Genomic DNA, 57671 nt, shown 5'->3' on the forward strand with positions numbered 1-57671 from the left:
TCGTGTCAGATGGCTGGTCGATTGGCATTGTTGCAAGAGAATTATCTGAGTGGTATACAGCGGCGATCGAAGGGCGAGAGCCTCACTTGCCGGCACTGCCTATTCAATATGCGGATTACGCACTGTGGCAGAAGGAGTATTTGACAGGAGAACCATTGCGTAAGCAGCTTGCCTATTGGAAGGAGCAGTTTGCGGCACCTGTTGAAGATTTGGTATTGCCGTATGATCATCCGCGGCCGGCCGTTCAATCCTACAAAGGGAAGACGAAAACATATCAGCTGTCGAAGTCACTGTCTAAAAAGATTGCGGCGCTATCCAAGAAAACAGACAGCACACTGTATATGACCTTGCTGTCGGCTTTCTCTACCCTTTTACATCGATTGTCTTCACAGGATGAGTTTGTCATTGGCTCGGTCATTGCTGGGAGAAATCGAACGGAAATGGAGCATTTAATCGGATTTTTCGTGAATACATTGGCGCTTCGGATCGACCATAGCGGGAATCCAGCCTTTACGGAATTATTAGAGCGAGTGAAGGAGACAACCGTCGGTGCTTATGCACACCAGGATGTGCCGTTTGAGATGGTGGTCGATGAATTGAATATTGTGCGTGATGCCAGTAAGCAGCCGCTGTTTCAGGTCATGTTTGTTCTGCAAAACTTACCGCTGGAAGCATCTCCAATGGGGGAGGCGACGTCGGTTTTAGCCATTGAAGATAATGATACAGCGAAATTTGATCTCTCCCTGTTTGTGTTTGAAGGAGCTGAAGGCCTTCAGTTAAAACTGGAGTATCATGCGGATTTATTTTCTGATGACACAATGGAGCGATTCCTCGCATACTACGAGCACCTGCTTGAAAGCATTTGTGAAAATCCAGCGCAGCCGATCAGACAAGTGAATTTCCTGCCAGAGAAAGAAAAGCATCAAATGCTCTATGAATGGAGCGGCAAGACTGATCAACCAAAAGGTCCGCTACTCATGACGGAACGATTTGAAGCGCAAGTGAAAAAGACACCTCATGCAGTGGCGCTCGAGTTCCAGGGAGATGAGTGGACGTACCAAGAGTTACATGAGAAAGTCGATCGTCTAGCAGCCTATTTGCAGCAGCGAGGCGTGACGCCGCATGAACCAGTTGGACTGCTCATCGACAGATCGCCTGAAATGATTCTTGGGGTGCTGGCCATTGTGAAAGCAGGCGGGGCTTATGTGCCAATTGATCCTGAATATCCAGATGCCCGCATTGACTATATGCTGAGAGATACAGGGATTCAGCTTTTACTGACAAAAAATGAATGGCTGAAAAAAGTATCCATCCATCAAACGGAACTCATTTGTCTTGATCAAGGGTATGAAGAATTTTTACCAGAAGCAGAGGTCATGCCCGCTGCACTAAGACCTGATGGACTTGCTTATATCAATTACACATCGGGGTCAACTGGACAGCCAAAAGGAGTACTGATCCCGCATCAAGCGGTCGTCCGGCTTGTGTGTGAAACAGACTATGTCACCCTTAATGAACAAACGCGCATTTTACAAATCGCCAGCTTCTCTTTTGATGCTTTTACGTATGAAATATGGGGTGCCCTTTTAAACGGGGGAAGGCTCATACTGACGGATCGAAATACCATTTTATCAATGGATACATTAGCGGAAGCACTAAAAACTTATCAGATTACAACAGGGTTCTTGACTGTGCCGCTGTTCAACCGTTTAACAGAAGAACATCCAGAAGCTTTATCTGGACTTCATGCATTATTGGTCGGCGGAGATGCCTTATCAGCCGCTCATATCCGAAAAGCACTACCGTATTTGCCTGAAGGGCTTTTAAATGGTTATGGACCAACAGAGAATACAACATTCTCCTGTGTGCATCACATTCGGGCACTGGAAGAAGATCAGGCGACGGTCCCGATTGGACAGCCTATTGCTTATTCACAAGCTTATGTATTAGATGACCAAATGCAGCCAGTTCCGCAAGGCGTCATCGGCGAAATTTATGTTGGCGGCACAGGGCTAGCACTTGGTTACCTTGGAGATGAAGAAAAAACAGCATCATCATTTATCCCGCATCCTTTCCAAGAAGGAGCGCGTTTATATAAAACAGGCGATATGGGCCGCTGGCTGTCAAATGGCATCATTGACTGTCTTGGAAGAATCGATCATCAAGTGAAAATTCGTGGACACCGCGTGGAATGTGGAGAAATTGAAGCCGCTATGCTGACATTTGATGACATCAAAGAATGTGCCGTTATCCCGTATCAGCACGAGAGTGGTCATAAGCGATTGATCGGTTATTTTGTCCAAAAAGGCGGCATGACCACGCAAGACATTCGCCAAAACTTAAAAGACATCCTGCCAGATTATATGGTGCCAAGCCTATTAATAGAGCTGGATGAATTACCGCTCACGCCAAATGGCAAGGTAGACCAAAAGCGTCTTCCGCCTCCAGAGTGGAGACAAGAAGAAGTAGAAACAGCCATTGACAAAGCAGCTACTGAGGAAGAACGTGTGTTAGAAAAAGTGTGGTCTCAGCTGCTAGGCGTTCCTTCTATTGGCGTCCATGATAACTACTTTGAGCTTGGCGGAGATTCCATTATTGTCATACAAATGGTGGCACGCTTAGCACAGGAAGGCTACGTCATCCAGCCGAGAGATGTATTTGAAAAACAGACCATCTCACAACTCGCACAAGTGATGAGAAAGGCAGAGGTCTCTACGGTCTATGACCAATCACCTGTGACAGGAGAGGTTCGTCTTCTCCCGATTCAATCTTGGTTCTTTGAGCAATCGATGACCAATCAAGATTATTGGAATCTATCGGCGCATATTGAAATGAAGCGATCTGTTCCACATGAACAGTTAACACAGGTTCTTTCAAAACTGGTCGATCATCACGATATGCTGAGAGCTATATATACAAAAGAGGCAGATGGCACATGGATTCAAACCATTCGTGAGCCTGGTGTCACACCATGTGTCACATTCTTTGATGTGACGGATGTATCTCAGGAGGAAGCACGGGAACAAATCCGCTTGGAGACAAGTGCCTGTCAAGGAACATTGTCATTAGAGCGCGGAGAAGTGATCAAAGCCATTCTTTTTCATACAGGTGAAGACACGTCTGAGCTCTTTATTGCTGCACACCATCTCGTCATGGATGGCATATCATGGCGCATGATACAAGAAGATGTACTAAATGGATTGAAACAGCTTGCTACGGGGCAGGACATCATATTTGCGAAAAAAACCGCCTCCTATAAGCAGTGGGCAGATGCCTTATATGAATATGCACAAACAGATCAATTACAAGCGCAGGCCTCTTTTTGGCAAAAAATCAAGGATCAAGAGGAAGAAGGTTCTCCTTTCCAACTGCCTGCGCTTTCTAATATAGAAGAACATGCAGAGATCCTGTCGGTTCAGCTCACAAAGGAACAAACAGATATGTTACTTAGACAGGCCTCACAAGCATACCGAACAGAGATTAACGATTTACTGTTATCAGGACTCACGCAAGCCATTGGAAAGCCAATGCTCATCACGTTAGAAGGGCATGGACGCGAGGATTTATTTGAACAGATGGATTTGTCACGGACAGTCGGCTGGTTTACAAGCTCTTATCCTATTTTTATTCCTTTTATACAAACCGATGTTGCAAGACAAATCAAAGACGTCAAAGAAACCTTACGAGCTGTGCCGCAAAAGGGAATCGGCTATGGTTTGCTTCAATACATGACAGAACCTCGTTTACTCAAAACGGTAGCGCCGCAGATGAGTTTTAATTACCTCGGTCAGTTAGATCAGGCAGATGGCGAAGCTAAGCTTTATATCGCAGACGAACGAAATGGACATGTTCACGATCCGAAAGCAGAAAGACAGCATTTGATCGATGTGTATGGATATGTTACAGATGGTCAGTTGCAGATGAACTTTATGATCAATCGTGAACTGCTGCAAGATCAAGAGGTGCGGTTGTTACCTGAACGTTTTAAAGAAAAAATGGAGATCATCTTGACGCATTGTGTTGAAACGAGCGGCGGCTTTACACCATCTGATTTTCCGATGGTTCAGCTTACGCAAAAGCAAATAGATGAACTTCCAGACAATGTAGTCGATGTGTATCCGCTGTCTCCAATGCAGCAAGGAATGCTGTTTCATGCACTGCTAGATCAAGCCTCACAAGCTTATTTTGGTCAGGTGCATATGACGCTCCAAGGCTTAACAAACGGTGATGCCTATGAACAAGCTTGGAACCTTCTTGTAGAACGTCATTCGATTTTGAGAACAAAATTCGCTTGGGAAGGGCTGAAGGAGCCTGTTCAGTTCATTCAATCAGAAGGAAGCATCCACCTCACTCAGCACGATGTGCGCCACCTGAGTGATGCGGAGCAAGAAGAGACAATCGAACACTTTTTAGTATCTGATCGTTCAAAGGATTTCAATTTAGACCATATAGATGAACCGCTGATTCGGATTGCTTTATTCCGTTGTGATGAGGAAAGATGCACGTTTGTCTTTAGTTTTCATCACATTTTAATCGATGGCTGGAGTTTGTTCAGTTTTATTCAGGAATCTTTTGCGCTGTATCGCTCTCTTGTGGACGAACGAGAGATCAGTCTTTCTACAGTCCGTCCATATAAAGATTTTATCGAATGGCTGCAAAAGCAGGATCAAGAGGAGGCGCAAGAATTCTGGCAGCGTTACATGTCAGGTGTAGAGGAAGCGACACCGCTTCCAGGAGACGGCGAAGAACATGCTTCAGACCAAGAAGCAAGCATGGCGCAGTCCAGCGTCAAACTGACGCCAGAGACGCAGCAGAAGCTGGAGAAGTTGACTGGCAAGCAGAAGGTCACGATGAGCACACTGATTCAATCAGCGTGGGGATTGCTCTTGCACCTTCATTCGGGCGCAGAGGATGTCATATTTGGGGTGACCGTATCTGGCCGGCCAGCCGACTTACCAGAAGTGGAAAGCATGACAGGGCTCTTTATTAACACATTGCCGCTTCGTCTACCGATCCATTCGGACTGGACGATTGCGCGATTGCTCGCCCATACACAGGAAACCGTTTTTCAGATGAGAGAATACGAGTATACCGTATTGCCAGATATTCAGCAGATGACGGAAATTCCAAATGGAGAGGCATTGTTTCACAGCATTGTCGTGTTTGAAAACTATCCAATTGAGTCCATTGAGCCGTATGGCGTACGCATTTTAGACATCGCCAGTCATGAAGAAACAAATTATGACTTAACCCTTGTCGCAGTGCCGGGAGATACGCTGGAGCTTCGGATCACATACAACTTAAATCAATATACAGAAAAGCAAATACAAACGCTGATGCAGCAGCTGATTCACACACTTGAAGCCATGACAGAACAAGTGGATACGCCGCTATCTTCCTTCTCCATTGTGACAAATGAGGAAAAAGAGCGGATGATCAGTGATTGGGCGAAAAACGCACATGTCAGCGTGCTATACCCAGACCAAGAAGAAGTTTATGCAGGCGTACATGATCCTGCCTATGAAACGGAAATATATGTCCTGAATGAAGAACATCAGCTCATGCCGATTGGATTTCCTGGAGATATTTTTATCGGCGCCAAAGAGATCAAAGCACTTTTTGGAGAGCTAGCCGATTGGATGGAGGCGCATAAAATTCCGCATCCATTCAAACATCAAACAGGCGAATATCTTTATCCGACAGGGGATGTCGGCGTTTGGACGGAAGAAAGCAAGATTCAGATTTTGGATTGGATGTAGGAGGAGAAGAAGAATGCTAGTTAGTAGACGAAAAGGAAATGCAGCAAATCATATTGTCAGGATCAATGGAAAACGAATCGATCTCAAAGCATTAGAGAAAGTCTTCATGCTTCACTTTCCACTAAAGGAATGTGCGCTCATCCCGAAGAAAAATCAAGAAGGAGGCCTATCGCTTGTGCTGTTTGCACAGGCGAAGGACCCTTCGTTGACAAGAGAGGATTTGATGAGAGGCCCGCTTCATCCTGATGAAGTGCCAGCCGCACTCGTCCTCGTCCCTTCCTTGCCGCGAAAAGAAAATGGAGCGGTCGATACCGAGGCGCTGCTTGCCATTGATGTACTAGATGAAGAGGAACGGAGAAAGATAGAAGAGCGCACGAAAGCCATAGATGGAGTAGAGGAAGCAGCCGTTTTGATAGAGAGTCAGACAGAAAAACAAACACCCTATCATTTAGATGACCTCTTCCCAGATAGACAGCGTACAAATGGAAACGAATCGTTTTCAAAAGATGAAGTCAGCCAAACCATACAATCCTCCGTACAAGAAAAACCACCAGCTCTTGTTTATGGAGGTGATGTGATCAGAAAACCAGGTACACCAGTCACATTGACAGAGGTACTGATCCGAGCCGCCTTTATGTCACCAAATCGCGGAGTCACGTATCTCAAAGAAGGCGGTCATGAGGTGATCCAGACTTACCCGGAATTACTCACAGGAGCGGAACGTGTCCTATCTGGATTAAGGGCAGCCGGACTTTCAAACGGCGATCAAGTGCTGCTTCAATTGAAGGACCATCAAGATTTTATCACGGTATTCTGGGGCTGTATTCTCGGTGGAATCATTCCAACCCCAGTCTCTGTACCGCCTGTGTATGATGAAATGAATCAAGGTGTGAACAAGCTCAAGGGCGTGTTTCAGCTTCAAAATGAACCATTCATTATTACAAACGAAGCGAGTGCTGAGGACATTGCAGGGCTACGTAAAACGTTTGAATCAAAAGCGATTCCGATTTTAACAATCGAAACATTACTTGCCTGTGACCCAGATGAACAGCATTATGAGCCAGAGCCGGATGAGCCTGTGCTTCAGCTGCTGTCCTCAGGAAGTACGGGTGTGCCAAAGTGTATCCGGCACAACCATCAAAGCATTTTATCTAGAATCATTTCCTTTGAGCAGGCAAATGGTTTCACGCATGAGGATGTATCAATGAACTGGATGCCGCTTGATCATGTAGGGGGCATTGTCATGTTTCATGTCCATGATGTCTACCTCGGCTGCCAGCAAATTAGTCCATCCATTGATCAATTTATCGAACGGCCGATGGTGTGGCTGGATTGGGTAGAAAGATACGGTGTCACAAGGACGTGGGCGCCAAACTTTGCCTTTGCGATGATGAATGAATATGAAGACGACATTCGCAAAGGGAGCTGGGATCTCTCCACCTTGACCTATATCATGAACGCCGCCGAAGCAGTTGTTCCTAAAGTGACGCAGCGTTTCATGCACATCATGGGTGAGCACGGATTAAGCCGCCATGCGATGGTGCCGGCTTATGGCATGTCAGAAACATCATCAGCCATTGTCCAGTCAAAAGAATTCATGCGTCATGATGATCAGGGTGGACAACTGACCATTGATCAGACCTCATTAACAAGTGAGATTCAATATGTGACGCACGATCATCCGCACAAGATAACTTTTACAGAAGTCGGTGCACCCATCCCTTCTGTATGGATTCGGATTGTAGACGAGCATCACCAAGTGTTGCCAGAAGATCAAGTCGGCCGCTTGCAGGTGAAGAGTCCAACGATTATGATGGGCTACTATCAAAATGAGGAAGCCAATGAAGAAGTATTTGCGGAAAACGGCTGGTTTCATACAGGAGATTTAGGATTTATTCATGAAGGGCGCCTTGTCCTCACAGGACGAGAAAAGGATATCATCGTCATCAACGGAGCGAACTATTTGAATTACGAAATTGAAGCCGTTGTGGAAGAAGTTGAGGGGGTTGAAGTCACCTTTGCCGCTGCGTACGGCATTTACAATCCCGAATCAAGTAATGACACACTCGCCGTCTTTTTTGTCACGCAGAAGGATTCGATAGAGGATCAAATCACAATGATTCAGCAGATTAGAGAGAGCATCATTCGCAAAATGGGAATCGAACCTGACCATATCATTCCGGTGAAAAAAGACCAATTTCCGAAAACAGAAAGCGGAAAAATCCAACGTGCCCAACTAGGTGCGGCACTGAAAGATGGGGTATTTCATGACATTGAACGTGCACTTGATCTTGCTTCGGAAAATGAACAAACCCTCCCAGATTGGTTCTTTAAACGTATTTGGGTAAAAGAGAATATCGGTCCATCTCAGCCAGTCTCCACTGATCATGTACTCGTATTTGAGGATGAAAAAGGGCTTTATCAATCGCTTTATACACAATTTGAACAAATGAACCTGCCTTATGTTTCTGTGAAAAAGGGTTATGAATTTTTACGCCTGTCAAAAGGGATGTATCAGATGAACCCTCGAATCAAGGGGGATTACGTCAGGCTTGTGGCGGCGCTTGAAGCCGATGAATTAAAAATTGACCGTATGCTCCACTTGTGGAATGTATCAGACACGGAGATGATTGCGAGCCCTGCGCAGTTCAAAGAACTGAATGCAAGCACTAGCCAATCCATTTTGTATTTGTATCAAGCATTGAGACAAGAAAATAAAGAGCCGATGCGTCTCGTTGTTGTCACAAAAGGTGGTCAATTTGTAAAACCGCAAGATGAGTTTCATGTGGAGAAAACGTCTCTTGCCGGATTATTAAAAACCATCCCGCAAGAATGGGAAGGGGCAGAAGTGTCTCACCTTGATATTGAAGCGGAGAATGTGGAACAGGATGCCAAACATATTGCGGACGAACTAGGTGCGATTCATTTGAAAGCAGAAGTGTCTTACCGGCATGGCCAGCGCCTCGTACCAAAGCTGGAAAAAGTGAATATGATGACGGCACCTCAGACAGAAGGGTTTTTAGAATATGAAGGCTTGTACTTGCTGACTGGCGGGCTTGGCGGTATTGGATTTGAACTGTCTAAGCAAATGCTCCAATTTGGCTTGAAGCTCGTGTTAATTGGACGGACATCCCTTGAAGAAGACAGAGAAAAAGAGGCGTCATTCTCACAACTTAAAGATCAGGGAGACGTTCTTTATGTACAAGCCGATGTGACGAATTTATGTGACGTCGAGCGGGCGATTTATGAAGCAGAAAAGCATTTCGGACAGTCGATCCGAGGAGCGCTTCATTTAGCCGGTGCTGGCAATGTATCTGAGCACTTTCAGCATGTGGATACGTACACACTGGCTCATACAACAGAAGAAGATTTCGTCAAAGAACTTTCAGGGAAGGCAGATGGTGCTTGGGTGCTGCAGGAAGCTTTCAAGCATGACCCGTCAGTTCCACTCGTCTTTTTTGGATCAGTGAATGGCTTTTTTGGCGGCACCACATTTGGCGCATATTCTGCGGCGAACAGCTTTTTAGATGGACTCGCACATGCTCTTACCTATCATGAGGGAAGAAGAGCGATTTCGTTGAATTTCAGCATGTGGGATAATCTTGGTTTGTCTAAGGGACATACTGGGGCTGCGTTAACCGTTCGCAAGGGCTTTCAATTGATTGGAAAAAAACAAGGACTCCATTCATTATGTCTAGGTGTTCGGCTGAATGAAGCGCATCTATTTATTGGCCTAGATGGGGCGAATCAAGAAATCGCTGAACATCTTCAACCAGCACCAATACCACATTTTGAAAAGAAACTGTACTATACGGTGCAATCAGGCAAAGAAGTGGATGTTGACAAGATCACAGGAATCATAGAGGGGAAATGGGACATCAGGCAAGTGGAAGATATACCGAAAAAACAAGATGGCTCTATTGATCATGAAGCCCTCAAACAGTTCCATCACAAACACGCACAGCCGTTTGAAAAGCAATTGCCAGAAACGAAGACAGAGCAGGTGCTTGCGGCCATATGGGAGGATATTTTAGAAGTCGATCGTGTGTACAAAGAGGATCAATTCTTTGACCTTGGTGGACATTCATTAAAGGCCACTCAAACGATTTCTCGTATTAATCATGAGTTTTCAATAAAGGCACCGCTAAAAATATTATTTGAAAGCAAGAATCTGGCACACTTGGCACAAATGGTCGATGACATCAATGGAGCACCAGCTATTCAGGAAGCCAGCATTCCAAAGCTGGAAAAACGAACAAGCTATGAACTGTCACACGCTCAGCAGCGGATTTGGTTCTTATCTACATTAGAAAAGAGCCATCATTACAATATATTAGGTGCTTGGAAGCTGATGGGCCAATTACACATCCAAACGTTAACAAAGTCGATCGGTCTCTTAACAAAACGTCATGAAGCACTGCGCGCAACATTTCAAACCATTGGCGGCAAGCCGGTTCAAGTCATCCGTGAAGATCTTCCGCCATCAGTAACCGTTGCGAATTTCTCATTATTTAATGAAAAAACAAGAGCGAGAAGATTGGAACAGCTGATTCAGCAAGAGGCGAACCGCATCTATGACTTAGAACGGGGACCGCTTGCACAATGGACAATTGTTGATATGGGGAAAGAGGAATATTACTTGCTTTGTGCGCAGCATCATATCATTTCCGATGCATGGTCGCTCAGCCTGCTTATTCAAGAATTAGAAGTCGTGTATGGTGCGCTATTATCAGAGAAAACGCCTGAGTTACCTGCACTTGAGATTGAATGGACCGATTATGTTCATTGGGAGAATGAGCAATTAAAGAACCACCATGAGGCTCAGAGCTATTGGCTAGAAACGTTACAAGGAGAGTTGCCGGTATTAGAGCTCCCGTTTGACCGTCCTCGTCCGCCGATTCAAACATTTAATGGAGCTACAGAGCAAATCGTGATAGATGAACCGCTTGTTCGTCGTTTACATGCCTTGTCGAGGCAGCAGGGGACAACACTATTTATGACGATGTTGTCAGCCTATTATGTCCTACTTCACAAGTTGTCTGGACAAACAGATGTCATTGTTGGATCGCCGATCGCTGGCCGTGATGTCGAACAATCAGAGAAGCTCGTCGGCATGTTTGTCAATACATTGGCGCTGAGACAGGACGTTTCAAAAGCCGATACCTTTGCCGATTTACTGGCAAAGGTGAAAGAAATGACGTTAAAAGCCTTTGAGCATCAGCATTATCCATTCGACAAGCTTGTGGATGACCTTTCAATGGATAGAGACCTAAGTCGTTCACCGATCTTCCAAGTCGCCATGGGGTATGTCACTGATTCCCTGGATATCAACCTAAAAGGACTGACATCGGAACAAGTGATGGTCCATCATACCGTCTCTAAATTTGATCTCACCTTGCATGTATTTGAGCAGGAGGACAAGCTGTCTATCCATGTGGAATATAATACGGATTTATTTGAGCAAGAAACGATCCACCGTATGATGAATTATTATCTCAATCTGTTAGATGGCATGACGGCTCAGCCTGAACGGACATTTGCTGACTTTTGCGTCATGGACAAAACAGAACAGGATGCCATGATCATAGGGAAAAATCAAACTGACACGCCTTATCCAAAGCGTACGCTGCAAGAATTATTTGAAGAACAAGTGCAGCGTGACCCGCACCGGATTGCTGTATCTTATATGGAAGAGCATATGACGTATCAAGATTTAGACGAGAAGGCGACAAAACTGGCTGCCTATTTACAGTCAAAAGGCGTTGGACCCGGTTCACTTGTCCCGATGCTGTTTGATCGTTCGTTTGACATGATGGTCTCAGTTCTAGGGATCGTCAAGTCGGGTGCTGCTTATGTACCGATGTCACCTGAGTATCCAGATGCCCGTATCGGTCTGATCGTTCGCGATACACAAAGCCATATCATCTTAACCCAGTCGCATCTGATCAATCGTTTAGACGATCTGAGCGGCACAAAGATTGAAATGGACAAGCCGTTACCAGAAACAGGCGCAGTGTATCAAAGGGAAAAATCGATTGTAGGAGAAGACCAGCTTGCCTATGTTAACTACACTTCAGGCTCAACAGGCACACCAAAAGGCGTGATGCTTCCTCATGCAGGAGTGGTCCGCTTAGTGAAAGAAACAAACTATATTGAGCTTGGTTCAGAAGATAAAATGCTTCAGCTGTCTAATTATGCATTTGATGCCTTTACCTTTGAATTATGGGGAATGCTGCTCAATGGCGGTCAGCTGGTTCTGATCCCGAAATATGCTGCTCTGAATATGGACGAATTAACTCGTTTAATCAAAACGCATCAAGTCACAGCCAACTGTTTGCCAACTGCATTATTCAACCGGTTGATTGAGCATGATCCAAAAAGTGTAGCTGGATACCGTACATTACTCGTTGGCGGAGAAGCCATGTCTAGTGAGCATGCACGAAAGGCATTGCCACATATGAAGGGTGTGCTGATCAATGCTTACGGTCCAACAGAAAACACAACATTAGCGACCACTTATCAAGTCACACACGTACCCGAGGATGCAAGATCAGTGCCAATCGGTGTGCCAGTCGCCAACTCAACGGTTGTCATACTAGATGATCATCTCAATCCAGTACCTACAGGCGTCAAAGGAGAAATCTATATCGGCGGAACAGGGCTGGCAAAAGGATATCTGCATGACCCAGAGCGTACGCAGGAGCGGTTTATTGACAATCCATTCCCGGCATTAAAAGGGGACAAACTGTATCGTTCCGGTGACCTAGGGAAATGGCGGTCTGATGGCAGTATTGAATACCTTGGCCGAAAAGACAACTTGGTCAAAATTAGAGGCTACCGAATTGAATGTGGAGAAATTGAGACAGCCCTGCTCAAACACCCACAAGTAAAAGAATGTACCGTCATTGCTAAAACGTACGGCAGCTCAAACCGGCTGGCAGCCTACCTTGTCACAGATGGGGGAGAGCCTGTTCCCGGATGGAAAGCATTTTTACAGGAAAGCCTGCCAGGCTATATGATTCCAAGTTACTTTATCGTACTTGACGCAATTCCTGTCACAACAAATGGGAAGGTCGATCAAAAAGCATTGCCGGAGCCGACAGACGCAGTCTCTTCCTCACATGAAGACGATCAACCGGCAACAGAAACACAGCAGCTGATTGTGACGGCTTTCAGTGAAGTGCTTGGTGTCAAACGAGTAGGAATTCATGATTCATTCTTTGATTTAGGTGGAGATTCCATTATGAGTATTCAAGCCGTTGCCAAATTAAAAGAAAAAGGTGTCCGTGTTGATCCGAAGTGGATTTTCATGCACCCAGCGCCAGCACAGTTAGCGGCATATTTGGACACAGTGCCAGAAACAGGCGAGCCTGTCGAAAGAGCGCCGAAAGACTATGTAATCGAGTTGAAAAAAGGGGATCCGGCTGAACCGAGAATTTTCTTTGCACCGCCTGCTGGTGGAACGGTGATGGGGTATATCGATGTGGCCAAGCTCATGACACATGCAGGAGCTGTTTACGCCTTGCAGTCTCCAGGCTTGTATGAGGATGAAGAACCACAATTCCTTCATTATACAGAGCTTGTCACCATTTTTATTGAAGCCATTGAGACATTCTATCGACCAGGCATTGATTATTTGGCAGGGCATTCCATGGGCGGACATCTTGCTTACGGAATGAATCAGAGACTCTGTCATGCAGGAAAAGCGCCAAAAGGATTGATCATTTTAGATACGGTTCCGGTATTAAGAGATGAGGCAGATCAAGCGCTTCATGCCGATATGAACGAAGAAGAAGTGAAAATGCTGGCCCTCGTCCTAGGTATGGGGAACCTCGTTGGCATCAAACCAGAAGCATTACAAGGGCTCAGCTTCCAAGAAGTGAAGCAGAAAATCCTCAAAGAAGCAGAAAAGGATGAAGTCGTTCATCAATTTATGAATGATCACTATTTAGATAAATACTTGCAAATGCAGACTCATAATACCATCATGTCACAAGCCATTGAATTAGAAAAAGACCCATTCTCTGTGCCGTTTTATATTATACAAAGCAGCGATCACGCCACAGATTTCCAGAAAAAATTTGCCGATTGGGAAGCTTACACGAGAGAAACGTGCTCGTATTATCAAATAAAAGGCGACCATGTGACCATGATGAAAAGACCGCAGGCAGATCAACTTGCGCAGATTCTTGAAACGATCGTAAAGGGGTAAGGACGTATGAACCAATTATTTAAAACCTTTGAAAAAAAATCAGATCTCATTCAGCTTATTTGTTTTCCTTTTGCAGGCGGATATTCCGCCTCTTATCGTCCGCTCTTTGAACAGCTGAAGGACACGGCCGAAGTGACAGCAGCAGAGCCTCCGGGTCATGGAACGAACCTCATGCCGCTTGAAACAAGCATTGACCGGCTGGCTGAATTGTATAAAGAAGGACTGACAGGCAAATTAAACCGTCCATTTATTTTGTTCGGACATTCCATGGGCGGACTTGTGGTGTACAGGCTGACTCAGCTGCTAGAAAAGGAAGGCATCGATCCGGCAGCAGTTGTCATTTCTGCCATTCAGCCGCCGCAAACAAAAAGACAAATATTGACCCATTTATCGAATGAAGCATTTGTTCAGCATATTGCTGAAATGGGCGGGATTCCAAAAGAATTGTTAGAGAACAAGCCAATGATGGATTACTTTACACCATCCTTACGTGCCGACTATCAAGCATTAGAATCCTTCCAGCATACAGACAAAACAATCATTGAATCACCCGTTTATTTATTGAACGGAAAGCAAGATAAGAAATGCATGGAAGACGCAGACGGCTGGCTAACATGGGCAAACGCCATCGAACGCACTGATTTCGAAGGAGGCCACATGTATATCAACACACACCTCGAGCAGTTCGCAGAACATATGAGGCATGTCATTGAGCAGACAATAGAAGATCGAGTGATAAAGATTTAAAAAAAGGCCCAATATGGGCCTTTTTTTATTGTGGAATGAAACTGGAAAACGCTGATATAGCTAGAGAAAATAAGAATAATAATACAAACGGTATGTAAAATTTATAATTTCTGTTTTCTGTGTCCTTTACGTAGGAGTAGCACCATAAGCTAAAAGAGACTAGAACAAAAATATTTAGATTCCACAAAATTGGAAGTTTGATCATTTGCTCGGCATTAGATACATTCAATAGGTATAAAATAATAACAATAATATTACCCATTAAAATGCAGTAATAAGAGAGTATCCCTCTTTTAAATATGTTCTTATATGGTTGATTTATTCCGAGTGTAACAAAACCTAGAAACAATACTAATGAAAAAAGTAATACTTCTATTATTGGTTTAAATGTTTCTCCAATAACTGCAAGTGATATGCCTATCCATTTACTCACTTCAATTATATCTTGATTACCATCAAGTTGAAGATCTAGTAAATTTTTATTAATTTCATCCATTTTTAATATAGAAAGGATAAAGGCTATAATACCAGAGAGTAGACTTACTAATATAATGTGTTTTTTCATATTAACATCCTTTTCAATATCAAATTTTTATAAAATAAAATTCAATAATCGAAGCAATAAACAACAAAAACAACCCTGTTAAAAGCTGTTTTAAATATGTTTTTCCTTTTGTTTTAAAAGGAATTCTATCTTTGGAAAGTATGTACTGTAAAATGTGTTTTGATATATCGAACGATACAAAATAAAAAAGAAACAAACCAACAATTTCTAGAGGTGAATGGAAAATAATATAATATAAGGCTATATCAATTCCATATATATAAGTATATGATATAAAAAAAGCCCCAAGGAAAAATCCATTTAAAAATATGATAATGCTAGACAGCAAGCCTAAACTAACTATTCCAGATATTAAAATGAGGAGGGATACAGATAGATTATTAATGAAAATTTCTTGATAGCTGTCAATCTGTACGTTGTTTTTAAAATCTATACTATTTATAAATGTTGAAGCAAAAATACTTAAGATAAAACCCCCTAGGAAAAACATTAAAAAAACTGAAAAATACTTAAGATAATTTCTCGAAAAACTTTCTTTCAAGTTGATCTTCATGAAACGTCACTCCTGAAGATTTTTTTTCTGAGTGTATGATACTACCATTGTCAATAAAAAGAATTTCATCACATAAATCTGCTGCAAATTGAATGATATGTGTGGATAGTAAAATGATCTTGTTGTCGTCTCTGAAACTTCTTAAATGTTTTTTCATATCAGCCATGTTTGTTGGGTCTAGACCAGTAAAAGGCTCATCTAATAAAATGATATTTGGATTGTGTAATATGGTTAAAATAAAAGACATTCTCTGTCGCATTCCTCGAGACAGATTTGATGTACGACGATGAGCTTGTTTTGCTAACCCATATTTGCTCAATAAATCATTGATTTGATCATTGTTTAAGGGTTGTCCCACAAGCATAGATTGATATTTTATCAATTCAAAACACGTTAAGTTTTCAAAAAGAGTAGGATCGTCTTCCATATACCCAACATGAGAAAAACTTTGCTTACTACTATTAATTAAAATTTGACCGTCATCTGGAATTATTAATCCTGCAATCATCTCTAAAATAGTAGTCTTTCCTGCTCCGTTCTTTCCTAAGAGTCCAATGATTGAACCCTTTTGAAAATTCATCTCAGGAATTTTTACTTTAAAATTAGATTCTTTGTATTCTTTGGTTAGATTATGAATTGATAACATACAATCCCTCACTCAAATAATGTTTTAAACGATTTATAGTTTTTATTAATTGTTCTATCCCAAAATGTAAATATCAAAAATATAATTATGATGGTACTGGTAATCATAACTATATTTGTCAAAATATAATAAACTCTGCTATATGAGGAAATAACTGATAAAGCTAAAATAAACCCATAGCAAATATTTAAGGTTAATTTACTAAGAGAACTTGGAACTTGATATACATATTCCCATTTGAAATAAGGAAATAAAACTGTCGAACCGACAGTACAAGTAGCTATTAAAAAGCAAGTGTTTATTAGAGTAATTATAACGGAAATTGGCTGATCTAACTTTATAGTAAAAGTAGAAAATATGATATATAAAACACAAAAAAACAAATGAAGTATGATAGATAAAGTTAATTTTGTTTTTATTTTATTGTTAACCAAATTAGGTAATTTCTGCTTTAAAGGAAGGATTGGGCCATCGATATCGAATGAGACATAAGGTTGTATTGCGTTCGATATTAAGATCATCGGAAAAATAACACTAAAAATAAACAAAAAATCATTTTCTATATTCAGTGTTTCAAGTTGATTTGTTTGAACGCCATATAAAATTAAACCAAATAAACCTCCAGATATTGTTAGTATAAAAAGTAAAACAGACCATTGTATAGGTGGATTTCTCAATAAAAGTATAATTTCATAAAGAAAAACATAGTTAAATTTTCTGGATTGTTCATCTTGTTTTCCTGTAGTTTTATTCCGAAAATGAAAAATTGGCACATTACGAACTCTTTTATTCCAATTAATCATTAACAAAATACTAATTAAAGCAAATGTCACAATGATATATATTGAATTTATAGGTAAAGGATTTTTTAATAAGTTGAAATTGAATACTGTGAATATCCAAAGTGCAATAATGCCTGTAGTTATATATCCAATTGTAGATGAAATAGAAAAAAATCTAGGATTTGAAAGTATTAACAACAGATGTAGTCTAAGTAGGTATCCTAAAATAAAAGCGGTACCGCCCAAAGATGCTAAAGTGAGAAATTGATCATAACCATTTATAATTAAATTCGTTAACAATGATCCTGAAAAAAAGAATAATAAGCTAGCAATAATACTGAAAAACTTGCTCATGTCTTTGGCGAAAATGTATTGATCAATACTTATTTTTAATATAGCCATCTGTTTTTTATCTTTAGAGAAAAGGATCCTCATCAAACTTTTATCAATATTTATTGTTAATATTATTATGAAAAATGATATATAGATAGTTGATAGATTTTTTATGAAATAAACGGCTAAGACACCTAACAATAAGGGAACAATTATGTATAAGAAAGAAAAAAATGCAAAAATGAGAGCATTATTACGTTTATGATTTCTAAAATCATTGATTAACAAAATCTTAGTGAATGTTAAGTATTTATGCATTTACAACACTTCCATTTTAAAATTGTAAAGAGAAGGCGATTACACCTTCTCTATTTAAAAAATTAGAAAGCAATAGCGTATTTAACTCCATATTTTCTAGCATAACTAATTACTAGAGAAGCAATAGCACCAAGTCCAAATGTACCTAAAACTGCCGCAATGGCTCCAACTGTACCAGCTGCATTTAGGATTGCACTAACTGAAGTCAATGCCCAAGTAGGTATTTGAGGATAGTTAGCTACTAGATTTGCAAAAGGTGTAACTGGTTCAAGAGTCAATAAAACCATAGTTGTTAAAGTTAAAGTGAAAATAAGACTCAAGCCTAAAATTGCAAAAAATCTGTTTTTTAATCCCATTTCCATATTTTTCACCTCCCTCTTGATCATATACCCATATTATACAGAAAAAGGGTATATGATAAATAGGTTTTTTATACTGTATTTAACTAATTTGGATATAAAAGTTATATGGTTTTTGATATAAAGGTTTTTTCGTATTTTCACAAAAATGGGATTTATTTCTCCCATTTAGGGAAATTAGAAAAACACTTCGCAGAACATATGAGGCATGTCATTGAGCAGACAACAAAAAGGCAATTCATCAGCCAATAAAAGAAAACAACGGCCCCGTCAAACGAGGGCCGTTTTCTTTATGAATTCCCCTTCCTCACCACATTCCCGCCAATCACTCCGCCAATAACGAGCACAGCCCCGATGAGGTGAACCATATCAATCGTTTCATGTAAAATAAGGACGCCAGCGGCAATGGTAATGAAAGCAGAAAGATTGTTAAAGATACTCACTTTTGCTGCTTCAAGGTGGGAAAGAGCATAGTTTGATAAATACGCTGTGAGCAGTGAAGAGAGAATGCCTAAAAAGAGCATAGACCATACAAAGGATGGCTGCGTAAACGGACTGAAAAACTGCGGTAGTGTAGCATTTACCGAGTGCCGAATGAGAGCAGCAGCATTAAAGAAGACAAATCCAAAGAATGTCATCACGAAAGTCAGTTCAATGACATGGAATCGCCGTGTCATCACCCTGGCAAATACGCTATAGGCACTGGATGATAAGGCTGAAAGTAAGATCAGCACATAACCAATGAGATGAGAATGTTTCACATCAATTCCCTTCACCACAAAGAGGAGCATCACCCCGGACACAGAAAGAATGGTAAACAGCACCTGAATCGAGGTAGGGCGTTCCTTTAAACACCATGCTGCAAGCACCATTGTCAAAATAGGGATGGTCGCCTGAATAATGCCGGCCTCTGATGAAGAGGTAAACATCAGCCCCCACACTTGAAATGCAAAAAACAACACAGGATAAAGCAAGGAAAATGGCACAATGTAAATGAGATCACGCCATTGAATGGAAAAACGGTACTTTTTTCGTAAAAATGGAAATAACAAAAGAGCGGCTGCGAAAGAAACAGTAAATCGGTGTGCTAATACATCAATTGGATTCGCTGATGCTAAGGCCACTTTGACAAACAAGAATGAAAAACCAATAATACAGGCGTATGCGATCGAAGCAGCATACGCTTTTTGTTTTGACATATCCATCAGAATTCTCCTTACACGAGCATGCATGCTTCAGTTGAATTGACCGGTTCTGTCTTTTTATCGTAAACGGATCAAGTAAAGTGTACAATAAGAGTTATTGATATCTGTACCGGTACAAGGAGGGTAGTACTGTGAGGAAATATGATCAGCTTGTGTTGAATATAAAAAACAAAATCGAGAGCGGTGAATACAATGCTGGAATGAAAATCCCATCCATTCGTCACTTAGCGGCTCAATATGCTGTGAGCAAAAGCACTGTCATAAAAGCACTAGACACATTAGAGCGTGAACACTTGCTGTACTCTGTAGAAAGAAGTGGCTATTTTGTCGTGAAAACCAATCAGTCAGCCGTTAAGAAGGGCAGCACATGGATTGATTTTGCTTCCTCTGCGCCTGATCCCATTGTGTTTCCATATGTCGATTTTCAGCACTGCATCAATCAAGCGATTGATCTGTATCAAAATGATTTATTTATTTATGGCACCACCAATGGATTACCATCTTTACTGCCAATCATTTCAAAGCGTTTAACGGATTATCAAGTGTTTGCCTCTCCAGAACAGATCGTCATGACTTCTGGTATTCAGCTGGCTTTATCGATTTTAAGCACCATCCCGTTTCCAAATGGAAAACGGACCATATTGGTCGAACAGCCAGGCTATCACCTATTCCTCCAATACTTAGAGAAAAACCAGCTGCCTGTCCGGGGGATTCAGCGGACGGAAAACGGACTCGACCTTCAGGAATTGGAGCGTATCTTCCGAGAGGAGGATATTCGCTTTTTCTATACGATGCCAAGGTTTCAAAACCCGCTTGGAACGAGTCTGTCGAAACAAGAAAAAATAGCGATTGCAGCCCTTGCCGAAGCATATGATGTCTACATCGTTGAAGACGATTATTTGGCTGATTTAGAATTCGATACAAAAAGAGACCCGATCTATTCATATGATCAGACGGGGAAGGTCATTTATTTAAAAAGCTTCTCAAAAATCATTTTTCCGGGGCTTAGAACAGGTGCTGTCGTCTTACCAAACGAGCTGATTGGCCCCTTTAGTGAACATAAACGGCTTATTGATATAGACAGCTCGATGCTCTCGCAGGCTGCTTTAGAAATTTATTTGAAAAGCGGGATGTTTGAGCGTCATAGAGAAAGGATGCAGGCGACCTATAGAGCTCGATCCAAACAACTTGTGGCCTGTTTGAAAAATGATCAAGGCGCTTATGAGCTGGGAGAAGAGGAGCCAGCTACTCATACCCACGTTCGTGTCGACCGGTCCATTCCGATGAATCAGCTCATTCAGCAGCTAAAAAAGGCTTCTGTGATGGTTCAGCCGATCGACCGCCATTTCATTTCTACTTATCAAAAGGAGCCTATACTTCAGCTGAACATTTGGCATGTAAAAGAAGAGGAAATCGCACGAGGCGTCGATTTGCTAAAGTCATCACTTCAACAAATCACACGTTATTAAGGCGAGATAGCATGTTCTCACAAGTGAGTATCTCGACGTGCTCAGCCGCAGCGGGTTTTCTTGTACAAACCGCCATTTGGTAGGCAGGATCAAGCGAATATGTTTGGACAACGCAAGGGGCTTCGTGATCAGGTAATCTCAAAGTAGCCTGGCCATCCTTTGACAAGCGAGCGGTAAAGGATGAGAGACCATAGGATATTCCCTTCCCTGTCAGCTTGATAAAAGCCTCCTTCATGGACCATAAATGAAAGAAATAGGCTTCCTGCCGTTCTGCCGGCTGTGAGAGTAAATCTTGATATTCGTCAGCTGAAAAAAATCGTTTGGCTATGGCTAAATCAATCGGTTTAATCTCTTCAATATCAATGCCAACAGGCGCATCATCTACTGCGCCCACGACCCAATCACCAGAGTGAGAAAGATTAAAATGAAAAGAAGGAATTTGCCGGACAACAGGCTTTCCATTCCCTTCTGTTTCAAAAATGATCTGTTCCATAGGCAGTGCGTACATCTCATGAATGATGTGACGAATCAGTACCTCACCTAAAAGCGTTCTTCTTGCATCGATCAAAAAACGAAAGCGCTCAACGGCGGCGCGTTTTTCAAGTGATACAAAAGGCTTCAGCTGTTCTATTTGTTTTCGTGCATTTCTATCATCTAAAGGTTGTAATTGAATAGCGAAAATCTTCATAACGGACCTCAATTTTTTACATTTATTGTACCATTGGATGAACCCATGCAAAAGAGAAACAGACATCCTGTTCAATGAAAGCACAAAATGACAGGAAGGTGCGGGCGGTTCTCGATATAGTGGAAAAGGAAGGAGAGGGAAAAATGATTCACTTGATCATGGATAGTATCAATTATATGGAAGAGAGGCTGGATCAGCCTTTGCAGATCGAAGAAGTGGCAGAGGCCGCCTGTATGTCTAAATTTCATTATCAGCGGCTATTCCATATGCTGACGGGAATTGCAGTAGCAGAATATATTCGCAAAAGACGATTAACCCTTGCGGCAGAAGAATTCATGACCGAGCAAGTGAAAGTCATTGATGCGGCGGTGAAGTATGGCTATGAAACCCCAGAGTCGTTTGCGAAAGCCTTCAAGCGGCATCACGGATATACACCGGCAGCAGTGAAAACAGGCAAGTATACAGTGAAAGCCTATCCCCGTCTCTCCTTCGAACTTCAAATAAAAGGAGTCGAACCGATGCATTATCGAATTGTGGAAAAGGATTCATTTTCAATCATGGGCAGAAGACTAAAGACAACAACAAAGAATAGCCAAAACAAACAGGATATTCCCGCCTTTTGGAAGCGTGTCAATCAAGAAGGATGGACGGATTCACTGGCTCATGCAGCTGGAGAACTCGGATATATCGGTGTATGTGCGCATTTTGATGAAACGCTTGAAACATTTGACTATATCATTGGGATTGAGCAAGGTGAGGAAGAACCAGATTCGACCATGACAGTCGAGCAGATTCCGGCCAGTACGTGGGCTGTATTTCAGGCAAAGGGGCCTGTCGAAACCGCTGTGCATTCAACATGGACACGTATTTTCACAGAATGGTTTCCTGCCTCAGGATATGAGCATGCTGGGGGAATGGAGATGGAAACGTATCCTTTAGATGGAGAGATACATTCTCCAGATCATGTGACATTGATTTGGATTCCAATCCGTAAACAATCATAAAAAAGGCAGCGTATCTCGCTGCTTTTTATCCTTGTTTGAGGATGTGAACACCGTTTGGATCGGTCGTATTCATCCTATGAGAATCCATCATCTTCACTTCAAGTAAAGAGAGACGTTCTCCCTTTTTCCAATGAATAGGTTGTGTCAAACCGTCCAGCAACTGATCGACCGCAGGTGTATGAGTCAAATCAGGTACTGCGATCGTCATCTCGGCAATTGCTTCTTCACCAGTTTCAATCACATCTGTCCGCCGCTGCAATTCAAGCCTTAAGCGCATCGGTGTAGAAAGAAACGTTCTTCGCTCCCCGGTCTGGATTGCCCAGTTTCTCTTTTGCGCTTGTACCAGCAGCTGATCATATTCATCATCAGTCACTAGAAAGCCGATGTGATCAAAAAGGACTTTTTTACTATAACCAAATGTGATATTGATCTGTCCCTTTCTCATCTCAATGATTCGGAAAGAGGGCTTCTTCTCTCTAAAATCATCCCATGTCTGCGGAGGAGGAAAGGAACCTTCCTTTGCGAAACGACCCTTTACTTCAAAGCCTAATGAAGTGTACGCCTGCTCCGTCTCCTCAACAAATGGTGTCCAGTAATGATAATGGAAAAGCTGCATCAGAGGATCATCTCCTGTTTTAAGAATATTTCGTCTATTTAGTTTAGCACAAAACAAGCCATTCTTTTAGTAGAATGGCTTGTTCTTATCGGGTAAGGGTTTGAACAGGTTTCTCCGCTGTTTTTGTAATGAGCAGCTGCAAGAGCCGTGTCGATTGTGGCAATGAAAAGCGAAGGACGAGTCCAGTAAAGATGGCCGTCAGAATCGTTCCAATGCCAATCGGGCCGCCGAGCATCCATGCAAATAGAAGCACGGTTAACTCAATACCATTTCGAACCCACTGTACGTTCAGCCCTGTTTTTGCTGAAATGAGCAGCATTAATGAATCCCTTGGCCCGGCGCCAAGATTAGCTGAGACATAAATGCCAACGCCATACCCAGACACAATCACGCCCGTAATAAATACATATAAAGCAGGTAAATACCCATGTGGTGCAGGTAATACTGCATTAAAGAAATCAATAAACACGCCAATCAGCACCATATTGAGAAGGGCGCCGATCTTTGGAAAAGATTTCGTGAAAACAGATGTCAGTGTCACAATGAGTGCACCAATAATGATCGACCATTGTCCAATGGTTAAACCAAAATGCTGAAACAGTCCATAATGAAAAGCGTCCCACGGACCAATGCCAAGGATCTTTCCCTTCACTGTCAGCGATAGTCCAAAAGCAAGTACAATCAATCCAACAAAATAAAAAAACCAACGTAAAAGATGTTCCCGCTTCAAAAGCTTTCCCTTCTTTCTTAAACACTCGATTTCAATCGTAACATACTCGCACGCCCCTTTAAATGGCTTTGCTCAATTGTAATCGCTTACTCGACAAAAAGAATTTTTTCCATAAAAAGAGCAGAAAACATCAAATTTTGGAGCAAGACTTTTGCCTTGTTTTTTTTAACAAAGTGAACCAATAATTAACAATTTTTATGAAAATAAGAAAAAAATTCAATATAAAATGACAAAAAAACAACCTTTATCCAATTAAAGAATATTCAAGATAAATTAGAATAGATTGTATGTAAATTGCGCCGTTAGGCCTGTTTTTATTAATAGATAAAATATTTAATACACGATAAAAAAACTTGTTTTATTGGAAAAAACATAGATGGATCAGATGTCGAAAGCTGTATATGACAAAAGGGCTATTTTTGTCGAAAATAGTCTTTTAGTCATGTTGAGGGTTCTGAAATGTTACTGATATTCTTTACCAAAGTGTGGGAGGTGAACTGGTACATACCATTATGATGTAAAGCAGGGAAAAGGGGATGTCAAAAAATGAACATATTAAAAAGAACGAGTCAATTATTTCTTATATTGGTGCTGATCGCTGGGAATTTATTAACGGTCTCACCACCTGTTACAAAAGCTGCTGGAACAGTGGTCGTGAACAATACGGATTCCTATATGATTGGGACTAGGCCACTAGTTCTTCAGCAACTCGATGGAAATGATCCAACAAATGTTAAAGCTAGTGTAGAGGTGAAAGGAATCGATATAGGCGCAGTGAATGGTGTTGCTGTTAGTGATCGAGAAAATGTAGTGTATGCAACTGCAAATGGCACTAGCCTTACTCTATATAAAATAAATGCGACATCAGGGCAAGCACAAGTCGTAACGAAACTACCTGAAGGCGCTACTAATGCCGTTGTGCATCAAGATAAATATATTTATTCTTATTTTTCTAATGGTGATTCTTTCCTTGGAACGTACGATTTAGTTACGGGTCAAAAAACGTCCAAAAAAATCGTCGGTTATGACGCTGGCTCTGGCATTGGTGGTGACATTGGCGGAGATCTTGTAGTCGATAAGGATGGCTATCTTTGGTTTGCATCTAATAACAGTGGAGCCGTTGCGCAAATGAATCCTGAAACAGCTGAAGTCATTCGTGTCATTCCGATTACAAATGCGGATGGTAAAACGATTGACGGAGGCGTGCGGGGAATTAGCTTCTTGCCAAATGGGCAGATGCTATTACAGTCAGGATTAAATGAATCCATTGGTCATTCCACTCTTTTTACACTTGATGCGAAAACATTAAGTACAACATATATGGGCACTGTAGGTGATTCATTATCTTACGACTTAGCTTCAAGGGTGAAGCCTGAATTCGATCCATATCCTCCTAACCTTGAATCAGAAAAATCTGTTGCTTTACAGAAAAAAGCAGAAGGCAACACAGATGAAAAGCATCCAGAAGTAGGCGACACTTTGCTTTATACAATTAGAGCAAAAAATACGGTGCAATTCGGCATTCTTAAAAATCTGATCATATCAGATAATCTTCCGAGCAGCTTAACCTATGTTTCTGGATCTCTTAAGGTAGATGGCACAAGCGTAACAGATGCAAAGGATCAAGACAAAGGTGATTTTACAAACGGTACTGTGACAGGTCAAATAGGTGATGTGAAAGATACCGATTGGCACACCGTGACATTTGAAGCGAAAGTAGCAAAAGGGCAAGCGGGTAAAGATATTCAAAATACAGCGAATGTCAAAGGGGAAAACACACCGCCAGACAATCCAACAACAAACATAGAAATTTATCCTCGTGATCCGAAGCTTGAATCAGAAAAATCAGCGGTCTTACAGAAAAAAGCAGATGGGAATACAGATGAGAAGCACCCAGAAGTAGGGGACACATTGCTGTATACCATTCAAGCCCGTAACGCTGTTGAAGATAGTGTAATAGAAGACCTTGTGATTTCTGACAAGTTACCTCAAGGATTATCTTATGTACCAAATTCACTTCAGGTAGATGGAAATCCAGTCACAGATGTAAAAGATGACGACAACGGTGATATGACAGACGGAACTGTCACTGGAACGTTCGGTGAAGTGAAAGATACGAAATGGCATACCGTGACGTTTGAAGTCACAGTTGAAAAAGGTCAGGCAGGCAAAGATATTCAAAATACAGCGAGTGTCACAACCGGCAACACACCGCCAGACGAGCCGACAACGAATGTAGAGATCTATCCTCGTGACCCAAAGCTGACTTCAGAAAAATCAGCGGTCTTGCAGAAAAAAGCAGATGGCAATACAGATGAGAAGCATCCAGAGGTCGGTGATACACTTCTTTATACGATTAAAACAAAGAATACGATAGAAGACAGTCTCGTTGAAAATTTAGTGATCTCAGACGAACTGCCGGAAGGATTAGCGTATGTGCCGGATTCACTTCAAGTGGATGGAGAGGCAGTCACTGACGCAAAGGATGACGATAACGGAGACTTCACAGATGGTACCATATCAGGACAATTTGGTGACATTCAAGATACAGATTGGCATACCGTGACATTTGAAGTGACGGTTGAAAAAGGACAATCTGGCAAAGACATTCAAAATACAGCGAGTGTCACAGGTGAAAACACACCACCAGACGATCCAACAACAAAAACAGAAATCTATCCTCGTGATCCAAAGTTGGAATCAGAAAAATCAGCGGTCTTGCAGAAAAAAGCTGAAGGTAACAAAGATGAGAAGCATCCAGAAGTAGGAGATACCCTGCTTTATACAATTAAAACAAAGAACACGATAGAAGACAGCCTTGTGGAAAATCTAGTGATCTCAGATCAATTACCAAAAGGGCTGACGTATGTCGCTGGGTCTCTTGAAATTGATGGAGAATCTGTCACAGATGTGAAAGACGACGATAGCGGAGACTACACAGATGGAAAGGTCACAGGTTATTTTGGTGATGTGAAGGACACGGACTGGCATACCGTGACGTTTGAAGTGACAGTTGAAAAGGGACAGGCTGGTCAAGACATTCAAAACACTGCCGAAGTAACAGGTGAAAACACACCACCAGATGATCCAACAACGAAAACAGAAATTTATCCTCGTGAACCAAAACTAGCATCAGAAAAGACAGCGAGCATTCAGAAAAAAGCAGAAGGGAACACAGATGAAAAAACACCACAGGTAGGCGATACCCTTCTTTATACGATCAAAACAAAGAATCTTGAAGAAGACAGCATCGTCGAAAATCTCGTGATTTCAGATCAACTGCCAGAAGGTCTTGAATACGTCGAAGGGTCATTAAAAGTAGATGACCAAGCCGTCACAGATGCAAAAGATGACGATAACGGAGATTACACAAAAGGCGCAGTCACCGGACAATTTGGTGATATCAAAGACACGGACTGGCATACTGTGACGTTTGAGGCGAAAGTAGCCAAAGGACAATCAGGGAAAACCATTCAAAATACAGCAAAAGTAACAGGCGAAAACACACCGCCAGATGAGCCGACAACCGAAACAAACATTGATCCAAGAGATCCAAAGCTTGAATCAGAAAAAACATCTGAGATCTCTCAAAAAGCAGAAGGCAATACAAATGAAAAACAAGTTCAGGTAGGCGACACCCTTCTTTACACCATCAAAACAAAAAATAGTGTAGAAGACAGTATCATCAAAGATTTAGTCATCGCAGATCAACTGCCAGAAGGTCTTGAATATGTCGAAGGATCATTAAAAGTAGATGACCAAGCCGTTACAGATGCAAAAGATGACGACAACGGAGACTACACAGAAGGCACAGTCACCGGTCAATTTGGTGATATCAAAGACACAGACTGGCATACAGTTACTTTCGAAGCGAAGGTCGCTAAAGGCCAAGCGGATAAAACCATTCAAAACACAGCGAAAGTAACAGGCGAAAACACGCCGCCAGATGAGCCGACAACCGAAACAAACATTGATCCAAGAGATCCAAAGCTTGAATCAGAAAAAACATCTGAGATTGCTCAAAAAGCAGAAGGCAATACAAATGAAAAAGAAGTACAAGTAGGCGACACTCTCCTTTACACCATCAAAACAAAAAATAGTGTAGAAGACAGTGTCATCAAAGATTTAGTCATCGCAGATCAACTGCCAAAAGGTCTTGAATACGTCGAAGGGTCACTAAAAGTAGATGACCAAGCCGTTACAGATGCAAAAGATGACGACAACGGAGACTACACAAAAGGCACAGTGACCGGTCAATTTGGCGATATCAAAGATACGGACTGGCATACGGTGACTTTTGAAGCGAAGGTCGCGAAAGGATCTGAAGGTAAAACCATTCAAAATATCGCAGTTGTGAAGGGTGATAATGTTGACGAACCAGACAAACCTGAAAACTCAACAACGGTAGTACCGCCGCATGTGCCAGAGGTGCCAGCAAATCCAGAGCAGCCTTCTCATTCAGAACCGGATACACCTGGTCATCATCTTCCGAACACTGCAACAGAGATGTACAACCTTTTACTAGCAGGATTTGCACTTGTACTAATAGGTGCATCCCTTATTGTATGGAAAAGAAGAAAAAGAAACGGATAATCGTCCATGTTTCAAAAAAACATCTCAGCTCTATTGATTACAGCGGGTATTTGTTTTGTGATTGTAGGATATATGAAAATCGTTGATGGACAAAGACAAGTAGATCAATCATTCCAGTCTGCGCAAGCAGCCATCCAGCAAAAGGGGAAAATGGATTCCTCTTTTGTGCCGGAGGCTGGTGAAACCATTGGGCTCTTGCACATTCCAAAGTTAAACGCTGAGTTACCAATTGTAGAAGGAACAGCGGCGGAGGATTTGGCAAAGGGAGTGGGTCATTATCACGAGAGCTATTTTCCTAACGAACAGGGACAAATCGTTTTATCTGGGCATCGTGATACTGTGTTTAGACGAACAGGAGAACTTGTGAAAGGGGATCAACTTGTCATAGAGCTTTCATACGGTCGGTTTACCTATGAAATTGAGAAAACAAAGATTGTGAAAAAAGATGATCAAAGTATTATTACACTACAACAGGAAAAGGAAGAACTTGTCCTCACCACATGTTATCCTTTTTCTTTCATTGGTCCTGCGCCAAACAGATATATTATATATGGGAAGCGTGTTTAGCCACTGGATCAGCCTGCAGCTCATTCTTTCATTAACCGATTAGAGCGCTTAATCCCTTGATAAACAGGGAATCTTCTATATCATATCTAGAGATGCAGGGGGGGTCAATTTGTTAAATAAAGAAGATGTAAAGTATATAGATAACGTTGGAAGAATTGTCCTGCCGACAGATATAAGAAAACGGTTGAAAATTCATCCACAAGATTTTATTGAAATCTATCAAGAAGAAAGTCATATTGTGATAAAGCCTTATTGGCGGGATAAACCTTGTATCGTTACAGGGCAAGTCACCTGTTCCAATAAGGCGCTGTCAGGCGGTGTAGTTGTCAGCCCAGAGGGAGCGAGACTGCTCCTGCAAGATTTACTAGCGCTGCGGCTGCAAAAAGAGATATAAAAAAAGGCTGTTCTCACATGATGAGAACAGCCTTTTTGATCATACTGGATTCAAAATCCGATTTAAGAATTGTTTTGTTCGTTCTTCCTTTGGTCGTTTGAAGATTTCTTCAGGAGGACCTTGTTCGACGATCACGCCGCCATCAATAAAAATCACTTCGTCCGCCACTTCTTGGGCAAACTTGATTTCATGTGTGACAACCGCCATCGTCCAGCCTTCTTTCGCTAAATCTTTCATGACCTTTAAGACTTCTCCGACAAGCTCAGGATCAAGCGCAGAGGTTGGTTCATCAAAAAGCATAAGCTCTGGCTGAATGGCAAGTGCACGGGCAATGCCGACACGCTGCTTTTGACCGCCTGACAGCTGGAAGGGATACAAATCTTTTTTATCCTCAAGTCCTACCTTTTGCAGGAGCTGAATCGCTTCTTTTCGCACCGCTTCTTTCGGACGGCGCTGGACTTGGACTGGACCTTCCATCACATTCTCAAGAACAGTGCGATGTGGGAACAGATGATAATCTTGAAACACCATGCCTGACTTCCGGCGAAGCTTGAGCAAATCAGCTTGTTTATTTTTTTTAGAAAAATCAATCGAGAAATCATCGAAGGTAAAGGAGCCGGCATTTGGAATTTCAAGTGCATTTAAACAGCGAAGCATCGTTGTTTTTCCTGAACCTGATGGACCAAGAATCGCCACAACCTGCCCTTTGTTGATCGTAAAATCAATCGACTTTAAAATCTCATTTTCACCAAAGGATTTGTTTAAGCCTTTGACTGTTAGCATGTCGTTCCCTCCTTACCTTGCGACATATCGATCAAGTCGTTTTTCAATTTGGTGTTGAACGAGCGATAGAATGAAGCAGAATACCCAATAAATCAGGGCTGCTTCCATATAAATAAATAAAATTTGATCCAAGTTCGCCGCAGCAATTTCTTGTGATTTACGGAACATCTCTGCCACGAGGATTTGGGAGGCAAGCGATGTATCTTTCACCAAACTAATGAATGAATTAGACAGCGGCGGAATCGATACACGCACTGCCTGCGGTAAAATCACGCGGACGAGCGTTTTGCGATGGGTCATCCCAATCGAATACCCCGCTTCCCATTGTCCTTTTGGAACAGATAGGACGGATGCACGAATAATTTCCGAAGCATACGCACCTACGTTTAAAGAAAAAGCGATGATAGCACTTGGATATGGATCAAGTGTGATATTAAATGTCGGAAAGAAATAGAAAATAATAAACAATTGCACAAAAAGCGGCGTTCCGCGAACAGCCGACACATAGATAGAAAAAATCCATCTGAGCGCTTTGATTTTAGACATTCTAGCAAGAGCTGTCACAAGCGCGATAAAAAGACCAATGATAAAGGCAATGATGGCGAGGGGAATTGTATAATAAATTCCCTGCATCACCATTGGCCAAAAAGATTGCTGAAGAAGATCCCACGGAATGACGACTCCGAGGATATTATTTTGTAACATCTTCACCAAACCATTTCTTAGAAATCTTAGCGAGTGTACCATCTTTCTTCATTTCTTTTAGTGCGCCATTCACTTTGTCAACGACTTCGCCGCTGCCTTTTCTGAAGGCAAAATACGTTTCTTGTGGATCTCCTGTTTCAAATGCAACTTTTAGGTTTTTGTTACCGCTTGTTTTCAAGTAATTCAAGACAGCCAATTTGTCATTGAACGTCAAATCAGCACGCCCTTGCTGAATCAATTGAATGGATTGTGCAAGACCTTCAACCCCTTCAATTTTAGCGCCAGCATCTGTAGCTAATTTGTTGTAGTTACTTGTTAATGATTGTGCTGCTTTTTTGCCTTTCACATCAGAAAGTTTCTTGATGTCATTGTTATCTGATTTTGTCACAACAATGGCTTGAGATGTTGTGTATTTATCAGAGAAATCATATTGATTTTCACGTCCAGTTTTACCAACTTGGTTCGCTACCACATCAAAACGTTTTGAATTCAGACCAGCAAACATGCTGTCCCATTGTGTTTCTTTGAATTCTGGTTTTAAGTCAAGACGTTTTGCGACTTCTGTGATGACCTCGACATCATAGCCAGTTAATTTATCTGTCTTTTTGTCATGGAAGGTGAAAGGAGCATATGTACCTTCTGTACCGATGGTTAATACGCCTTTATCCTGAATGGACTTCCAAAGGTCACCTGATTCCTTAGACCCAGATTGTTTATTTGCGCTGTCGTTTGCAGCTGATCCACATGCTGTGATCAATGCAACACAAGCGCCTAAAATAATGGCAAAGAACATTTTTTTCATTTTATTCCCCACTTTTCTTGTTGGTATTTACAACATATGATCTTACAGAGAAGCAACCTAAAAGTAAAGCATTTGAAACTAGCTTGAGCGAATCTCACCAACTTTATGCCTGCTGTTACAGCCTTCTAGTAAGAAATAGGCCAACTAATGCCGCTATCCATATACCCGAATTAAAAGAGAGATCAAACTAAAATCGAGCAAATAGCGAAATGCTCGTCAAGATATTTGAAAAATGTAATCATTTTTTGAACCAATTCAAAGGCAAATATGCTATGATGAAAATGTAAAAATAAAGTATTTTATTGCATTTTTTTACATTCGATTCAAATTTGATGTAGGCAGCAATACTCGTATACCTTCAGAAATATGGTCTGAGAGTCTCTACCTAATTCCCGTAAAGAATTAGACTACGAGAAGATTGCTACTTAATCTTACTTATAGGAAAAATGACAGGAACTATATCATTTTATACTGTTAGATGCCTCTAACTAAAAACCTCTGTGAATCGTTTCAATCATACATTCTTTAAGACCAAGATCAGGTAGAACTTCTCGCGCTATTCAGTGATGGTGCAGGTTCTCTTTATCTTGGTTTTTTATATGCTCCCGCCTGCTGTGAAGAGAAGGTCGTAATATTTCCACTAATCTCAAAAATGAATCGAGAAAGTTGTATGTGAAAACAGAAGGGATGATGTTGAAAATGAAAACAGAACAGAGTGTGGAACAGTTGAGTTTGTATAGTAATGAATATTTTGAACGTCGATATGACATTTATAAGCAATTAAGAAATGAAGCCCCTGTGTGTTGGAATGAAGAGATGAAGTCTTGGTTCATTACAAGACATGCTGACATGACCACAAACCTTCCGGGCGATCGGTTTATATCGAGTCAAGTAATTCCTTTAAAGATGAATAACCTAGAAAAAGGTGAAGATCAGCACTTTAAAGATATCATTGACATCATTAAAACATGGATGGTTTATCATGATCGTCCTGACCATACAGAGCTAAGGGGTTATATGAATCGGGCGTTTTTAGTAAATGAAATTGAATTGATCACTCCTGAAATTAAAAAAATAGTTGCGACAATTATTGACCGTGTTCTTGAGGGCCACACAGAATCATTTGATTTCGTAGAAGAAATCGCACATCCTATCCCAGCAATGGTACTGTGTAAAATGCTTGGTATTCCAGGTGCAGAAGTAGATAAATTTATCAAATGGTCCGATGATATTGCTCTTTTTATGCAAAACTTTGTCGTATCTCATGTACCTAGTAAAGAAATAAGCGAACAAGTCAGGGGAAGCGTAAAAGAGATTTATGCATATTTATCAAATGCTATAGCAGAGAGAAGAAAAGAGAAGAAGAATGATTTGTTAAGCCGGCTTATTTCTGAAACACCGGGTGTTAATGGCGAGTTAACAGATGATCAATTAATCGCCCAGACGATGCATCTCATTTTTGGCGGACATAAAATTCCACAGTTTGTGCTCAGTAACTCGCTGCATTTGTTATTTAAAAATCCAGAGATTCTCAATATGTTGAAAAAGGATATGTCATTATTACCTAAAGTCCTAGACGAAACAATGAGGTTAGAAGGACCTATTCAATATATTGTCAGACATGCATCCGCAGATATTGAGTTGCATGGAAAGCAAATTAAAAAGAACGATTCTGTTTACTTTTTCTTGGCATCTGCTGGAAGAGATGAGAGGGTTTTCGCACATCCAGACCAAATGGATATCACGAGAAAGGGATTTCGTCATATGGCCTTTGGTGGAGGGTATCACACATGTATCGCAGCAGCATTTGCTCGAGCAGAAATCATGGAGATATTAAAAGAAGTCATTTCACGATGTCCTGATATACAGCCTTTATACGATCTTGAAAATCCAGAATGGACTTCTAATCCTACATTTACAGGTATTTTACACATGGAAGTAAAGGTGAATGGGAATTAAGGGTGGGGAAAGTCTTCTCGTTTTTCACTCTTAAGAAGGGAATGATAGACATTTGCAAACATTACATCATCATCAACAAAAGCCAGTCATTATCTTAATACATGAGATTTATGGCATAAATGATCATATGGAGACGACGATCAAATATTTTGAAAGAGCTGGTTTTGAAGTCTATTGCCCGCAGCTACTAGGTCAAATCAAACCATTTGATCGTGATAGTGAAGACGATGCTTATCGTTATTTTATGACAGAAGTAGGTTTTGACCGATCAGTCGACACAGTCCTTCAATTAGCAAGAGAATTAAAAGCAAAAGATAAGAGTATCCGTCTTTTTGCATTGGGTTTCAGTGTGGGAGCAACAGTCGCTTGGCTATGTAGTCGATATGACGGTTTATTTACTGGAATCATCGGGTTATATGGTTCCAGGATAAGAGATTACATGACGATTTCGCCTAAATGTGAAACGTTGTTGTTTTTTCCGACCATTGAAAATGCTTTTAAACCCTTGGAGATTGTCGAGGTTTTGGAGAAAAAGAAAGGGGTTCGTGTGAAGATGGTAGAGGGAAGACATGGATTTGCTAACCCCTATTCAGAGGCTTTTAAAGCGCCTTCTAAAGACCGCTGTTTTCAAGAAATGAGTGAATTTATAAAAGGGCAATTGAATAAAGTCAGATCGGCAGAAAGAATATGAATGCTAACAAATGGATGTCTATGCAGTTTTTTGGTTTCTTTTTCACATTTGGTATATTTGTTCCTTATTGGTCGATATGGCTTGTTGCAGATAAAAACTTCTCACCTGATCAAGCTGGGATCATTATTGCGACTGGGTTACTAACCCGAGCGATGACTACCTTTTTTCTATTTCCTTTGGCAAGTCAGTATATGGGCTTGGCTCGTTTAAATCAATGGGTGGTTTTTTTATCGGTGCTTCTTTTTGTTCTTCTTATACCAGCAAATAGCTTTTCAGCGGTCATTGTGACCACGTTCTTCATTAGTCTTCTCTATCCAATGCCTTTAGCTATGCATGAAGCGATGGCCTCTAGACTGATGAAAAAAGGAGAGATTGCTTATGGACGCAGTAGATCCTTTGGCTCTTTTGGATATATTGTAGCATTGCTGCTTATGGGGATTATGATCTCTTTATTTGGGGAAAGAGTCATTATTTATGTGATGCTTGGGGGACTGCTGCTATTTGCCTTATTGGCTTCTTTACGAGCTCCTAGTACCTTGCGAGAAAAAAATGACCCAGCGGGAATGAGCATAAAAAAACTATTTCAATCAAAGTCATTTGTGTTTGTTCTGCTTCTTTGTGTCATCTTACAGTCGGCTCATGCTGCATATTACAGTTACGCTGTGCTTTTTTTAGGTAATTTAGGGGTACGGCCAGAATATATAGGGTTTCTTTTGCTAATAGCGGTCATCGCAGAAATTGTCTTCTTTTTCATTTCGGATTCGTTGTTTAAAAAGGGTTCGGTGACGACTTTATTGATGTTTAGTGTAACGGCATCCATTATAAGATGGGTGTCACTCTTCCTTTTTGAAGATGTGTTTATTTTCATCCTGTCCCAACTACTCCATGCCTTTACGTTTGGTCTTACTCAAGTTGCCTTTATGAAATATCTAGATACACATATAAAAAATCAATTTTTCCCATATGCTCACGGGTTATACGCAGCTTTAGGATTAAGTCTTGGTAACGGTCTGTTAACAATTGTGAGTGGGTACTTATTTTCTATATCTCCATCCTATGCATTCTTAGGAATGGCCATTATTTGTATGCCGTGTTTTCTTTTGATTTATTTGTTGAAAGTGAATTTGAACAATCACAATGATCATAAAAAAAGTAATGAGGAGCGACAAATGCATGCGAATTAGAAAAGAGAAGGAGTACCAAGAAGTAGATGGCCAATTAGATCAAGTGATGAAAACAGATGTGGTTCATTTTTCAAGTGATCAGTCGATACAAGTGAAAATCCATCATACAGCGTCTTCACGTAGACAGGGAGTTGTTCTTTTATCAGAAAATGGTTTTATCGTAGGAGGGGGTGACAAAGTCTCTACTTTAATATTTTGGGAGAATAAGGGAAGTGATGAACATATGGTAACTTGTGTTGGAGGTACTATGAATTTATTCAATATCTGGGAAGAGGAAAGAATGCCTGGTTATCATGATCGAGGTTCGGGGATGAGAGTTGAACAAAATCAATATGGCTTTGTTTATCATTGTTATGACAGGTACACGAAAGAAAAAGATCCTTCCATGATATTCTCTATTTCCTTCTTGTCAGAAAAATAATTGAAAACCAGTGTGAAAGTCTTTAGGTAGACGCACACTGGTTTTTTGATGGTTCGTGAATTTCAAGGTGAGTCTCTTCTTTAAGTTGTGCGAACATTACTAAAATAAAGACTTTGTAACAGTGACGATAGAAGGAAGCATATTTATTATAAAAGATGTATAATTAGTAGGTTGTTTTGAAAATGGAATAATCACATGGAGACATGTTTTGATAACAGAACATCTTAGAAGAAGGAGGGCATCATTGTGGATGTTGGACAAAATCAGCCCGAACAATTGAAAAGGGCGATGACCTCCCGCCATTTATTTATGATTTCTCTTGGCGGTGTCATTGGGACAGGCTTTTTCCTTGGAACAGGCTATACGATTGGACAAGCAGGGCCAGTTGGAGCTGTTCTTTCCTATATAGTGGGCGGATTGATTATGTATTTAACCATGCTGTGTCTTGGAGAGCTGTCAGTCGCGCTTCCTGTGTCGGGGTCGTTTCATACGTATGCGACGAAATTTGTGAGTCCTGCAGCAGGATTTGCTGTTGGCTGGATTTATTGGCTTGGCTGGGCAGCTACTGTGGCGCTGGAATTTTTATCAGCAGGGCAGCTGATGAGACGCTGGCTTCCACAAGTGGATGTGTGGATTTGGTGTCTCATATTTGGGCTGTGTTTGTTCTTATTAAATGCCAGGTCAGCGAAAGCGTTCGGGGAGTCGGAGTTTTTCTTTTCAACCATTAAGATTGTTGCCATCTTACTATTTATTGGCGTAGGCGGAGCGGCGATGTTTGGTTTTATTCAAACGACGAGCGGGGAACCAGCTCCTTACTTTAGTCATTTTGTGAGTGACGGTCTGTTTCCGAATGGCTTGCTCGCAGTAGTCGTCACGATGATCACGGTGAATTTTTCGTTTCAAGGAACGGAGCTGATCGGGATTGCGGCAGGAGAAAGTGAAAATCCAGAGAAAACCGTGCCTCGCTCGATTCATCAGACGGTTTGGCGCACACTTGTTTTTTTCGTTTTATCTATTTTTGTCTTAGCGGGCATGGTGCCTTGGAAAGAAGCGAGTGTGCTGCAAAGCCCATTTGTCACTGTGTTTGAGAGAACGGGCATTCCATATGCGGCAGATATCATGAACTTTGTCATTATCATTGCTTTATTATCTGTGGCGAACTCTGGCCTATATGCCTCTACGAGAATGCTGTACTCTTTGTCGAAGGAAGGAATGGCAGGGAAGGCGTTTAGACGAGTCAATCAGCGGGGCATCCCGATGAATGCCTTACTGCTCACTTTCCTGTTTACAGGTATTTCGTTATTATCAGGATTCTTTGCAGAGAAAACCGTTTTTGCTTGGATCGTGTCTATTGCAGGCATGAGTGCCCAAACCGGCTGGATTACGATTACATTATCACAGCTGCTTTTCCGCAGAAGATATTTGAAAGCAGGCGGAAAGCTGGAAAACCTAAAATTTAAAACCCCTCTTTATCCGGTACTGCCGATCATTGCGATCACGCTGAACTCGATTGTGCTAATCAGTCTTGCCTTTGATGCCGAGCAGCGGATTGGGCTGTATGTCGGCGTACCGCTCATGATCATTGGATATGTTGTCTATCACCGCTATGTGAAAAAACATCAGGTGAAAAGTGAACCGCTCCAGTTGCAAATCCACGGAGATGATGAGATTCGGTTTTAAAATCAAAAAACATTAAATTTGAGCTATTTAAAAACACCTCTGATATCAATCTGAAGGTGTTTTTTTTGAAGTGATTCTGGAACTTTTCATATCATCAATAGAAGTACTATTTAACTGAGCTGTAGTTCTCAACTAACAACAAAAGTTAGTTCATATCCTGCTGTTTGAAATCTTGTTGTTCTAAATTTTGGAGCTTATTCTGATATCCTACGTTATTATTACCCCAAAGCTTCTCGTATTCCCATCCTGTTAGCGCTTTCAAAACACTTCTTGTTTCATTATCAGCCTGTTCCATTGAACCATTATTCTTTAACCTATTAATTTCATTAATCATAATGGAATGAGTTTTCTTAGATAATTTAAATTTAAATGAAATAACTAAACTAATACCGACTAGCCCTACAGTTCCGAAAAACAGAATACCTACAATCCCATTTATTGCTGTAGTAGACTGTGTCGTCGCGCTTGCAACGAATCCAGTTTCCTGTAAAATAACTCCTACCAAGAATGTGGCTAAAGCTGTAGTACTCTTGCGTGTAAAAGTCATAATACCTGCAAATATTCCTTCTCTTCTTTTACGAGTGACCATTTCATCTACATCAGGAATGAAAGTGTAAATATTCCATGGTATATAATATAATCCACTCTTTCCGATACCTAAGATAACAGAGAAAGCATACAGCGCTATAATCATATAAGTTGGTTGTGTGAAGTATAAAAATATATAACCACTGATACATGTAATAATAGCAATATAAGATATTTTCAAAGATGGCGCAGGACCTATTTTAATCACGAGCCAACCAAACAATATTGTACATACCATTTGAAGTAATGAACCAATAGATAATAAATCGGCTGCCAGCACTGCATCTTTATTTAATGAAAACACAACAAAGTAGACAAAGACAGCGTTTAAAATATCCATGGCAGTAAACGAACAAATATACATCGTGAGGTGCTGGCGGAAACTTCTAATTCTAAAAGTAGATGTTAAGTCAATAATGACTTTTTTTATGGATTCTATAGCAGGTACTTTTTCTACACCATCAGGTTCTAACATGTCTTCTTCTATTTTACGTTCCCATGTTGTTCTATGTGTAATTAATAATGCAGCCATAAAAATAAAGGTGAAGATAATTCCATTGTAAAGAAAAACTTGGGGTGAATCTTTTCCGAATATTTCGAATAATCTACCTGGAATAAAGGTAGCTAAAAATGTTCCTAGTCCTGAATAGATTAATCTTATTGTTGAGAGCTTGGTCCGTGCATTAAAATCATTCGTCATTTCAGCTCCAAGTGTTTCAAATGGAATTAATACCATTGCTGCAAGGAATTCTAACAAAATATAAACCGTTAAATAGTACCAGTAATTCATATCAGAAATCCAAAGAAGAGAATAAATAACCATCAAAGGGCTTCCAACTAGCAAAAAGAACCTGCGTCTTCCAAATTTTTTCCCAAGTTTAGTACGACCAAAATTATCGGTGATATGGCCCATAATTGGGCTTGCTATAGCATCAATAATCCGAGCAATTGCAATAATAGATCCTGCTTCAACAGGGGTAAGACCACAGTATGTAATGAAAAAATATAACATCCATGCGCCTATTATAGCGAATGCTCCCCCTCCAAATAAATCCATTGTTCCATAACCAATATAATTTTTGAGTGTTAGTTTCCTGTTCTCGGTCTGCATTCTTATTTCTCCTTTCCAAGCCTACTTATAAATTTAAAAAAACATATAAAATAAAGATGTATGACAAGGAAAAAAATAAAAATATTAAACACCTGAATACGCGATAAAACCTCCATCAACAGGAATTGTCACGCCGGTAACAAATGCTGACATCTGATCATCAACAAGCCATAATAGGGTACCAAGAAGATCTTCTGGCGTACCAAACCTTCTCATCGGTGTGTTCGAAATAATCTTATGAGACCTCTCTGTATAATCTCCTTCTTCAGTTAGGAGAAGGTTTTTATTTTGTGAGGTTAAAAAGAAGCCCGGTGCAATGGCATTTACTCTAATTCCTGTCTCGGCCATATGAACAGCTAACCATTTGGTGAAATTTTCAATTGCTGCTTTTGCCGCGCTATAAGCAGGCACTTTGGTCATTGGAGAAGGGGCACTCATAGATGACATGTTGATGACAACTGCTCCATTTTGATGAACCATATTTTTAGTGAAAATTTGTGTAGGAATGAAAGTCCCCATAAAATTTAAATCAAATACATTTTGTACACTATCTGTACTTAAATGAAAAAAAGTATTTATCTTAGGATTAGTAAGGTCTTCTGTTTGAAATATTTCGTTGGTTGTATTTGCATTGGAGTGGTTACCACCAGCTCCATTTATCAATATTGTACACAGGCCTAATTCCTCTGTTACAATCTTCTCGGCCTGTTCAACACTCTCTTTATTCAGAACATCACATTTAATCGCAATCGCTTTCCCGCCCATAAGGTTAATTTCTTCGGCTACCTTTTCACCTTTTTCGACTGTTCTATTTAAAATAGCCACAGACACGCCATGTCTAGCAAGTTCCTTTGCCATGGCACTGCAAAGTACTCCACTCCCTCCTGTTATGACAGCTACTTTTCCAGCTAAATTTTTATTTACCATGCAGCTTCCTCCTTTGCTTCTGTTCGTATAGAATGTTTATTTTTAAAAGCATCCCAAGCTCCCCACAAATACATAATTCCAAGTGCTCTATCATAAAGACCATATCCAGGCCTGCATTGTTCACCCCAAATGTGTCTTCCATGATCGGGTCTACAATAACCTTTGAATCCGCTTTCATAATAAGCGTGTATAATGGCTGAAACGTCTACCGAACCATCTTTTGATCGATGCGATGTTTCAACAAAGTCCCCATTATCATATACACGTACATTTCTTATATGAGTAAATGGTATTCTATCAATAAATTCGTGAATCATAGAAACTAAATCATTTTCTAAGTTTGCTCCTAAAGAACCTGTACAGAGCGTGATACAATGATATGGGCTGCTATTTAGTTGTAAAATTTTTCTGATGTTTTTTTGGTTAGTTACTATTCGCGGTAGACCAAAGACAGGCCAAGGTGGATCGTCAGGATGAATAGCCATCTTCATATCATGAAGTTCTGCAATTGGGATAACCTGATCTAAAAAATACTTCAAGTTGGCCCATAAATCATCTTCTGTTATATTTCTGTAGGCTTCAAAAAGTTGTTGAAGGTGATTTAACCTCTCTGGTTCCCAACCTGGCATGGTTAAACTGGAGTTCTTACTAATTTTATTTACTAACTCTTTCGGATCAATATCTTTAATTCGACTATGTTCATAAAATAGAGCTGTAGAGCCATCAGGAAGTGTTTTATTTAAGTCCGTACGGATCCAATCAAATACAGGCATAAAGTTATAACATATGACTTTAACACCCACCTTTGCTAGCTTCTGAATTGTTTTCTTATAATTTTCTATGTAGCGATCTCTAGTTGGAAGTCCGAGCTTAATATCTTCATGAACATTCACGCTTTCAACCACTTCAATATGAAGGTTATGTTTATCAGCTAATTTTTTCATTTCTACAATTCTTTCTATTGGCCACTCTTCTCCTGCGGGCACATCATGCAGTGCCCAAACAATTCCTTCCACTCCTGGAATCTGCTTTATTTGTTCCAGTGTTATTGTGTCGTTTCCTTCTCCAAACCATCTAAATGTCATCCTCATCTACCATCACCCCTAAATATAAGTAACAACATATTTTTATTTAAAATAATTTGGATATTCTTTCTTCAATAATTCTTTATCAACAAGTGCAATTTTCAAATGCTCTTCCATAATTGTTTCAGCTTTATCAGCATCTTGATCTTGTATTGCTTTGAAAATATTTACATGTTGAGAAAGAATATTATCCCAATTATAATCTGTTACTAGCCTTAACATGCGACTCCTATTAAAGTGTACATTCATCTGTTGAATAACTAACCATGTTTTTTCTTTTTTACACCGTTTGAAAATAGTTCTATGAAACTCCTCATCTAATTCAAACATTTTTTTATAGTCTTTTTTCTTAACGCAAATTTTTTGCATACTTAAATTCATATCTAAATCATTAATCAATTCTTCAGAAAATTCCTGACAGGCTAGTCTAATCACTGCCTTCTCGAGATGTTCTCGCATAAACCGTGCTTCCTCCACAAGATTCAAATCAATTAAAGAAACAAATGTACCTCGTTGAGGGTAGATACTTAATAATCCTTCTTGAGATAATTTTAAAAAGCTTTCTCTTACAGGAGTTCGACTCACATTAAATTGAACGGATATTTCTTTTTCAGAAATATTTGTCCCAGGTGGAAGCTTCAGGCTTAATATTTGATCTTTTAGCATATTGTAAACTTGTTCCCTCGTAGAGAGGTTTTGGTTTTTAAAATCAATATTCATTATTCTAATCTCCTTTCTCTAACATACTACCATACAAGTGCATTAGAATGGTAGACACTAATTTAATTTTTCTGAATATTTATCCTGTGAGCATTTATATAACTCTTGATGATTCTAACTATGTAAGCCATGATCAATCATAAAAACGAGGGAGATTAAAAAGAAAATTCAAAAAACTATACAAAATTCAAAAAGATTGAGTTATAATGTTTTTGAGCTGCCATACTAGTATAACTAGAATATTAATAGAACGAACGGTACTCTGATCTATCAGTTAGTTGAATCATTCAGTTTTTTGAAAGCGCTATCTCATTATTAGAAGTGAAAATTTATCTTCTTGCAGAAGGGAAAGATTGATATGACCAACATCGCAATTATAGGAACTGGATCTATTGCAACTGCCCATATCGAGGCTTATCTTGCAATGCCTGAAATCAGTAAAATTGTAGCTTTAGCTGATATTTATCCTGAAAAAGCAATGTCTGCAGCATCAAAATATAACCTAGAAGCACGAGTTGTCGCTAACTACCAAGAGTTATTGAATGATCCTACGATTGATGCCGTTTCCATTTGTACACCTCCTTATATGCACGCAACCATTGCCATCGATTTTCTTAAAGCAGGCAAACATGTCCTAGTAGAAAAACCTATGGCTTCTTCTCTAAAAGAATGTGACGAAATGATAAAAGCATCTATTGAAAGCCAAAAGCTTTTATCCGTTGTTGCTCAAAACAGGTTTATGACGCCCATTATGAGATTAAAGCATGTCCTTGATCAAAACCTCATTGGAAAAATCGCTCATACTCAAGTTGATTCTTTTTGGTGGCGTGGTCATAGTTATTATGATTTATGGTGGCGCGGTACATGGGAAAAAGAAGGTGGAGGTTGTACACTTAATCATGCTGTCCATCATATTGATATGTTGCAATGGATGTTAGGATTGCCGACTGACATTTTTGCAGCAACGAGTAATACCTTGCATGATAATGCAGAGGTTGAAGACCTTTCTATTGCGGTACTTCGCTATGGAAATGGCAGCTTAGCACAAGTAACCAGTTCTGTTGTTCATCATGGAGAAGAACAACAATTGATTTTTCAAGGTGAAAAAGCTAGAGTATCTGTCCCGTGGAAAGTAAATGCTCAAATAGCTAAAGAAAATGGGTTTCCTCAAGAGAAAAATGATGAGGATTTAGAAAATCGTATTCAGGAAGCTTTTCATCAATATCCGGAATTACGATTTGAAGGGCATAAAGGACAAATAAATAATTTTTTAATGGCTATCAAGGGTAACCAGAAGCTTTTAATTGATGGAACAGAAGGAAGAAAAACACTAGAACTTATTACAGCCATCTATAAATCTGCAAACCTAGGTGTTCATGTGAAGCTTCCTCTTTTAGCAGACGATCCTTTTTATACACGTGAAGGAATGCTTGCGAACGTTAAGCATTTTTATGAAAAACAAAGCAGTGTAGAAAATTTTTCAGACGATACGATAACCGTTGGAGGAAATTACGAGAAACTATGAGTCTAACGTTATTAAATTATTAAAAATAAACTGGAAGCTAGCTAGAGGAGGAACAATCATGCAGAAAAGTGATGGAATGAATTATGCTCCTAAGGGAAAAAGTGCCCCTGTCGTTACAGAAGGACAATTCGTAATGGCAGCTATTGGTCTTGATCATGGACACATCTATGCAATGTGCAATGGATTAACTGAGGCTGGGGCTACATTAAAATGGGTTTATGATCATGATCAGAAAAAAGTACAAGAATTTTGTAAAGCATATCCGGAGGTACAGGTAGCCAAAAGTGAGAAAGAAGTTCTCGAAGATCCAGATGTAAGGCTCGTGGCAGGCGCAGCCATTACATCTAAACGCTGTGATTTAGGGCTGCGTGTTTTAGATCATGGTAAGCATTACTTTACGGATAAATCACCTTTTACAACGTTGGAACAATTGGAGCTTGCTCGTAAAAAAACAGCTGAAACGGGGCTTAAATGGGCTGTTTATTATAGTGAACGTTTGCACGTGGAGAGTGCCGTATTTGCTGGTCAATTGATTGAACAAGGAGCAATTGGAAAAGTGGTACAAGTTCTTGGAACTGGCCCACATCGTAGCAATGTAGAAAACAGACCGAGCTGGTTTTTTGAAAAGGAGTATTATGGAGGTATTCTATGTGATATTGGTAGTCACCAAATTGAACAATTCCTTTTCTATTCTGGCGCAAAAGATGCAAAAGTTGTACATAGTAAAGTGGGCAATTATAAACATCATCAATATCCAGAATTAGAAGACTTCGGCGATGCTACTTTGATTGCGGATAATGGGGCTACAAACTACTTTAGAGTAGACTGGCTGACTCCTGATGGCCTTAGCACTTGGGGGGATGGGCGCACATTCATTCTTGGAACGGATGGGTATATTGAAATTCGCAAATACGTAGACATAGCAAGGGATAAAACAGGAGACCATTTATACTTAGTAAATCAACAGACAGAGCAACATTTTTCTCTAAATGGAGAAGTAGGATTCCCTTACTTTGGTGAACTTATTTTAGATTGTTTAAACGATACTGAAAATGCTATGACTCAAGAACATACTTTTAAAGCCGCAGAACTATGCTTAATTGCACAACGAGACGCAATCTACGTAAATACGGAGTTTGAATTAAGTAAGATCTAAAAAAGTGAGGTGTTATTCTTGTTAATAACACCTTATTTCATTTAATTGAGATTTTCTAAACATAAGTTTGAAGGATAAAGAAAATTATAAAATGTATAGAGGTGACGATATTGTCTACATTCCTAAGCGAAGATATGATGCTTCATCACAAAAGTTCAAAAGTTCTTTATCATGATTACGCGAAAAATATGCCAATCTATGATTTTCATACGCATTTAATGGCTGATGAAATTGCTACTAACAAAAAATATGAAAATATGACTGATATTTGGCTTAACGGAGATCACTATAAATGGAGGGCTATGCGATGGTTAGGCGTAGAAGAAAGGTTTATCACTGGGAATGCAAGTGACAAGGAAAAATTCTTAGCTTGGGCTCAAACTGTTCCATATACAATAGGAAACCCTCTCTATCATTGGTCACATTTAGAATTAAGTCGTTATTTCAATATAAATGAGTTGTTCTCAGAAAAAAATGCACATAAAGTTTGGGATATCTGTAATGAGAAATTAAATGAAAGTAACATGTCCACAAATGGAATTTTAGAAAAATTTAATGTAAAAGTTGTATGTACGACTGATGATCCAATCGATACTTTAGAAAGTCATCAAATCATACGTAAAGATGTAGGGATTACAACTAGGGTCCTACCTACATTTAGACCGGATCAAGCTTTAAATATTGAACAATCAAATTTTGTGAATTATATAGAACAATTAGGTGATTCAAACAACGGTGTTGTTTTAACATATGAAAACTTTATCGCTTCATTACATTCACGAATTGATTATTTTCATGCGAATGGATGCCGAATGTCTGATCATGGTTTTGAAATATTTCCGTTTTCATCAGCTACTGATCAAGAAGTGTCTTCTATATTTGCACGTGCTCTGCAAGGAAAAACACTATCCCAAGAGGATATCAATAAATTTAAAACAAACACTCTGATTCACTTGAGTAAGAAATATCAATCTCTTCATTGGACCATGCAATTACACATAGGTGCTTTAAGGAATAATAATACACGAATGTTCAAGGTAACGGGAAAAGATAGCGGGTACGACTCTATGTCTGACTTCCACCTAGCAAGACATTTAAATGGTTTTCTTAATGAATTAGACAAAGATAACCTTTTACCTAAAACCATTATCTATAATTTAAATCCCGTTCATAATGCTATTGTGGCCTCTACTATAGGGAATTTTCAGTCTTCTGATGCCAGAGCAAAAATTCAATTTGGATCCGGGTGGTGGTTTAATGATCAAAAAGACGGCATGCTAGATCAAATGAAAACATTATCTAATATAGGTTTGCTTAGCACTTTCGTAGGTATGCTTACAGACTCAAGAAGCTTTTTATCGTTCCCTCGCCATGAATATTTCAGAAGAATTTTATGTGATTTATTTGGGACTTGGATAGAAAGTGGTGAGCTTCCTAGGGATTACGAATTTATAGGAAAAATAGTCAAAGATATTTGTTATCACAATGCGGTGAATTATTTTAACATTGAAATAAATGAGACAGTACCAATGAAAACGAATGAATCATGCAGTAAGATATAAAATTTCTATATGAAGAATGATCATCAATAAAGTGAAAAACTGGACATGATGTACTCATGTCCAGTTTTTTATTAATGCACGCCTTTCATCGCTTTCTTAATCAACGGTGTAAGCAGAAGCATAGCGCCACATAAAATGATGGCGAGCATGCCGATGATCCCGAAATAGACGGTTTCTGGCACTTTATCAAACAGCTTGACCACTTGTGCATTAATGGCTTGTGCCATCGCATTTGAAAGGAACCAAAGGCTCATCGTTTGCGCTGAGAAGGCAGCAGGTGCCAGTTTTGTTGTCGCTGACAGCCCAACTGGTGATAAGCAAAGCTCTCCGATGACGACAAGGAAGAAGCTTAGAACGAGCCATAGTGGGCTTACAAGTGTATTTGGTCCAGACATGTAGGCAGGAATGATCATGATAATAAAGGATAATCCTGCGAACAGAAGGCCAAGTGAGAATTTAATCGGGGTAGACGGCTGTTTCTTACCAAGTCTGACCCATAACCAAGCAAATACTGGTGACAGGAGCACAATAAAGATTGGGTTCAATGATTGGAACCAAGAGGAGGCTAATGTCATGCCAAGGAAATTCAAGTTTGTTCGCTGATCTGCATATGTGGCTAAAATATTTGAGCCTTGTTCTTGAATGGCCCAGAACATCACCGCAGCTAGGAACAATGGAATATAAGCGAGTACCCTCGACTGCTCCACTGCACTCGTTTTTTTACTAAAATACATCACAATAAAATAAACAATCGGAATCAGCACACCAAGGACACTGACAAACCAAGTGAATAGATTTATCGTGAGCGCTCCGGTTTGAATGCCGATGACAGCAAAAACAGCAAGTACAATCACGATCAATGTACCGAAAATTTTGAAGTTCTTGCGTTCAGTAGCTGATAGTGGATTTGTGACATAAGTGCCGGCAAGTCCAAGATTCGGCTTTTTCGTGATGACAAACGTAATAAGTCCAACAAGCATACCAACGGCAGCGAGTGAGAAACCAAGGTGGAAATTCACTTTTTGACCGAGTGTTCCGACAATTAATGGGGCGATAAAACCACCCATGTTAATCCCCATATAGAAAATACTGAATCCAGAATCCCTGCGAGGGTCTGTTTTTGTATACAGGTCACCGACTATGTTTGAGACGTTCGGCTTTAGGAGACCTGTCCCAATAATAATCAGCCCCATACTAATAAAGAGCGCTGTTGCTCCGCTAGGTAGTGCCAAAATGACATGACCCAGCATAATGAATACCCCGCCATAAAAGACCGTACTGGACGAACCAAATACCCGGTCGGCAAGCCATCCGCCAATAATGCCTGACATATAGACAAGCGCACCATAGACAGACATGATCGAATTAGCGGTTGTCTGGTCGAAGCCAAGACCGCCTTTTGTCACCTCTGTGTACATATAATAAATAAGCAGTGCACGCATGCCATAATAAGAAAAACGCTCCCAAAATTCAGTGAAAAACAGTGTGTAAAGTCCTTTAGGATGTCCAAAAAACCCTTTTTGAGGAACACTTTTAACAATTTTATCGTGGTCAATTGTAGACATGGCATAGATCCTTTCTTAAAAAAAGAGATATGAGAAAAATGATATTCTTGTATAGTTCTTGTGTCAATATAAAACTATTCTAAAACAGGAAAATGTTAGTTCAATAGGCGTAAAGACTCAAAAAGATAAAAAATTCGCTCAAGTGAAAATCATCGGAAAGTTATTCCAGAAGAATTTATATAAAATTTGAAATATCGTACAAGCAAATCTTTCCCACATGCATAGGATGACAAGAGGACATGTGTAAAAAGGAGGGGTTTTCATTGGGGGATGTAAATGAATCTGATCTGAAGAAACCCATTGTCAATGTATTAGACTTTGGCGTGATTGCTGACGGGAAAACGGACTGTACAGCGAAACTGAACGAATGCCTGGAATGGACAAAAGCACAGGGCTACTCCCACGTCTGGTTGCCGAGTGGAACGTATCTAATAGATGCGGTGTACAGGGGGGATCAATTTTTTCCTTTTCGTCATGCCGGCATACGAGTGCCAAGTCATATTTGTATTGAGATGGCATCAGATGCCGTCATCAAAGTGAAACCAAATGATTCGTGGGGATATGCAGCCTTTTATATAGGAGAGGTAGAGCATGTGACCATTCGGGGCGGGCGGATTGAAGGCGACCGTGATGAGCATGTGTACAAGGCGCTCCCGCCAGAAAGAAAAACACATGAATGGGGCTTCGGGGTGTGTATTGAAGGTGCTTCCCATGTGAATATCGATCGTGTTCAAATCAACAATTGTACGGGAGACGGCATCATTGTCAGTCCGCACGGTTTATTGACCCATATCGAATCGTACTCGCCTGCTTCGTCAATTCATATTTCTGGCTGCACCATCACTGACTCAAGGCGAAACAATATTTCTATTACAGGCTGTGATGGTGTCATTGTGGAAGACTGTTTGCTTGAAAGGGCAGGGGTAAACGGGGTCGAGCCAAAAATGGGCATTGATATTGAAGGATACGGAGAAAATGCGACCAACTTGGAGGAACCGCTGAATATTCAGATTCGAAACAACATAGTCAGAGGCGGCGCAGCCAGCTCTATCTATAATTTCAACGGCTATGGTGTGATCATTGAAGGCAATCAAACGGACAGCAGTATCTCCTATGGCTTCGCCACTGAAATGATCATTGCGAATAATTTGATTCGTGCAGTGAGAGGGGGCGTGACAAAAGCAGGGATTACGAGCTTAGGTGTGCCGCTTGATCAATCGGAAAACAATGTGATCATTATTGGCAATATGATTGAAGGGTTTGAAAAGGGTATTGATGTGAGGGGAGACAGCGTGCACATCACAGGTAATAAAATCAGTCTTTTTGAAGATGCGGCTGTGTCTGTCTATATGGCCAATCGTATTTTAATAGAAGGAAACCATATTGAGTCAGGGACAAACACACGGCTTAGAAGTACATCGCTGCGTATTTATCAATCAGACAGCATTGTCTTTTCAAACAATACCGTCTACTCTGTCATCGATGCGGCGATGGTCAGAGGAACGAATATCTTAATTCAGCATAATCAATTCAAGGAATTCAGCCGAGGGATATGGGTGCAGGAGGGAGAAGCGGGGATCAACGGCAATCACTTTATTCAAGAAGGACATTCACAGCTCGCATCTTCGTATACAATCAGCGTGACAGGAAATGCAAAGGCTTTCATATGGCAGAATCGTTTTAAGCACTATCAAAACTATGCCGTCTACAGCAATACGACCGCTCCTTTAGAGATTAAAGACAATTCCTTTGAAGAAACGTCCTTATATGTGGTGATGTATATTAAAAATGGCTCACCCCAAATTGGTGATAACCGCTTTTATTTAAATCGTTCAATCGGACAGCCGACAGCCGTTTTTCTTGATGAGGTTGTCTCAGCACGTGTGCTGCGGAATAACATCATTAATCTCTCTCCTCAAAAAGCGATTGCCGTCCGCACCACATCTTCCACTCATTCGGTGATTGCCCATAACGTACTAGAGCGCAGTCAATTGATGACGCACTCCACGGACCGGCTCATCGGAAATATTGAAATTGATCCACCGTAACCGCCTGTAAATCCCTTTTTTTGGAGGTTTAGAAGGCGGTTGACAATCATGTAAAAAGGGCATATAGTAATAATTATTTTTCATTTTTCACAACATTTGCCCTTTTTTTATGGATAAAACCGATTAATTCAATCAGAAAAATGTATCTTGTAAAATAATCACTTGATACAAGGAAGATATAGAAAGGATGAAGAACAAGTGTCACAGCCGAAACGGAAGCTCAAGCTAGGCGTATTCATCGCGGGAACTGGACATCATGTCGCCTCTTGGAGACATCCGAAAGCAGTACCAGACGCAGCCATGAATCTTGATTACTTTAAACAATTAGCGAAAAAGGCCGAGGAAGGGAAGCTGGATTTGCTCTTTTTAGCCGACAGCTTATCAATTAATCATACATCTCATCCAAATGTATTAACAAGATTTGAACCGCTCACCCTGCTTTCTTCGATTGCAGAGTCTACCTCAACAATTGGTTTAGCAGCAACAGCATCAACTACATATAGTGAGCCATTCCATATTGCGAGACAGTTTGCCTCACTCGATCATTTATCAGGCGGACGAGCAGCATGGAATGTGGTCACATCTTCTATTGAAGAAACAGCGAAAAATTTTAGCGGAGAAGAACATTTAGCGCACCACAAACGATACGAACGAGCTGAAGAATTCGTCGATGTCGTCAAAGGTCTGTGGGATTCTTGGGAAGAGGACGCACTTATCAGAAACCAAGAAACAGGAGAATTCTTTGAGTCTAGTAAGCTTCATGAGCTGCAGCACAAAGGTGAATTCTTCTCCGTACGGGGTCCGCTTAATGTATCACGCACCCCTCAAGGACAGCCGGTGATCATTCAAGCAGGGTCTTCTGAAGATGGTCAAAAGCTTGCGGCTAAAACGGCTGAACTTATTTTTACGGCACAAAACGATTTCGACAAAGCGAAGGAATTTTACCAAAGCTTGAAGGGAAAAGTAGAGGCTGCTGGTCGAGCTAGAGAGGATGTCAGCATCATGCCGGGCATCTTCCCAATCATTGCCGATACTGTCGAAGAAGCAAAAGCGAAGTATCAAGAATTACAAGAGCTGATTGTTCCAGAGATCGGCCTTAGCATTTTACAAAACTACTTAGGGGGTATTGATCTTTCCCAGTATCCACTAGACGGACCGCTTCCAGAGATTGATCCAAGCGCGTCAAATGCCGTGAAAAGCCGCTTTGACCTTGTGATGAATATGGCGAGAAAGGACAACCTGACCATTCGCCAGCTCTACCAATCTGTTGCAGGGTCCCGTGGGCACCATATCTTCATTGGAACACCAGAGCAGCTAGCAGATGTGATGGAGACATGGCTCGTTGAGGAAGCAGCCGACGGTTTTAACGTGATGCCTCCATTATTGCCAGAAGGACTTGATGCCTTCGTAGACCGCGTCGTTCCGATCCTTCAGGAAAGAGGCCTGTTCAAAACAGAATACACAGGACAAACTTTACGAGAAAATCTCCGCTTAAAACAGCCAAAAAATCGCTACACGACATAAAGGTGAGGTGACTAACGTTGGGATATACGTTTCGTCTGGCAACTGAGGATGATATAGAAGCGTTGCTTGAACTGACAACAAGAGCCTATGAGCCGATTCGTGAGCTCGGCATCCAGTTCCAAGCAGCACATGCAGATGTCGCCCTCGTTCAGAAAAATGTACAAAAGAACCTTTGCTATGTAATGGAAGAAAACGGAGAGCTTCTCTCCACCTTATCACTCCGTATGCCGTGGGGAGAACAGCCAGGACCATTCGGCGTTCCGCATATTTGGTGGTTTGCTTCAGAACCAGCGGCAAAAAAAGGCACAGGCTCAGCCTTGCTTGAGTGGGTTGAAACGGAAGTGCTAAGGGACACACTAAAGGTACCGTTTGTCTCTCTTGGGACAGCTGATAAGCATCCGTGGCTCATGGACATGTATGAGCGTAAAGGCTATGTCAGAGCAGGTGAAAAGGATCTAGGCAAAGGCCATATCACCATTTATTTTAAAAAACAATTACGATCAGATATTACACAACCATAAGAGGAAAGAAGGGTGTACGAACATGAAAAACAAAAAGTGGCTAGTTGTTTTATTTGCGGCAATGCTTGCGGTGTTAGCAGCATGCGGCGGGGGTAATCAGAGTGAAGGCAAAGACGAGAAAGTGCTTAAAGTGGGCGCTACAGGCCAAAGCTATCCATTTGCTTATAAAGAAAACGGCAAACTAGTAGGATTTGATGTCGAGGTCACAGAAGCCATTGCGAAAAAGCTAGGCTACAAACTAGACTGGCAGCTGAGTGAATTCAGCGGACTGATGGGCCAGCTGACATCTGGTAAGCTGGATACTGTATCAAACCAAGTTGCGATTACAGATGAGCGTAAACAAACGTTCAACTTTACAGATACGTATGCATACGCAGGAACACAAATCATTGTCAAGAAGGACAACAAGGACATTAAAGGACTTGATGACTTAAAAGGAAAAACGGTGGCGGCTGTTCTTGGCTCAAACCATGCCAAAAACCTAGAGAGCAAAGACCCAGACAAGAAAATCAACATCAAAACATATGAAACACAAGACGGTGTCTTAAATGAAGTCGCAAATGGCCGTGTAGATGCTTACGTCAACGGACGCAGTGTCTTGTTAGCTCAAATTGAAAAAACAGGACTTCCACTCAAAATCGTCGGCAACCCAATCGTATATGAAGAAGTCGGCTACCCATTTGCCAAAGATGAAAAGCACGACAAGCTAAGAGAAGAATTCAATCAAGCGATCAAAGAATTAAGAGAAGACGGAACACTGAAGAAATTGTCTGAAAAATATTTCAAAGATGATGTCACAGTTCCAATTAAAAAATAACAACAGCGGCGGTGAAAAGCAGACATGAATCACATTGATTGGCAGTATATGGTGACGGTTTTTCCAACCTTGATTCAATACTTGCCGATAACGATCTTCATGGCGATTGTCTCCATGGTATTTGCCATTATCATTGGTGTGGTATTCGCGCTTATAACGAAAAACCGGATACCTGTCTTATACCAATTTGCCAAGCTGTATATTTCTTTTTTCAGAGCGGTTCCAACTTTGGTTCAGCTCTTTCTCATTTATTTTGGTCTTCCGCAGCTATTCCCTGCGATGACCTCAATGGATGCCTTAACAGCGGTCATTATCGGTTTAAGTATTAAAAACTCAGCGTACTTAGCAGAAATTTTTAGAGCGGCTCTTAATTCAGTGGATGAAGGGCAGCTTGAGGCCTGCTTATCTGTCGGCATGACAAGATGGCAGTCTTACGTCAGAATTATTTTCCCGCAGGCCGTCAGAAATGCCATTCCAGCGACGGGGAATACCTTTATTGGACTTTTAAAAGAAACATCGCTTGCCTTTACCATTGGGGTGGCAGAAATGTTTGCGCAAGGGAAAATGATTGCATCGGCCAACTATAAGTACTTTGAAACGTATTTAGCGGTTGGCATTGTGTATTGGGTACTCACCATCATTTATAGTTTCCTACAAGACCTATTTGAACGAAAAATCAGCAAACCTTACCGGAATTAAGGAGGTGTGGACATGATCAAGCTCACCAATTTGAAAAAATCATTCGGCGACCTTGTCGTCTTAGACGGAATTAATCTTGACGTGCAAAAAGGGCAGGTTGTGGCCATTATCGGACCTTCTGGCTCCGGTAAATCAACATTGCTGCGCTGTCTAAATCTATTAGAAACGCCAGATGAAGGTACGATTGAAATTGGCGATGCGAAGCTGAATGCGTCTAAATATACACGTAAAGAAGCCCATCACCTGCGTCAGCAAACGGCCATGGTGTTTCAAAACTATAATTTATTCAAAAACAAAACAGCCTTGCAAAACATTACAGAGTCACTGCTTGTGACGAAAAAAATGACAAAACAGCAGGCAAATGAGATCGGTATGGAGCTATTGAAACAAGTAGGGCTAGAACAAAAAGCTGACAGCTATCCGGTTACACTATCCGGCGGTCAACAGCAGCGAATCGGGATTGCCCGTGCGTTAGCGGTCGATCCACATGCGATTCTGCTGGATGAACCAACATCAGCACTTGACCCAGAACTTGTTTCAGGTGTGCTTCAAGTCATTAAATCCATTGCCATTCAAGAAACAACGATGATCATCGTGACACATGAAATGGCGTTTGCAAGAGAAGTAGCAGATCATGTCATTTTTATGGCAGATGGTCATATCATTGAGCAGGGAACGCCAACCGAACTATTTGACGAAACGAAGAATGAACGAACAAAACGATTTATCCAAAAAGAAGCAGCGGCTGAAGAAGCATAAGCTGCTTTTTACTCTTTAGAGGGGTGAGTATCAGTGAAATCATTAGGAAATGAAGCTTTAAACAAACGTTTAATTAACATGCGCCGAGCGCTTCATGAGCATCCAGAGCTAGCATTTGAAGAGTATGAAACGACAAAAAAACTACGAGGCTGGTTACAAGAGGAAGGGATCACAGTGCTCGATTTCCCAGATCTTCAAACAGGGGTCGTTTGTGAAATCAAAGGAGAACAAGAGGGACCAACGATTGCTCTGAGAGCCGATATTGACGCACTTCCAATTGAAGAAGCATCTGGCGAACCATTTTCTTCAAAGATACAGGGGAAAATGCATGCATGCGGTCATGATTTCCATACCGCTTCGATTTTTGGTGCGGCTGTCCTATTAAACGAACGGAAACATGAGCTCAAGGGAACAGTGCGCATTTTGTTCCAGCCGGCTGAGGAAGTGGCGCAAGGAGCGAAACACGTCATAGAGGCAGGCGTCTTAAATGGAGTCGATGCGATATTTGGTATGCACAATAAACCTAACCTGCCAGTTGGCACCATCGGGATAAGAGAAAAAGCGTTAATGGCGAGTGTCGATCGGTTTGAAATCGACATTCAAGGAACGGGTGGTCATGCTGGAATTCCAAATCACACAATTGATCCGATTGCCATCAGCGGTCAGATCACAAGCGCCCTACAGCAAATTGTCAGCCGCCGCATTAGTTCTTTGCATCATGCGGTTGTCAGCATCACACGTATTCAAGGCGGCACATCATGGAATGTGATACCTGATCGCGTCGAGATGGAAGGGACCGTTCGGACGTTTGAACCTGAAGTGAGAGCGATGATTCCAGATCTCATGAAACAGATCGTGAGCGGTATCGCAGAAGGATTTGGCGCAAAGGCAGAAGTGAAATGGCATCCGTATTTGCCTTCTGTGATGAATGACGAGCGTTTGACAAAGGTTGTGGAAGAAACGGCAGGAGCACTTGATCTCGCAGTAGTAGAGGCAGAACAGTCACTAGGCGGAGAAGACTTTGCCCTTTACCAAGAACGCATTCCAGGCTTTTTCGTCTGGATGGGGACAAGCGGTACCGAGGAATGGCATCACCCTGCCTTTACGTTAAATGAAGAGGCACTCCCTGTTGCCGCTGCCTTCTTTGCCGAGCTTGCGGTTCGGGCGTTGGAGTCAAGATCATGGAACTAACGAAACAGCTCGCAGAGGCAGTGCTATCTGCTGATCCGCTGCAAGATCAACAGGCCGTTCAAATGGCTCGAAACGGTTTGTTAGACGCTGCGGCAGCAGCGCTTGCTGCAAAAGAGGATGAAGGGATTCAGAAGCTCATGGCGCTGGTGGAACAAGAAGGCGGCGCGGCTCAAATTCCTGTCATTGGACAAGGGAAGAAGGTCAGCCGTCAATCCGCAGCCATGCTAAATGGCTACCTGATTCACGCCCTTGATTATGATGATGTGCATTCTGATGTGAGAGGACACCCAAGTGCGGTCATCATCCCGGCCTTGCTTTCCCAGCTGACCAACGGGGAGGCGTACAGTGATCGATTTCTAGCAGCCTACATTACTGGCGTCGAAGTAATGGCAAGGCTAGGTGAATCCATCGGCAAGTCGCACTATGAGCGGGGCTGGCATAATACCGGAACTCTCGGAGCCATTGCAGCAGTCTGTGCGATTGGTTATTTGAAACAAGTTTCACAGAAAGAGCTGGCGAAAGCGATCGGCTTTGCAGGTGCGCAATCAGCTGGAATGCGAAAGCAGTTTGGGGCTGATATGAAACCATTACAAGCTGGCCTCGCCGCTAAAACCGCCGTATGGTCCATGGATTTAGCTTGTTCAGGTTTTGGCGGGAGTGAATCGCTTCTGGATGGAGAGCTAGGCTTCTTTTCTCTCTATGGGGATCAGAAACTAGCGGAAAGACGTTTGCTAGAAGACTATGGCACTGCGTGGCGTATTGTGTCGCCAGGTCTATGGTTTAAAGTGTATCCGTTCTGTTCAGCGGCGCATCATGCAGCCGATGCGATCGAGTCATTAGTACAAGAACACTCTTCCTTACAGGAGAAGATCGAACAGGTCGACGTCATGTTTCCGCCTGGCGGAGATGCCGCACTCACGGAGCGGACACCTTTGACGGGAGAAGAGGGACGATTTAGTGTCGAGTATGTCATCGCACTAGCGGTGTTTGGACAACCTTTATCACTGGATGCTTTTACGAAAAAAGCCATTTCACCAGAGCTGCGGACATGGATGAAGCGGGTAAATAGAGTATATGATCAAACGATAGAACCCCATCCAGACGCAGTGCCAAAAGGACGTTTTACGATTGTAAAGCTCACCTTATCTGACGGCACCACCATCAGAAAACGGGTCGATATCCCTCGGGGAGCACCAGGCTGTGCGTTATCGACAGAAGACATCATACAAAAGTTAAGCAGCGTCACCAGCACATCACAGGCAAAGCAGCTTTTACAGGCGGTTGAAGAGGGAAATGACGCTGCTTATCTGAAGTTGCTCGTGTGATATGAAAAAAGCTCATCTTTGGAGATGAGCTTTTTAAATGTCCTTATTCTTATAAGAGTGAATACACTCTATGACGTCAAAGAAGATATTCTCTTCGTCAGGTGAACAATTGATCTACAACAATCACATTTAAAAACGACCCTATTCTATGACAGAGGCAAAACGAGTTTTATCTTTTAGGTGTATTTTTAAAGGTATCAAATCGCAAATCGACGAATTTAGTAGTACGTTTAAAGATTTAAATCATTGAAATGAAGGGAGTATGAAATGTTAACTATTCGTCGTATCTATCAAAAAAATTATCCTAAAGGAAAACAAGTATATTATCAATATACATCTGAAAAATACTATGAAATTCATATGGAAACCAGTCACAATGGTTGGAACATCTCCCTTACAGAAGAAGTATTTGAAGCGCCAGTTAAAAAAAATCTAAAAGAGGAGATTTTCGATCCATATAAAGAGGGTTCAGAGGTTTACGTGTCAGAGATGAATGGTGAAGAAACTGGAATTATAGTCATTCAACACATGAAATGGAATAATACATTACTCATTCATGATTTATATGTGGATAAACAATTTAAAAGAAAAGGTATTGGCAGCACTTTCATTAAAATGGCACAAAAACGTGCTCGTGAATTGGGAGTTAGAATGATTGTATTAGAAACCCAATCATCCAATTTTCAAGCTATCCAGTTTTATTTGAAAAATGGCTTTCAACTGATTGGATTAAATGTCAATTCTTATTCAAATGAAGATATAAAGAAAAAGGAAATTCGCATC

At 41.0% G+C, this 57671-nt stretch carries 42 protein-coding genes and 1 riboswitch (2 of these 43 cut by a window edge); of the genes, 25 read left to right on the forward strand and 17 right to left on the reverse strand.

What is annotated here, in order from left to right; genetic code table 11:
* The 3 genes in view from NST73_RS01985 to NST73_RS01995 are tightly spaced (at most 13 nt apart) and all read left to right on the forward strand, a layout consistent with a single transcriptional unit that may run on beyond the window.
* Positions 1–5759: the 3' portion of an amino acid adenylation domain-containing protein gene (locus tag NST73_RS01985; RefSeq protein ID WP_342499331.1), read on the forward strand. Its footprint begins 4384 nt before the window's first position; 5759 of the gene's 10143 nt are visible here — the last part of the coding sequence; its start codon lies off the left edge, out of view; the stop codon is at positions 5757–5759.
* Between the two features lie 13 nt (positions 5760–5772).
* Complete coding sequence (locus NST73_RS01990; RefSeq protein ID WP_342499332.1) at positions 5773–13971, forward strand: amino acid adenylation domain-containing protein; 8199 nt, start codon at positions 5773–5775, stop codon at positions 13969–13971.
* A gap of 6 nt (positions 13972–13977) precedes the next feature.
* On the forward strand, positions 13978–14718 hold the full coding sequence (locus tag NST73_RS01995; RefSeq protein WP_326242057.1) for an alpha/beta fold hydrolase: 741 nt from the start codon (positions 13978–13980) through the stop codon (positions 14716–14718).
* Positions 14719–14743: 25 nt separating this feature from the next.
* On the opposite strand, the gene NST73_RS02000 is transcribed toward NST73_RS01995, so the two are convergent.
* The 6 genes from NST73_RS02000 to NST73_RS02025 all read right to left on the reverse strand — a co-directional run bounded on the left by NST73_RS02000 (position 14744) and on the right by NST73_RS02025 (position 19479).
* Entirely contained in the window at positions 14744–15283 is a 540-nt protein-coding gene (locus tag NST73_RS02000) for a hypothetical protein (RefSeq protein WP_047946187.1), read from the reverse strand.
* A 19-nt stretch (positions 15284–15302) separates the two neighbouring features.
* Positions 15303–15836, reverse strand: a complete 534-nt coding sequence (locus NST73_RS02005) for a stage II sporulation protein M (protein WP_047946186.1) — start codon at positions 15834–15836, stop codon at positions 15303–15305.
* On the reverse strand, positions 15793–16482 hold the full coding sequence (locus NST73_RS02010; RefSeq protein ID WP_047946185.1) for an ABC transporter ATP-binding protein: 690 nt from the start codon (positions 16480–16482) through the stop codon (positions 15793–15795). The genes NST73_RS02005 and NST73_RS02010 overlap by 44 nt, the downstream gene beginning before the upstream one ends.
* A gap of 8 nt (positions 16483–16490) precedes the next feature.
* Positions 16491–17666 carry a hypothetical protein gene (locus NST73_RS02015; RefSeq protein WP_234712506.1) on the reverse strand — a complete coding sequence of 392 codons (1176 nt, stop codon included), beginning with the start codon at positions 17664–17666 and terminating at the stop codon, positions 16491–16493.
* A 311-nt stretch (positions 17667–17977) separates the two neighbouring features.
* The gene (locus NST73_RS02020) at positions 17978–18277 is read right to left on the reverse strand and encodes a hypothetical protein (protein WP_047946183.1); all 300 of its coding nucleotides are present in this window, start codon (positions 18275–18277) and stop codon (positions 17978–17980) included.
* Positions 18278–18564: 287 nt separating this feature from the next.
* Positions 18565–19479, reverse strand: a complete 915-nt coding sequence (locus tag NST73_RS02025; RefSeq protein ID WP_024720178.1) for a DMT family transporter — start codon at positions 19477–19479, stop codon at positions 18565–18567.
* Positions 19480–19610: 131 nt separating this feature from the next.
* Here NST73_RS02025 and NST73_RS02030 point away from each other — a divergent pair, with 131 nt between their 5' ends.
* On the forward strand, positions 19611–20948 hold the full coding sequence (locus NST73_RS02030) for a PLP-dependent aminotransferase family protein (RefSeq protein ID WP_342499333.1): 1338 nt from the start codon (positions 19611–19613) through the stop codon (positions 20946–20948).
* On the opposite strand, the gene NST73_RS02035 is transcribed toward NST73_RS02030, so the two are convergent.
* Positions 20935–21636 (reverse strand): 4'-phosphopantetheinyl transferase superfamily protein, encoded by a 702-nt coding sequence (locus NST73_RS02035; RefSeq protein WP_342499334.1) that lies wholly within the window; start codon positions 21634–21636, stop codon positions 20935–20937. The genes NST73_RS02030 and NST73_RS02035 overlap by 14 nt on opposite strands.
* 143 nt (positions 21637–21779) lie before the next feature.
* On the opposite strand from NST73_RS02035, the gene NST73_RS02040 reads away from it, so the two are divergent.
* Complete coding sequence (locus NST73_RS02040) at positions 21780–22640, forward strand: AraC family transcriptional regulator (protein WP_342499335.1); 861 nt, start codon at positions 21780–21782, stop codon at positions 22638–22640.
* A 25-nt stretch (positions 22641–22665) separates the two neighbouring features.
* On the opposite strand, the gene NST73_RS02045 is transcribed toward NST73_RS02040, so the two are convergent.
* On the reverse strand, positions 22666–23256 hold the full coding sequence (locus NST73_RS02045) for a hypothetical protein (protein ID WP_342499336.1): 591 nt from the start codon (positions 23254–23256) through the stop codon (positions 22666–22668).
* Between the two features lie 85 nt (positions 23257–23341).
* The gene (locus NST73_RS02050) at positions 23342–23986 is read right to left on the reverse strand and encodes a YitT family protein (RefSeq protein ID WP_007498187.1); all 645 of its coding nucleotides are present in this window, start codon (positions 23984–23986) and stop codon (positions 23342–23344) included.
* Positions 23987–24532: 546 nt separating this feature from the next.
* Here NST73_RS02050 and NST73_RS02055 point away from each other — a divergent pair.
* From NST73_RS02055 to NST73_RS02065, 3 genes are all read left to right on the forward strand, one after another.
* Positions 24533–28579 (forward strand): isopeptide-forming domain-containing fimbrial protein, encoded by a 4047-nt coding sequence (locus tag NST73_RS02055; protein ID WP_342499337.1) that lies wholly within the window; start codon positions 24533–24535, stop codon positions 28577–28579.
* 6 nt (positions 28580–28585) lie between these two features.
* Positions 28586–29146 carry a class D sortase gene (locus tag NST73_RS02060; RefSeq protein ID WP_342499338.1) on the forward strand — a complete coding sequence of 187 codons (561 nt, stop codon included), beginning with the start codon at positions 28586–28588 and terminating at the stop codon, positions 29144–29146.
* 109 nt (positions 29147–29255) lie between these two features.
* Positions 29256–29540 (forward strand): AbrB/MazE/SpoVT family DNA-binding domain-containing protein, encoded by a 285-nt coding sequence (locus NST73_RS02065; protein ID WP_039166253.1) that lies wholly within the window; start codon positions 29256–29258, stop codon positions 29538–29540.
* 39 nt (positions 29541–29579) lie between these two features.
* On the opposite strand, the gene NST73_RS02070 is transcribed toward NST73_RS02065, so the two are convergent.
* The 3 genes from NST73_RS02070 to tcyA are packed head-to-tail and all read right to left on the reverse strand — an operon-like array spanning position 29580 to position 31830.
* Positions 29580–30323: an amino acid ABC transporter ATP-binding protein gene (locus NST73_RS02070; RefSeq protein WP_007498183.1), complete on the reverse strand. Its 744-nt coding sequence runs from the start codon at positions 30321–30323 to the stop codon at positions 29580–29582.
* Between the two features lie 12 nt (positions 30324–30335).
* Positions 30336–31028: an amino acid ABC transporter permease gene (locus NST73_RS02075; RefSeq protein ID WP_008347286.1), complete on the reverse strand. Its 693-nt coding sequence runs from the start codon at positions 31026–31028 to the stop codon at positions 30336–30338.
* Positions 31015–31830 carry a cystine ABC transporter substrate-binding lipoprotein TcyA gene (gene tcyA, locus NST73_RS02080; protein WP_007498178.1) on the reverse strand — a complete coding sequence of 272 codons (816 nt, stop codon included), beginning with the start codon at positions 31828–31830 and terminating at the stop codon, positions 31015–31017. Before tcyA ends, NST73_RS02075 begins: the two co-directional genes overlap by 14 nt.
* A gap of 328 nt (positions 31831–32158) precedes the next feature.
* A riboswitch (purine riboswitch) is annotated at positions 32159–32260 on the forward strand.
* A gap of 269 nt (positions 32261–32529) precedes the next feature.
* On the opposite strand from tcyA, the gene NST73_RS02085 reads away from it, so the two are divergent.
* The 5 genes from NST73_RS02085 (at position 32530) to NST73_RS02105 (ending at position 37765) form a co-directional block, all read left to right on the forward strand.
* The gene (locus tag NST73_RS02085; protein ID WP_047946192.1) at positions 32530–33789 is read left to right on the forward strand and encodes a cytochrome P450; all 1260 of its coding nucleotides are present in this window, start codon (positions 32530–32532) and stop codon (positions 33787–33789) included.
* A gap of 52 nt (positions 33790–33841) precedes the next feature.
* Positions 33842–34480, forward strand: a complete 639-nt coding sequence (locus NST73_RS02090) for a dienelactone hydrolase family protein (RefSeq protein WP_096880997.1) — start codon at positions 33842–33844, stop codon at positions 34478–34480.
* On the forward strand, positions 34477–35664 hold the full coding sequence (locus NST73_RS02095; RefSeq protein ID WP_047946174.1) for an MFS transporter: 1188 nt from the start codon (positions 34477–34479) through the stop codon (positions 35662–35664). The genes NST73_RS02090 and NST73_RS02095 overlap by 4 nt, the downstream gene beginning before the upstream one ends.
* The gene (locus NST73_RS02100) at positions 35654–36085 is read left to right on the forward strand and encodes a hypothetical protein (protein ID WP_342499339.1); all 432 of its coding nucleotides are present in this window, start codon (positions 35654–35656) and stop codon (positions 36083–36085) included. The genes NST73_RS02095 and NST73_RS02100 overlap by 11 nt, the downstream gene beginning before the upstream one ends.
* A 288-nt stretch (positions 36086–36373) precedes the next feature.
* Positions 36374–37765, forward strand: a complete 1392-nt coding sequence (locus NST73_RS02105) for an amino acid permease (RefSeq protein WP_046527513.1) — start codon at positions 36374–36376, stop codon at positions 37763–37765.
* Between the two features lie 145 nt (positions 37766–37910).
* Here NST73_RS02105 and NST73_RS02110 read toward each other — a convergent pair whose 3' ends face one another.
* The 4 genes from NST73_RS02110 to NST73_RS02125 all read right to left on the reverse strand — a co-directional run bounded on the left by NST73_RS02110 (position 37911) and on the right by NST73_RS02125 (position 42196).
* Positions 37911–39464 carry an MFS transporter gene (locus NST73_RS02110; RefSeq protein WP_342499340.1) on the reverse strand — a complete coding sequence of 518 codons (1554 nt, stop codon included), beginning with the start codon at positions 39462–39464 and terminating at the stop codon, positions 37911–37913.
* Between the two features lie 84 nt (positions 39465–39548).
* Positions 39549–40391, reverse strand: a complete 843-nt coding sequence (locus NST73_RS02115; RefSeq protein ID WP_342499341.1) for an SDR family oxidoreductase — start codon at positions 40389–40391, stop codon at positions 39549–39551.
* The gene (uxuA, locus tag NST73_RS02120) at positions 40385–41482 is read right to left on the reverse strand and encodes a mannonate dehydratase (RefSeq protein ID WP_342499342.1); all 1098 of its coding nucleotides are present in this window, start codon (positions 41480–41482) and stop codon (positions 40385–40387) included. The genes NST73_RS02115 and uxuA overlap by 7 nt, the downstream gene beginning before the upstream one ends.
* 36 nt (positions 41483–41518) lie before the next feature.
* Complete coding sequence (locus NST73_RS02125; protein WP_058214300.1) at positions 41519–42196, reverse strand: GntR family transcriptional regulator; 678 nt, start codon at positions 42194–42196, stop codon at positions 41519–41521.
* A gap of 358 nt (positions 42197–42554) precedes the next feature.
* Between NST73_RS02125 and NST73_RS02130 the strand changes: the two genes are divergently transcribed.
* From NST73_RS02130 to uxaC, 3 genes are all read left to right on the forward strand, one after another.
* Complete coding sequence (locus NST73_RS02130; RefSeq protein ID WP_058214299.1) at positions 42555–43721, forward strand: Gfo/Idh/MocA family oxidoreductase; 1167 nt, start codon at positions 42555–42557, stop codon at positions 43719–43721.
* Between the two features lie 58 nt (positions 43722–43779).
* Positions 43780–44877 (forward strand): Gfo/Idh/MocA family oxidoreductase, encoded by a 1098-nt coding sequence (locus NST73_RS02135; protein ID WP_058214298.1) that lies wholly within the window; start codon positions 43780–43782, stop codon positions 44875–44877.
* 110 nt (positions 44878–44987) lie between these two features.
* On the forward strand, positions 44988–46439 hold the full coding sequence (gene uxaC, locus NST73_RS02140) for a glucuronate isomerase (RefSeq protein WP_342499343.1): 1452 nt from the start codon (positions 44988–44990) through the stop codon (positions 46437–46439).
* Positions 46440–46510: 71 nt separating this feature from the next.
* Here uxaC and NST73_RS02145 read toward each other — a convergent pair whose 3' ends face one another.
* A complete protein-coding gene (locus NST73_RS02145) occupies positions 46511–48004 on the reverse strand; it encodes a peptide MFS transporter (RefSeq protein WP_113767201.1) in 1494 nt (497 codons plus the stop codon).
* 263 nt (positions 48005–48267) lie between these two features.
* Here NST73_RS02145 and NST73_RS02150 point away from each other — a divergent pair, with 263 nt between their 5' ends.
* The 9 genes from NST73_RS02150 to NST73_RS02190 form a co-directional block, all read left to right on the forward strand.
* Positions 48268–50052 carry a right-handed parallel beta-helix repeat-containing protein gene (locus NST73_RS02150; RefSeq protein WP_039166244.1) on the forward strand — a complete coding sequence of 595 codons (1785 nt, stop codon included), beginning with the start codon at positions 48268–48270 and terminating at the stop codon, positions 50050–50052.
* Between the two features lie 198 nt (positions 50053–50250).
* The gene (locus NST73_RS02155; RefSeq protein ID WP_342499344.1) at positions 50251–51576 is read left to right on the forward strand and encodes an LLM class flavin-dependent oxidoreductase; all 1326 of its coding nucleotides are present in this window, start codon (positions 50251–50253) and stop codon (positions 51574–51576) included.
* Between the two features lie 17 nt (positions 51577–51593).
* Complete coding sequence (locus tag NST73_RS02160; RefSeq protein WP_024720188.1) at positions 51594–52097, forward strand: GNAT family N-acetyltransferase; 504 nt, start codon at positions 51594–51596, stop codon at positions 52095–52097.
* A 22-nt stretch (positions 52098–52119) separates the two neighbouring features.
* A complete protein-coding gene (locus tag NST73_RS02165) occupies positions 52120–52914 on the forward strand; it encodes an amino acid ABC transporter substrate-binding protein (RefSeq protein ID WP_007498164.1) in 795 nt (264 codons plus the stop codon).
* A 24-nt stretch (positions 52915–52938) separates the two neighbouring features.
* Entirely contained in the window at positions 52939–53613 is a 675-nt protein-coding gene (locus NST73_RS02170) for an amino acid ABC transporter permease (protein WP_007498163.1), read from the forward strand.
* A 12-nt stretch (positions 53614–53625) separates the two neighbouring features.
* Entirely contained in the window at positions 53626–54372 is a 747-nt protein-coding gene (locus tag NST73_RS02175) for an amino acid ABC transporter ATP-binding protein (RefSeq protein WP_008347264.1), read from the forward strand.
* Positions 54373–54405: 33 nt separating this feature from the next.
* The gene (locus NST73_RS02180) at positions 54406–55563 is read left to right on the forward strand and encodes an amidohydrolase (RefSeq protein WP_342499345.1); all 1158 of its coding nucleotides are present in this window, start codon (positions 54406–54408) and stop codon (positions 55561–55563) included.
* Positions 55554–56888 carry an MmgE/PrpD family protein gene (locus NST73_RS02185; RefSeq protein ID WP_342499346.1) on the forward strand — a complete coding sequence of 445 codons (1335 nt, stop codon included), beginning with the start codon at positions 55554–55556 and terminating at the stop codon, positions 56886–56888. The genes NST73_RS02180 and NST73_RS02185 overlap by 10 nt, the downstream gene beginning before the upstream one ends.
* Positions 56889–57155: 267 nt before the next feature.
* Positions 57156–57671 carry the 5' portion of a GNAT family N-acetyltransferase gene (locus tag NST73_RS02190; protein ID WP_277519556.1) on the forward strand. 33 nt of this gene lie beyond the right edge of the window, so 516 of the gene's 549 nt are visible here — the first part of the coding sequence; the start codon lies at positions 57156–57158; the stop codon falls past the right edge of the window.

The organism is Bacillus sp. FSL W7-1034, assembly GCF_038593365.1.
In the GTDB taxonomy this organism is placed as follows: Bacteria; Bacillota; Bacilli; order Bacillales; family Bacillaceae; genus Bacillus; species Bacillus altitudinis.

Coding starts and splice junctions, on each gene's coding strand:
- NST73_RS01990 (WP_342499332.1), top strand. CDS start 5,773: ATGCTAGTTAGTAGACGAAAAGGAAATGCAGCAAATCATATTGTCAGG.
- NST73_RS01995 (WP_326242057.1), top strand. CDS start 13,978: ATGAACCAATTATTTAAAACCTTTGAAAAAAAATCAGATCTCATTCAG.
- NST73_RS02000 (WP_047946187.1), bottom strand. CDS start 15,283: ATGAAAAAACACATTATATTAGTAAGTCTACTCTCTGGTATTATAGCC.
- NST73_RS02005 (WP_047946186.1), bottom strand. CDS start 15,836: ATGAAGATCAACTTGAAAGAAAGTTTTTCGAGAAATTATCTTAAGTAT.
- NST73_RS02010 (WP_047946185.1), bottom strand. CDS start 16,482: ATGTTATCAATTCATAATCTAACCAAAGAATACAAAGAATCTAATTTT.
- NST73_RS02015 (WP_234712506.1), bottom strand. CDS start 17,666: ATGGCTATATTAAAAATAAGTATTGATCAATACATTTTCGCCAAAGAC.
- NST73_RS02020 (WP_047946183.1), bottom strand. CDS start 18,277: ATGGAAATGGGATTAAAAAACAGATTTTTTGCAATTTTAGGCTTGAGT.
- NST73_RS02025 (WP_024720178.1), bottom strand. CDS start 19,479: ATGGATATGTCAAAACAAAAAGCGTATGCTGCTTCGATCGCATACGCC.
- NST73_RS02035 (WP_342499334.1), bottom strand. CDS start 21,636: ATGAAGATTTTCGCTATTCAATTACAACCTTTAGATGATAGAAATGCA.
- NST73_RS02040 (WP_342499335.1), top strand. CDS start 21,780: ATGATTCACTTGATCATGGATAGTATCAATTATATGGAAGAGAGGCTG.
- NST73_RS02045 (WP_342499336.1), bottom strand. CDS start 23,256: ATGCAGCTTTTCCATTATCATTACTGGACACCATTTGTTGAGGAGACG.
- NST73_RS02055 (WP_342499337.1), top strand. CDS start 24,533: ATGAACATATTAAAAAGAACGAGTCAATTATTTCTTATATTGGTGCTG.
- NST73_RS02060 (WP_342499338.1), top strand. CDS start 28,586: ATGTTTCAAAAAAACATCTCAGCTCTATTGATTACAGCGGGTATTTGT.
- NST73_RS02070 (WP_007498183.1), bottom strand. CDS start 30,323: ATGCTAACAGTCAAAGGCTTAAACAAATCCTTTGGTGAAAATGAGATT.
- NST73_RS02075 (WP_008347286.1), bottom strand. CDS start 31,028: ATGTTACAAAATAATATCCTCGGAGTCGTCATTCCGTGGGATCTTCTT.
- tcyA (WP_007498178.1), bottom strand. CDS start 31,830: ATGAAAAAAATGTTCTTTGCCATTATTTTAGGCGCTTGTGTTGCATTG.
- NST73_RS02085 (WP_047946192.1), top strand. CDS start 32,530: ATGAAAACAGAACAGAGTGTGGAACAGTTGAGTTTGTATAGTAATGAA.
- NST73_RS02095 (WP_047946174.1), top strand. CDS start 34,477: ATGAATGCTAACAAATGGATGTCTATGCAGTTTTTTGGTTTCTTTTTC.
- NST73_RS02100 (WP_342499339.1), top strand. CDS start 35,654: ATGCGAATTAGAAAAGAGAAGGAGTACCAAGAAGTAGATGGCCAATTA.
- NST73_RS02105 (WP_046527513.1), top strand. CDS start 36,374: ATGACCTCCCGCCATTTATTTATGATTTCTCTTGGCGGTGTCATTGGG.
- NST73_RS02110 (WP_342499340.1), bottom strand. CDS start 39,464: ATGCAGACCGAGAACAGGAAACTAACACTCAAAAATTATATTGGTTAT.
- NST73_RS02115 (WP_342499341.1), bottom strand. CDS start 40,391: ATGGTAAATAAAAATTTAGCTGGAAAAGTAGCTGTCATAACAGGAGGG.
- uxuA (WP_342499342.1), bottom strand. CDS start 41,482: ATGAGGATGACATTTAGATGGTTTGGAGAAGGAAACGACACAATAACA.
- NST73_RS02125 (WP_058214300.1), bottom strand. CDS start 42,196: ATGAATATTGATTTTAAAAACCAAAACCTCTCTACGAGGGAACAAGTT.
- NST73_RS02130 (WP_058214299.1), top strand. CDS start 42,555: ATGACCAACATCGCAATTATAGGAACTGGATCTATTGCAACTGCCCAT.
- NST73_RS02135 (WP_058214298.1), top strand. CDS start 43,780: ATGCAGAAAAGTGATGGAATGAATTATGCTCCTAAGGGAAAAAGTGCC.
- NST73_RS02145 (WP_113767201.1), bottom strand. CDS start 48,004: ATGTCTACAATTGACCACGATAAAATTGTTAAAAGTGTTCCTCAAAAA.
- NST73_RS02165 (WP_007498164.1), top strand. CDS start 52,120: ATGAAAAACAAAAAGTGGCTAGTTGTTTTATTTGCGGCAATGCTTGCG.
- NST73_RS02170 (WP_007498163.1), top strand. CDS start 52,939: ATGAATCACATTGATTGGCAGTATATGGTGACGGTTTTTCCAACCTTG.
- NST73_RS02175 (WP_008347264.1), top strand. CDS start 53,626: ATGATCAAGCTCACCAATTTGAAAAAATCATTCGGCGACCTTGTCGTC.
- NST73_RS02185 (WP_342499346.1), top strand. CDS start 55,554: ATGGAACTAACGAAACAGCTCGCAGAGGCAGTGCTATCTGCTGATCCG.